This is a genomic window from Terriglobales bacterium (genome assembly GCA_035764005.1).
Lineage (GTDB): Bacteria > Acidobacteriota > Terriglobia > Terriglobales > Acidobacteriaceae > Gp1-AA112.
This window is the reverse complement of record DASTZZ010000041.1, coordinates 1-48,591: the sequence shown is the minus strand read 5'-3', so window position 1 is coordinate 48,591 and position 48,591 is coordinate 1. Positions and strand designations below refer to the sequence as shown.

At 52.3% G+C, this 48,591-nt stretch carries 35 protein-coding genes; 33 read left to right on the top strand and 2 right to left on the bottom strand.

From position 1 onward, the window contains the following. The 27 genes from VFU50_07100 to VFU50_06970 all read left to right on the top strand — a co-directional run. A partial coding sequence (locus VFU50_07100; GenBank protein ID HEU5232611.1) for a UpxY family transcription antiterminator occupies window positions 1–604 on the top strand: 604 nt, incomplete at its 5' end. Window positions 605–635: 31 nt separating this feature from the next. Continuing rightward, complete coding sequence (locus VFU50_07095; protein ID HEU5232610.1) at window positions 636–1,265, top strand: polysaccharide biosynthesis/export family protein; 630 nt, start codon at window positions 636–638, stop codon at window positions 1,263–1,265. 23 nt (window positions 1,266–1,288) lie between these two features. Beyond that, window positions 1,289–2,575 (top strand): hypothetical protein, encoded by a 1,287-nt coding sequence (locus tag VFU50_07090; protein ID HEU5232609.1) that lies wholly within the window; start codon window positions 1,289–1,291, stop codon window positions 2,573–2,575. Beyond that, complete coding sequence (locus VFU50_07085) at window positions 2,572–4,185, top strand: hypothetical protein (GenBank protein ID HEU5232608.1); 1,614 nt, start codon at window positions 2,572–2,574, stop codon at window positions 4,183–4,185. The genes VFU50_07090 and VFU50_07085 overlap by 4 nt, the downstream gene beginning before the upstream one ends. Window positions 4,186–4,187: 2 nt before the next feature. Continuing rightward, window positions 4,188–5,012: a CpsD/CapB family tyrosine-protein kinase gene (locus VFU50_07080; GenBank protein ID HEU5232607.1), complete on the top strand. Its 825-nt coding sequence runs from the start codon at window positions 4,188–4,190 to the stop codon at window positions 5,010–5,012. 35 nt (window positions 5,013–5,047) lie between these two features. Beyond that, window positions 5,048–7,033 carry an asparagine synthase (glutamine-hydrolyzing) gene (gene asnB / locus VFU50_07075; protein HEU5232606.1) on the top strand — a complete coding sequence of 662 codons (1,986 nt, stop codon included), beginning with the start codon at window positions 5,048–5,050 and terminating at the stop codon, window positions 7,031–7,033. 17 nt (window positions 7,034–7,050) lie between these two features. After that, window positions 7,051–8,319 carry a glycosyltransferase gene (locus VFU50_07070; GenBank protein ID HEU5232605.1) on the top strand — a complete coding sequence of 423 codons (1,269 nt, stop codon included), beginning with the start codon at window positions 7,051–7,053 and terminating at the stop codon, window positions 8,317–8,319. Window positions 8,320–8,594: 275 nt separating this feature from the next. After that, window positions 8,595–9,770 (top strand): O-antigen ligase family protein, encoded by a 1,176-nt coding sequence (locus VFU50_07065; protein HEU5232604.1) that lies wholly within the window; start codon window positions 8,595–8,597, stop codon window positions 9,768–9,770. After that, complete coding sequence (locus tag VFU50_07060) at window positions 9,767–11,011, top strand: glycosyltransferase family 2 protein (GenBank protein HEU5232603.1); 1,245 nt, start codon at window positions 9,767–9,769, stop codon at window positions 11,009–11,011. Before VFU50_07065 ends, VFU50_07060 begins: the two co-directional genes overlap by 4 nt. A 46-nt stretch (window positions 11,012–11,057) precedes the next feature. Next, on the top strand, window positions 11,058–11,744 hold the full coding sequence (locus VFU50_07055; protein ID HEU5232602.1) for an SIS domain-containing protein: 687 nt from the start codon (window positions 11,058–11,060) through the stop codon (window positions 11,742–11,744). A gap of 185 nt (window positions 11,745–11,929) precedes the next feature. Then, window positions 11,930–12,517 (top strand): sugar transferase, encoded by a 588-nt coding sequence (locus VFU50_07050; protein HEU5232601.1) that lies wholly within the window; start codon window positions 11,930–11,932, stop codon window positions 12,515–12,517. After that, window positions 12,517–13,509: a UDP-glucose 4-epimerase GalE gene (galE, locus tag VFU50_07045; protein ID HEU5232600.1), complete on the top strand. Its 993-nt coding sequence runs from the start codon at window positions 12,517–12,519 to the stop codon at window positions 13,507–13,509. Before VFU50_07050 ends, galE begins: the two co-directional genes overlap by 1 nt. Window positions 13,510–13,517: 8 nt before the next feature. Next, the gene (locus VFU50_07040) at window positions 13,518–14,963 is read left to right on the top strand and encodes a sugar transferase (GenBank protein ID HEU5232599.1); all 1,446 of its coding nucleotides are present in this window, start codon (window positions 13,518–13,520) and stop codon (window positions 14,961–14,963) included. After that, a complete protein-coding gene (locus tag VFU50_07035; GenBank protein ID HEU5232598.1) occupies window positions 14,932–16,020 on the top strand; it encodes a hypothetical protein in 1,089 nt (362 codons plus the stop codon). Before VFU50_07040 ends, VFU50_07035 begins: the two co-directional genes overlap by 32 nt. A 12-nt stretch (window positions 16,021–16,032) precedes the next feature. Further along, window positions 16,033–16,734, top strand: a complete 702-nt coding sequence (locus VFU50_07030) for an HAD family phosphatase (protein HEU5232597.1) — start codon at window positions 16,033–16,035, stop codon at window positions 16,732–16,734. 3 nt (window positions 16,735–16,737) lie between these two features. Then, window positions 16,738–17,514: a 4'-phosphopantetheinyl transferase superfamily protein gene (locus VFU50_07025; GenBank protein ID HEU5232596.1), complete on the top strand. Its 777-nt coding sequence runs from the start codon at window positions 16,738–16,740 to the stop codon at window positions 17,512–17,514. An 81-nt stretch (window positions 17,515–17,595) separates the two neighbouring features. Next, window positions 17,596–19,488: a non-ribosomal peptide synthetase gene (locus VFU50_07020; GenBank protein HEU5232595.1), complete on the top strand. Its 1,893-nt coding sequence runs from the start codon at window positions 17,596–17,598 to the stop codon at window positions 19,486–19,488. A 12-nt stretch (window positions 19,489–19,500) separates the two neighbouring features. Then, entirely contained in the window at window positions 19,501–20,763 is a 1,263-nt protein-coding gene (locus VFU50_07015) for a cytochrome P450 (GenBank protein ID HEU5232594.1), read from the top strand. Window positions 20,764–20,797: 34 nt separating this feature from the next. After that, window positions 20,798–22,234, top strand: coding sequence for a condensation domain-containing protein (locus VFU50_07010; GenBank protein ID HEU5232593.1), 1,437 nt, complete (start codon window positions 20,798–20,800; stop codon window positions 22,232–22,234). Between the two features lie 87 nt (window positions 22,235–22,321). After that, a complete protein-coding gene (locus VFU50_07005; protein HEU5232592.1) occupies window positions 22,322–25,570 on the top strand; it encodes an amino acid adenylation domain-containing protein in 3,249 nt (1,082 codons plus the stop codon). Then, a complete protein-coding gene (locus VFU50_07000; GenBank protein ID HEU5232591.1) occupies window positions 25,561–26,364 on the top strand; it encodes an alpha/beta fold hydrolase in 804 nt (267 codons plus the stop codon). The genes VFU50_07005 and VFU50_07000 overlap by 10 nt, the downstream gene beginning before the upstream one ends. After that, complete coding sequence (locus tag VFU50_06995; protein ID HEU5232590.1) at window positions 26,361–27,299, top strand: alpha/beta fold hydrolase; 939 nt, start codon at window positions 26,361–26,363, stop codon at window positions 27,297–27,299. Before VFU50_07000 ends, VFU50_06995 begins: the two co-directional genes overlap by 4 nt. Before the next feature lie 227 nt (window positions 27,300–27,526). After that, the gene (locus VFU50_06990; GenBank protein ID HEU5232589.1) at window positions 27,527–30,370 is read left to right on the top strand and encodes an HAD family hydrolase; all 2,844 of its coding nucleotides are present in this window, start codon (window positions 27,527–27,529) and stop codon (window positions 30,368–30,370) included. A 26-nt stretch (window positions 30,371–30,396) separates the two neighbouring features. Next, on the top strand, window positions 30,397–31,974 hold the full coding sequence (locus tag VFU50_06985; GenBank protein ID HEU5232588.1) for a hypothetical protein: 1,578 nt from the start codon (window positions 30,397–30,399) through the stop codon (window positions 31,972–31,974). After that, window positions 31,971–33,710, top strand: coding sequence for a polysaccharide deacetylase family protein (locus VFU50_06980; GenBank protein HEU5232587.1), 1,740 nt, complete (start codon window positions 31,971–31,973; stop codon window positions 33,708–33,710). Before VFU50_06985 ends, VFU50_06980 begins: the two co-directional genes overlap by 4 nt. A gap of 66 nt (window positions 33,711–33,776) precedes the next feature. Continuing rightward, complete coding sequence (locus VFU50_06975) at window positions 33,777–35,960, top strand: hypothetical protein (GenBank protein ID HEU5232586.1); 2,184 nt, start codon at window positions 33,777–33,779, stop codon at window positions 35,958–35,960. Between the two features lie 208 nt (window positions 35,961–36,168). After that, complete coding sequence (locus VFU50_06970; GenBank protein ID HEU5232585.1) at window positions 36,169–37,521, top strand: acyltransferase; 1,353 nt, start codon at window positions 36,169–36,171, stop codon at window positions 37,519–37,521. Here the strand turns inward: VFU50_06970 and VFU50_06965 are convergent. Beyond that, entirely contained in the window at window positions 37,508–38,953 is a 1,446-nt protein-coding gene (locus VFU50_06965; GenBank protein ID HEU5232584.1) for a hypothetical protein, read from the bottom strand. The genes VFU50_06970 and VFU50_06965 overlap by 14 nt on opposite strands. 74 nt (window positions 38,954–39,027) lie before the next feature. Here VFU50_06965 and VFU50_06960 point away from each other — a divergent pair, with 74 nt between their 5' ends. The 6 genes from VFU50_06960 (at window position 39,028) to VFU50_06935 (ending at window position 47,129) form a co-directional block, all read left to right on the top strand. Continuing rightward, window positions 39,028–40,221: a glycosyltransferase gene (locus tag VFU50_06960; protein HEU5232583.1), complete on the top strand. Its 1,194-nt coding sequence runs from the start codon at window positions 39,028–39,030 to the stop codon at window positions 40,219–40,221. Between the two features lie 45 nt (window positions 40,222–40,266). Then, window positions 40,267–41,277 (top strand): glycosyltransferase, encoded by a 1,011-nt coding sequence (locus VFU50_06955; protein HEU5232582.1) that lies wholly within the window; start codon window positions 40,267–40,269, stop codon window positions 41,275–41,277. A 162-nt stretch (window positions 41,278–41,439) separates the two neighbouring features. Beyond that, window positions 41,440–42,804: a sialidase family protein gene (locus tag VFU50_06950; GenBank protein ID HEU5232581.1), complete on the top strand. Its 1,365-nt coding sequence runs from the start codon at window positions 41,440–41,442 to the stop codon at window positions 42,802–42,804. Window positions 42,805–42,888: 84 nt separating this feature from the next. Beyond that, entirely contained in the window at window positions 42,889–45,129 is a 2,241-nt protein-coding gene (locus tag VFU50_06945; protein HEU5232580.1) for a hypothetical protein, read from the top strand. A 45-nt stretch (window positions 45,130–45,174) separates the two neighbouring features. Beyond that, window positions 45,175–46,389: a glycosyltransferase family 4 protein gene (locus VFU50_06940; GenBank protein HEU5232579.1), complete on the top strand. Its 1,215-nt coding sequence runs from the start codon at window positions 45,175–45,177 to the stop codon at window positions 46,387–46,389. 8 nt (window positions 46,390–46,397) lie between these two features. Then, window positions 46,398–47,129, top strand: a complete 732-nt coding sequence (locus VFU50_06935; protein HEU5232578.1) for an FkbM family methyltransferase — start codon at window positions 46,398–46,400, stop codon at window positions 47,127–47,129. Window positions 47,130–47,153: 24 nt separating this feature from the next. On the opposite strand, the gene VFU50_06930 is transcribed toward VFU50_06935, so the two are convergent. After that, the coding region (locus VFU50_06930; protein ID HEU5232577.1) for a hypothetical protein at window positions 47,154–48,591 on the bottom strand (1,438 nt) is incomplete at its 5' end.

Here is a 48,591-nt window from a genome sequence, read left to right as displayed (position 1 = left end):
TCAACTGAAAGGAGCAGATTTCAGGGGTTCCAGCCAATGGGACTTAGAGGGCGAAGCTATGGGCAGCGTTCAGGTAATACCGAATCAGATACCAACTCTTTCCGTTTTAACTCAGGCTCAGTGGTATGCAGTACAGACTCGCCCAAAACACGAAAAGAAAGTCACGGCCGAGCTGAACGAGAAGCGCATCGAATCGTATCTTCCCCTGATGAATCAAATACACCACTGGAGCGATCGCCGCAAGGTGGTGCAGGTTCCTCTATTCCCGGGGTATGTCTTTATTCGCACTGAGCTCAATGGACGAGCACGTCTTGCAGTATTGAGCATTTGGGGAGCTCTGAGTTTAGTCGGGACTCAACGCGAGGCCCTGCCGATTTCTGACTCCCAGATCACAGATATTCGCACGTTGTTAGCCACAAAGATTTCACTCTCACCATATCCGTTTCTCAAAGTAGGTCAACGAGTGCGCGTGCGTGGTGGAGCTCTGGACGGAGTGGAAGGCATTCTCGTAACTAACGGACAGCGGCGACTTGTAATTTCCGTGGAGAGCATTCACAGATCCCTATCCATCGCGATTGAGGGGTACGATGTCGAGCCGCTCTAAGACGCCACAGGCGACTCGTGGAGCTGATGAAATGAAACGAAATATCTCTCAGTGGCTTACTTGCATGCTGCTCGGTTGGGCACTCAGTATTCAACTTCTGGGCCAGACAGCTAAACCGGGGATGGATACTGATGCTGCTGCAATGTCGCCGAGCATCAAAGTGCAAAACTCGGCGAATGAATACCTCATCGGACCAGACGACGTCCTTGCCATCAACGTCTGGAAAGAGCCTGAGATCTCTCGAACTTTGCCGGTGCGTCCGGATGGGAATATTTCCTTGCCATTGGTTGGTGATGTAAAGGCAAGTGGACAAACTCCGACTCAGCTTCAAAAAGAAATCCAGGATCAGTTGGTCGAATACTTGTCGAATCCTGAAGTAACCGTTCTGGTGCAGGAAGCCAAGAGCCACAAGTTCAACATTATTGGAGAAGTGACGAAGCCAGGCTCGTATGTAATGGCTGGCCCTATGACGGTTCTGGATGCGATCGCTACAGCGGGGGGCCTGCGCGAGTTCGCCAGGACAACTAGGATCTACGTGCTCAGAGTGAATGCAGATGGATCGCGCCTTCGCCTGCCCTTCAACTACAAACAGGTGCTCAAGGGCAACAATTTACGCGCAGACGTACAGCTACAGCCGCACGACACAATTGTGGTTCCATAAACTCGGCCGGTATGTCGAGGTTAATGCAACTGGCAATTATTCTTTTATCGCTCGACGCCTGCTTGCCAGCACAAACGTTTGTTCCTCCTCTTCTACCGGGCGAGATGTTGGAGACTTTCGGCAATGCGCAAGCTGCTAACCAGGACTGGCTATCGATGGGAATCAGATTCGCCGGCGAGTTTGACGATAACGCATTGAATGACAACAACATTAGAAAAGGCAATCTGCTTACTGTGATTGAACCTTCTATTGGCTGGTCTATGACCGCTCCGCGCGCACAATGGACCTTCGATTATCAACCGGGATTTTCAACTGGTTATCCCGTTTCTATCTACAATTCACGATCACAGCTGCTCGACAGTAGTCTCCACCTAACGCCGAGTAAACGCGTGCAAGTACGGATACATGAAAGCCTGCTGAAGGCGAAAAATGCGTTTGATCAGTTGCGGGAAACTGAGCTTGCACCTGCATCAAGCGTGTTGGATCGACCAAACAACTCGATCTTCGCTGCCGGCCAGGAGAGCAACGAGCAGGCGGGAGCCGATCTGAGCTATGCAATGTCTCATCGGACCATCATCGGAGCAAGTGCTTCCTTTTATCGTGTAAGCTACAGTTCCGCACTTGATCAAGAACCAATTGGCGGCGCCACGTCGTTCGGCACCCACGCGCTTGCGTCTTATCAATTCACGAGACATCATTGGGTTGGATTCGATTACAACGTTGACGATCTCATCTCCAAAACTCCCCGCTCGCGATCTCTTGTGCAAAGTTTCCTGTACACAGACACCCTCCACCTCAGGCCGAGCATGAAACTATCCTTCTTCGCCGGCCCACAGCGTCTGCTGAATTGGGACAATTCAAACCCGAGTTTCTTCTCGACTGAAGAGCCGCTCTCGACGAAAACAAGGTGGACTTGGGCCTCGGGCGGAGACTTTCTATGGTCGAGCGCTCGTACGAACTTAAGGTTTGGATTTTCCCGCCGCATCAGTGATGGGGCAGGCTTGCAGGGGGTCGTTCAACTGACCACCTTTGACGCACAAGTCCGGCGTCAGCTCACAAGGCGCTGGAATGCCCAGTTATTACTGTCCGGCGATCGCAATGCTGCGCTTGTACCAGGAATTACGCCGCTGTCTTATCTATCGTTCGTCGGTGGAATATCTCGCGCGCTGAATCAGAAGGTTTCGATCGCGTGCCAGTACTGGCACGTGCATGAAACGAACTTCTCGGCACCTTTTGTTAATTCCTTATCAAATCACAATCGGCTGTCTGTATCTCTTGTTTACAACCTGAAAGTTCCGATACAGCGATGAGCGAATTGGATACAGTGTACAACTCACCCGCACGAACTCTGCAGGACTATTTGCAGATTGCCCGCCGACGCCAATGGTGGCTCATTCTGCCGCTGTTCGTCATCTGGGCGCTTGCCATGCTCGGAGCATGGTTCATCTCGCCAAAGTACCGATCTGAAACTGTCATCATCGTCGAGCAGCAGAAGATTCCAGAGCAATACGTCGTTCCCAATGTAGCCATTGACCTGCAGCAACGCCTTCAGAGTATGACTCAGCAGATTCTGAGTCGCACCCGGCTGCTGGCGATTATTAATGCCTTTCATCTCTATAAGAACGGCCAGAACGTCGTAGATCCTGATCCTCTTGTGGAGCAAATGCGTAGAGACATCAAGATCGATCTTGTGCAGGCGCCAGGACGACCTTGGGAACTGTCGGCGTTCAAAATTTCATACTCTGCGGCAACTCCGGAACTCGCACAGCAGGTAACCCAGAAATTGAGCTCGCTGTTCATCGAAGAAAATCTGCGCAGTCGCCAACAACTATCCGAAGACACTACACGATTTCTCGAAAACCAGTTGGAAGACGCGCGGAAAAATCTTGCCGCACAAGAAGAGCGGTTGCGCGACTTCAAGACACGTTATCTTGGTGAATTGCCGGAACAGTTGCAGACGAATGTCCAAATACTTTCCGGGCTTCAGTCGCGCTTGCAGGCGGCCACGGAAGCGCTCGACCAGGCAAATCAGCAAAAGCTATATCTGCAGTCTTTGCTCGGCCAATACAAAACCTTGCGAAGCCAACTTACCGTTCGACGTGGCGATGCGGACCTCAATCCAGTTTCCATCGACGAAGAATTGGAGAAGCTCAGAGCACAGCTTGCCGACCTTAGCTCGCGAGATACGCCGAAGCATCCAGACATTGTGCGCCTCAAGAAACAAATCGCTGACGCAGAAAGCCTGAAGCAGCAGATGGACACCCAGGCCGACTCAGCGAAGCCAGACGACGCGCTCAACGGACTTGGAAGGCCGGAGAGCTTTTCCGATCTGCAGGCGATGTCTCCTATGCTGCAAATCGATGGACAAATCAAGTCTAACCAGCTTGAGATTGCGAATCGCAAGCAAGAAATCAGACGTCTAGAAGGACAAATCGAGGCTTATCAGGCTCGGCTTAATCTGACGCCAGTCAGAGAGCAGCAACTTGCGGCGATTACTCGAGATCATGAGCAGTCACGAACGAACTATGAGTCATTACTAAACAAAAAAATGCAGTCGGCCATGGCGACGAACCTTGAGAAACGTCAGGAAGGCGAGCAATTCCGTGTCATCGATCCTCCTAACTTACCCGAGAAGCCCTATTTTCCGAATCGGCTCAAGTTCAGTCTTCTCGGGCTGATCGCAGGCACCGTGCTCTCTCTTGGACTCACAGCGCTGATTGAAGTCGCAGACGAGCGGCTCAAGTCCGAAGATGATCTGCTGAGCATCACGCCGGTTCCAATTTTAGTTGCGATTCCTCTATTGCAAACTCCCGCCGAACAGGAAAGGCGCAGTTGGCATGGTCGTTTGCAGTTGGCGGTCGTTGTTCTCCTCATCACCGCGATTCCAGCTATTACCATCCTTGCCTATTACCGAGGCTAATTGTGCACAAACGAATGTTTGCATCGGAGCGAATTCCTCAACTTGTGCGACTTGAGAGTGGAGGTCTGGACTTAGATTGCGCTGAGCCGATTCAAATTGTGACCCGCCCTCAAAAGTTAGTGGCCGTTACAGAACCATGCTCCGTCGCCGCTGAGAAGTTCCGCAACTTGGCGATCCGCCTGAGAAACTTTCAAAAGCGGCAGCAACTGAAAACACTCCTGATCACCAGCAGCATTAAAGGAGAAGGCAAAAGTGTTGTTTCTGCCAATCTGGCTGTGACACTTGCCCAGGGTCAACGTACGCTGCTGGTAGATTGTGACCTGCATCAATCGGGTTTGCGAGATGTGCTAGGAACATCTGGTCAAGCTGGCATTGCCGAGTGGTGGAGACAGTCAACCTCTGCGATCAGCTTCGTGCGGAGAATGCAAGATGTTCCGCTTTGGTATTTACCGGCAGGGCAAGGAAGCGAGCATCCACTAGAAATCCTGCAGTCCGATCGATTCTCTGAACTGCTTAATGAGTTCTCAACATGGTTCGATTGGATAGTTCTCGATTCCCCTCCGTTGGTGCCGGTTGCAGATTCCGCTGCTCTCGCAGTCCATATCGACGGCACACTGCTGGTGGTCCGGCAGGCCAATACACCGAAACCGCTCTTGAAAGAAGCATTGAAAACTGAAAATCTCAAGCTGCTGGGTATCGTGGCTAACGACTGGCAAGGCGTTGAGCAGAGCTATTATTCGCAGTACTACAGAGGCTATATTTCCCATCGTCAAATAGCTTCAAATGATCGCCCGCAACTATCAACCTCCTTGGACCCTGAATTCTGACGTTTCTTCACTCGCAATCCCAGTCGCGTTTCACTATGTGTGGCATAGCAGGAATCATCGGCATCCCCGGCAGTTATATTGCCGACGCAGCCGACATTCATCGGATGTGTCAGACGCTCGTCCATCGCGGACCGGACGACGAGGGCATTTACGTCAACGATTGCGCTGGGCTGGGAATGCGCCGCCTAAGCATAATTGACCTTTGCAGTGGTCACCAACCAATCCACAACGAAGATCGCAGTGTTTGGATCGTCTTCAACGGAGAAATTTATAACTTCGCAGAGCTACGTCCGCAGCTTGAGGCACAGGGCCACCGCTTCTACACCAACAGCGATACAGAAGTAATCGTTCACTTGTATGAGCAGTACGGCGCCGATTGTGTCCAGTTCCTTCGAGGGATGTTCGCTTTCGCAGTATGGGACGATGTCAACAAACGGTTATTACTCGCCCGCGACCGCTTCGGGAAAAAGCCGCTCCACTACGCGTTTGTTAAAGATCAGCTGCTGTTCGGATCTGAGATAAAGACGCTGCTGGCGGCCGCTCCGGAATTGGCCGATGTAAGTCCAGAAGGCATATCGAACTTCTTCTGCTTCGGGTACATCCCGGATCCGCTCACAGCCTTTAAGAAAATTGAGAAGCTCCCGCCTGGACACCTGCTCGAGTTCAGCAAGGGCAAAATCAGCGTCCGACAATATTGGGATCTGCCGGTCTACAGTGAATACGAGCCACGTTCAGAAGAAGAATGCCTGGAGCGGATGGAGCACGAACTAACAGAGGCCGTCCGAATTCGATTGATCAGCGATGTTCCCTTAGGAGCGCTCCTAAGCGGCGGAGTGGATTCCTCGACCGTAGTCGCACTGATGGCCCGCCTTGGAGTGGGTAAAGTCAAAACATTTTCGATTGGCTTTTCTCATGAAGACTTCAATGAAGCAGAGCACGCCCGGGCAGTCGCTCGAAAGTTTGATACGGAACACCATGAACTCTATGTCGAACCTGAGATTGAGCAAACGGTCAACACACTCTCCGGATTTCTAGAAGAGCCGTTTGGCGATTCCTCGATCGTGCCCACTTACCACGTTTGTAGGTTGGCACGGCAACATGTGACAGTCGCGCTTAGCGGAGATGGGGGCGACGAGCTCCTAGCCGGATATGGGCGCTACACTTCGCACTTGCGCCGCCGCTGGGTTGGTTTGCTTCCCCTCTTTCCGTTTGGCATTGGCTCCTTGTATCGCAAATATATCCATCCCCACGTTCCAATGGGTTGGCTTGGTAGACGATTTGTCTTCAATCTTTCACTACCGTCACGAATGCGCTACTTGGACAGTATCTCGGTATTACCTGCCGGTGATCGTGAACGATCGCTCTTTACTGAAGAATTCCTAGAGCATGCGAATGGCATGAATCCATACAGCACGGTTGAGAAATATACCTCACAGCCTGGCGCTGATCGACTAAACGAGCTGCTCTACTTAGATACGAAGACTTACTTGCCTGGAGACATTCTGACCAAGGTGGACCGCATGAGTATGGCAACCTCGTTGGAAATGCGGGCTCCGTTGCTTGACCACCAATTCGCGGAGTGGGCGGCCAGGTTGTCATCTCGCTGGAAGCTGCGCCATGGGCAGTCGAAATACATCCTCAAGAAACTCGCAGAGCGGCTGGGAGTGCCTGGAGACGTTCTATACCGGCAAAAGCAGGGATTCTCCATGCCTCTGGTTCACTGGTTCCGGCAACAACCGATGCCAGCATTGTTAGAGGTTCTTCTTGAACCGAAAACAATCCAGCGCGGATATGTAAGCGAGGCGGGAGTGCGACAACGCCTTGAAGAACACCGGAATGGAGTTCGCGACCGCTCCTGTGAACTCTGGCATCTGCTGGTCTTTGAACTCTGGCATAGAAATTTTCTTGAATCCGCTTCTTACATAGACAATCCAGAGCGTTGCAATGGCCGGCATTCTTCCGAGAGAGAGCTCGCCTCGCTCTTGAACTTCAACAAGAGCGTGGCGGCAGAAGTCGCCTGAACCTGCCTGTACTCACGATGACACAGCTGCACAAACCGATCGGTATTCGCACAAAGACCACGCAATATCCGCGACGTCCTCTGCGGATCCTGCACCTGGTCGAAAGCTTGGACGTTGGCGGAACGGAAAAACAAGCAGTGCAAACTGCACTTCGTCAAGCCGCCGCTGGCTGCGATGTTACTGTTGCTTGCTTGCGGAGCGAAGGGCCCCTGCTGGGAGTGCTGCAAGAAGCTGGCATTCCAGTTAGAGAGTTTCGCAAAAGGCGAAAGCTCCTGTCGCTTGGAGGTCTTCGCCAGCTGTTCCGTTTGATATTCTTTCTGCGGCAGCGCCGCTTCGATGTTCTTCATTCCCACCATTTGATGTCTAACTTGCTCGGGGTGCCAGCGGCACGATTAGCTGGTACACCAAGGATCATTTCCAGTCGTCGGTACCTCGATCTGGAGTGGTGGTCTGGCCGGCAGCGGACTCGAATTGCGGGATTGATTTATAAGGTATCGCATCATGTAGTCGTAAACTCCGCGTCCATACGCGATCTTCTTGTGCATAGAGACGGGATAAAGGCCGAAAAGATCGCTGTCCTCCCTAATGGCATCGATATCGAGCGATTTTCGAACGCTACACATGCCAGACATAAGGCCCCTGAGCTTTCCTCACTCTCAACAACTTCCCAGATTGTTGCGGTACTAGCGAATATGTACAGCCCTGTCAAGGGTCACAGTACTCTGATAAAAGCTGCAATCGAAGTGTGTCGAGATTTCCCCAATGTTATCTTCGCGTTGATTGGCGACGGTAAAGAAAGGGGGAAGCTGGAGAAAGAAGTTAGAGATGCCGGCCTTGGTAACAACTTCCTTTTTCTTGGATCGAGAAACGATGTTCCTGAACTGTTGGCGTGCTGCGATATTGCGGTATTGCCCTCCGATTCAGAAGGTTTTCCAAATGCGGTGCTCGAAGCTATGGCGGCGCATCTTCCGGTAATCGCAACTTCCGTTGGCGGAGTACCGGAGATCATCGAGAGTGGAGTCACAGGCCTTCTAGTTCCTCCGGCTGATCCTTTGGCTCTTTCCGCTGCGATCCTGCGTTTGCTCAACGATCAGGGGCTTCGTCACCGGTTAGCAGATGCTGGCCACAAGCACGTCATCGAGCACTTCAGCTTTGAGCGTCTCATCAGCTCTTTGGAAGCTTTATACACGGAATCGCCGGAACTGCGTTCGGCTAATCGCGACTTAGAACCCAACCTCGATGGCTCTACTGTAAAGGTTCGACTTGCGATCCATGCCAGTGAATAACTAGTTCTCTGCTCTCCCTAATGCAAGCGTTTTCCCAGTCGTCGGAGCTGCAACTCCAGGCAAGGCCAGGTATAGCCAAAAGTCTTGCTAGAGAACAGCAGCAATATAGCGGAGCCGTATCGCGAAAACCTCGCCTGGATGTCGGCTTTCTTTTCCTATGGCTCCTGACATTTGTAATTTACGCGCGACCTGAAGACTTATTTCCTATCGTGGCGCCTCTTCACTTGACGTTCGTGTTCGCTGCATGCGCGACCGTGATCTGCGGCTGTGCACTGATGCTGAGAAAGACCCGTATCCCATGGACTCTCGAAACCAAACTCGTCGCATTGCTCAGTGCCTGGTTTCTAGTCGGAATACCTTTTGCGTTCTGGAAAAGCGGCAGCCTGGATGTTTTTGCCTATGTGTGGGCTAAAACCGTCCTTGTTTATTTACTACTCACGCTGACATTGACCACGCTCAACAGAATTTATGTGTTGCTCTGGGCGATTCTTCTGAGTGAGTTGCTGGCGACTGGCTTTTCAATACTTCAGCCGTCAAGAGCCCTCTGGGTAGGCGAGCGCATTTATGGGGCAAATACCGGGTTTCTTGGGTGGAACTTCCTCGGGATTGCTGCTGCAATGACCATTCCATACATTGCAGTGATCTTTATTACGCGCAGATCAGCTCTAAGCACATCCTTGTTGGCGGCAACTTCTTTGTGCATGCTCTGGATGCTGATTCTGACGGCGTCGCGAGGAGGTTTTCTTAATGTGATCTTCTCCGTTGTGCTGACCACCGTGCTTCTGCTGCGTGGTAGTTCCCGAGGCCGAATCGTTGGAATGTGTATCGCGGCAGTTCTTCTTATGGGTGTTGTTTTCGCTCCACCAGTGTTTTGGGATCGTCTTGGGACTCTGTGGAACAGCTCCGATACACCCGCGTACACAGGGCAGTTTCGTTCAGAACTGGAAGAGCTTGCGGCGGAGGAATCCACAGAAGGACGCATGGAATTGTTACATCGATCCATCCAGTACACACTGGAGCATCCGATCTTTGGCCTGGGTCTGGGGAACTTCAATCTCGTCAGTGGTGCACAACACAGCGGAGAACCGAACGCATGGATGGGCACTCACAATACGTTCACGCAGATTTCTTCTGAGGCCGGATTGCCCGCAGTCATTCTTTATGTAGTGCTTTTGAGCGCAGCAATACGCAAGATGTATCGCATCCGACGCACAGCACGCAAATGCCTCCATCGGCCTGAACTGGCGTTAATGGCGAGTGCGACTCTCGTCAGTTTGCTCTCATTTGCCTTCGGAGCCTGTGTCGCTCACTTGGCCTACGATTACTACTTTTTTTATATAGTCGCAATCGCCGCGGCCCTCCGGTGCATTGCCCGCAAATCGGATCCCTCAATCAGTAGCCGTCGAGAACAAGTTGAAAATGCTGTGCGAGTCCCCACTCTTGCCCAATGACTGCCCTACACACAATCTTTTGGTGCTGCGCCATCGCCGTCGCCTACAACTATGCAGGTTATCCTGCCCTACTGTTTTGCTTATCCACCTTGTGCCAGGCAAAAACAGATTGTCAGTACTTGCTTCGCCGAACTAACCGGCGATGTTCTCCTTCAACCAACTATTTTCCGCGAGTCGCAATACTGGTTTCTGCCTACAATGAAGAAACTGTTATCTCAGCAAAAGTCGAGAACACCCGGGAACTCGATTATCCAAATGATCGACTGGAAGTCTGGTTTGGCTTGGATGCACCGAGCGACTCAACAGGCGAACTTCTTAAAGAAGCTGCGGGTGACCGCATGCGCGTCGTAGAGTTCCCACATCGACGCGGCAAGTTGGCCGTCCTTATGGACTTGGCCCGGCAGACCACAGCGGAAATTATCGTTTTGACCGACGCCAATACCATGCTTGATCGTCAGTGTGTACGAAATCTCGTGCGCCATTTCCGCGATCCCCAGGTCGCAGCCGTCAGCGGGGAAGAGATTCGGAAACCGGTGCACAAAGGCGACTCTGGTGGGGAGTCGATGTATTGGCGATATGAATCGGCGATAAAGATTCTCGAAAGCCGCCTCAATTGTGCACAGGGAGGTAATGGTGCAGCTCTCGCCATGCGCAGGTGCCTCTTTGAGCCGGAAGCAGGCTCAATCGTCGAAGATTTCCAAATTCCTCTTGAGCTTCGCTTTCGTGGCCACCGCGTCGTTTACGATCCGGAGGCAATTGCAATTGAGGAAATTACTCCGAATTTGTCAGCGCAGTTCGCCCGCAGAGTACGTATCGGGGCAGGCAATTATCAGACTCTATTTCGTAATCCTCATTATTTAAATCCTTGTCGCGGGCTGCTGACCTTCACATTTATTTCTCATCGACTTCTTCGGTGGGTTACGCCACTCTGCCTCACCGTTGCGTTCTTGTGCAGCTTTGCAATGATAAGAACAACACAGTTTGCAATTGTCTTTGTAATCCAATGTCTTTTCTACTCGATGGCAGTGATGGGATACGTGCTTTCAAAGCGGGCTCGGCCCATTTCGTTGTTTTCGTTACCTCTCAATTTCTGTTCGATGAATCTGGCTCTCTTGCTGGGCTTCTGGGCATATGTGACGGGGCGTCAAGGCGCAACTTGGAGCGCCACTCCACGCGCGAGCGGGTTAAAGGAACATATCATTCAGCTCGATGCCGATTCCGGTGTGCGACCAGCAGCGTAAGTTCGATTTATCATTATGATTCAGTGAATCTCCGGGAGATGTTCAAATGCAAACTGAAAGCACATTGTTAACTCTAGTTCGGCCGGTTTCAATCGACGCCGCTATTCAGCAACCGTTCGCCGCAGCGGTCACTGATACAAGTAGTTATTTCGAACAATATGGCAAGGTCGTCGCAGAATTGCCCTACGCTGAGATTGAGCGGGTCGTAGAACTATTGCTTCAGGCGTATGAACGAGGGCGGAGAGTCTTTCTGTTTGGTAATGGTGGAAGTGCGGCATTGGCCTCTCACTTTGCGTGCGATCTTGCCAAGGGGACCGCTACCAGTGAAGCCTCAGGTAAACGCTTTCGTGTCCTTGCGTTGACCGACAATATTCCCCTGATCACGGCATGGGCTAACGACGCTTCGTATGAGCTGGTATTTGCGGAGCAACTGCGAAACTTCATTGAACCAGGTGACGTTGCTTTTGGTATCAGCGGGAGCGGCTGTTCGCCGAATGTCCTCTCAGCACTGAGGACTGCTCGCGAGGCACAAGCAGTGACAGTCGGGCTCACAGGCTTCAAAGGTGGAAAGATGCCACAATTGTGCGACTTTTGTGTTGTCATCCCATCGGACAGCATGCAGATTATTGAAGACCTACAGCTCGGTGTTGCGCACGCTGTCTTTACCGTACTCCGCCATCGGATCACGCACCTGATGCCTCAACATGCCTCTTCCGCGGCGCTCGCCGCATAGAGGTCTTCGAGGGGAATCTCCTTCGGCCGTAGCGCCGTCATTCACACATCGTTTCGAATCTCTCGTCCATTATCCCCCTCCACATGAACAGCATGAGTCGTTCTTCCGTCATACAACACAGTTGTCCGGCTATCGGAAACTCAATAGCGAGCCCTCGGTTCCGTAAGCGAGGCATTCATCTTGAAATGTTGAAGCGATTGCTAGACATTTTCGGAGCGGCGACTTTAATCGTTTTGCTTCTGCCACTCTTTATTTTTGCAGCGGTACTGGTGTTCATCGACGACGGTGCACCACTCATCCATCGCCGTCGTGTGCTTGGTCCGACAGGCGACTTTGATGCATTTAAGTTCCGCACCATGCGAAGGAATGCCGACTTACTTCTCGCCGCCAATCCTAGGTTGTTGGCGGAATACCAGCGAAACTTCAAGCTCGCAAATGATCCGCGGATCACACGAGTTGGAGCTCTGCTGCGAAAGCTCAGTATTGACGAGCTTCCCCAATTGTTCAACGTGTTGATTGGACAAATGAGCCTTGTAGGGCCACGCATGATCACTTCGCCAGAGCTGGACAAATATGGTCCCTATAAGAGTCTCTTACTTTCTTCCAAACCCGGGCTGACCGGATACTGGCAAGTCTTCGGTAGGCAATCGGTATCTTACGAAGAGAGAGTGCAGATGGATATCTATTACTTGCAGAACTGGAGTTTGGGCATGGATTTCATTCTTCTGCTCCGGACGCCGCTCAAAGTCTTGAACATGGAAGGAGCTTATTGATGGAAAGGATTTTGGTCACTGGTGGTGCTGGTTACGTTGGCTCCGCATGTTGTGCTCAGCTTTTGAAGCAGGGTTACTCGGTCGACATCATTGATAATTTCTCGACCGGGCATTGTGAAGCTCCTCCGGAGCAAGCTACGGTGCACGAATGTGATTATGGAGATTCTAAGACGCTATCCGGGCTTCTGGAGACGAAGCACTTTGATGCGGTGTTTCATTTTGCTGCCAAAGCGCTGATTCCAGAATCAGTAACAAATCCCGGAGCGTTCTTCGACTCCAATGTTGCGTCTGGAATCATAATGCTGGAAACCCTTCGGAAGTACAACATCAACAAGTTTATATTCTCGTCTTCGGCAGCAGTGTACGGTTCACCTTCGACTGTGCCTATACCCGAAGAACACACTAAGAATCCCACGAACTCATACGGCGAAAGTAAGCTGGTGTTTGAACAAATCTTGAAATGGTACGCCTCGGCATATGGCTGGTCCGTCGTTGCTTTTCGCTATTTCAATGCATGCGGAGGCGCAATGAATTGGGGAGAACGACATGACCCGGAGACACACATCATTCCTCTTCTCCTGCAAACAGCTTCAGGACGCCGCGATCACTTTGATATTTACGGCACTGACTATCCGACTCCGGACGGCACGTGTTTGCGCGACTATGTTCACGTGACTGACATTGCGGCCGCGCACATTCTAGCGCTGCAAAAGGTGCGGTTTTCCGGCTTCTATGCGTACAACATTGGCACCGGAACAAGCTACTCAGTGAAGCAAGTTTGCGAAAGCGTTGAGAAGGTTACAGGCACAAAACTCAGAGTACGAGCGGCAGAACGACGGCCAGGTGATCCAGCTGTTCTGTGCGCGAATCCCAAAAAGCTTATGGACGAATTTGGATGGCGGCCAGAGCACTCTTCGCTCGACGAAATTATTGCTGGGGCGTGGCAGTGGGAGCAAACTGCCTGCCAACAATCTGTGGCCCAGGCAGCGTGAACTCGGCGATGAAAATCGAGAATGTAAACCGAGCCTTGTACTATCTAATCCTTGCTGGCGACCTCGCATGGATCGTTATGTCCGTATCGCTCGCGAGGGTGCTACCTGGTAACTTTTCCGTACAGCAGGAAACATTTGCGGCGCTGCTGCGCAATCCAGCCCTGGCGGTGATGTTTGCTCTCTGGATCATGCTTTATCTACGGAAGGACTTGGCTGGCTTTCAACAGGGCTGGCATGCACCGACTGTGATAGCTCACGTGGTTGTAGCTGTTGCATATGTCCTGATTGGATTTGGCTTTTCAAGCCTCGCTGTATCTCAATACTATCCATATAGATCCTTTGTATCTCTTGCGCTCTTGCTGATCGCAGGATTCGTGGGAATCCGCTATGCAGTCCATTTCATAATAGATTCGCGCTTACGCAAACACGCTAGTCGACGGGTGATCATCGTCGGGAGTGGACGGATGGTTCCTGAGCTCATGAAAAAAATTGCTCGACATCCTGAGCTCTGCATGGAAGTTGTTGGCGTCCTGTTTCCCTGTAATCCTGACGGCTCACAAGAGCATTTCTCATTGGGAAGCGACACTGTGACCCTTCGCACGTTGGGCATTCTGGATCAGCTAAAGAACGCAAATGCTGACGAGTTGATTCTGATCGAGCCCATACCGCCCGGATCAGAAACCGAGCAGTTGCTCGCCAGCTGTCGTGAAGCAGGATTACAAGTCCGCGTGCTGCCACAACAGTACGAGCTGTATCTTTCAAAAGCCCGTCTAATGGAAATCGAGGACGTACCGCTGTTGTCCCTCGAGGAACATGCTCTTTGTCCATGGAGTATTCATATGAAAAGTCTCTTGGACATTGTCGGAGCAACGTTGCTACTGGTTCTTACGATGCCTTTACTACTAGTCTCTGCTCTGCTCCTCCATTGGAGCAAAGGACAAGTCTTCCGTAAAGAATTGCGCTGCGGACAGGAGGGGAGGCCATTTCTGATGTTTCGGCTGAATATACAACGCGAATGCACTACCCTTAAACGTTTCGAGCGTCTTCTTCTACAATTCAGTTTCACCGAGCTTCCGCAACTTTTCAACGTATTGAAGGGGGAAATGAGCCTTGTAGGTCCGAGGCCGGAAGCAATTGAACGCGTGAAGCATTATTCGATGTGGCAGCGTCAGCGTCTCAGCGTTAGGCCTGGCTTGACTGGCCTCGCACAAGTTCATGGATTCCGGGAGCAGCATTCGTCCGACGAAAAGGCACACTTTGACCTTCAATATATTTTCCATTGGTCATTGTTTCTGGATGTCTGCCTCATTGTTCAGACTGCCTGGACTCTACTGCAGAGAATGGTTTGGGAGCACAAAATCGTACTGCCGTCTTTGTTACCCCCAGTGTCTGGAATAAAACTCGAGCTCGGGAGGATCTGCGATGCTGATAGTGCGCAGTCCGGTACGGATTAGCTTTGGCGGTGGCGGAACGGACCTTCCGGCGTACTACGAGAAATTCGGTGGGTGCATTCTGAGCACGTCGATTAACAAGTACTTCTATACAATCCTGCAAAAAAGGACCGATGAAAAGATTCAGGTTATCTCTTCCGATTTGCGAGTCGTAGAGACGTGGCGCGATATTTCTAAGATGGATGTAACCAGCAGTGCCCTTGAGATTCCACTCGCTGCGATTAAGGAACTCGGACGTAGGCTCTCGGTCGATTTGTTTCTCGCCTCCGAGATCGTCGCCGGCACTGGATTGGGCTCCTCGGCCAGCGTGTGTGTTGGGGTACTCAAAGCCCTGAACACATACCTTGACATCTCAGCTTCTAAGTATGATTTGGCAGAGCGGGCATTCCACATTGCTCGCGACATACTCGGCAAGCCGGTGGGAAAGCAGGACGAGTATGCTGCCGCATTCGGCGGATTAAACTTCATCACTTTTCACGAGGATGGAACTTCTTATGTGGAACCGATTCCACTCAGGAGTGACTGCCAACGACAGCTAGAGAGCAGCTTGATGCTGTTTTTCACCGGCGTTGCTCATAACTCGTGGAAGCTTTTGCAAGAGCAGGAACAATCGACGAAGAAGTGTACAGGATGTACTCTGGATTCTCTTCACGAGATTCGAAAGCTGGCGCATCGAATGCGTGCCGCCTTGGCGAATGCAGATATCTGGAGCTTTGGCGATTTGTTAAACGAAAGCTGGCAGGCAAAGAAAAGAATCTCCCCGAATATTTCCAACTCTTTGATTGACGAGGCCTACGAACTCGCTCGGCGAAACGGCGCGCTAGGCGGAAAAATCGCTGGAGCGGGCGGCGGGGGCTTTCTTCTGCTTCTTTGTGAGGATCAATATCAGGAGAAAGTCCGAGAGGCGCTCTCCGCAATGAAACTCCGGGAGATGGCTTTTGCGTTCGACTCGCAAGGCGCAAAGGTCGTGGCGAATGATCCCTTCATCGATCGCGATGAAAAATGCGGAATGCGCTGGATCTTCGCGCCGCGATATTCCCAGGCTGCTTCTTTAGCTTAAGTGGTGATTCTCATGCTTGCAGGAGCAATTTTTGACCTGGATGGAGTTCTCGCCGATAGTCACCCTATTCACCTCGCATCGTGGAGAAGATTCCTAACTTCCGTAGGAGCGCCCGTCAGCGATGAGGATCTCGAAGTCGTTCGTGAAGGCAGGACCAAGGAAGAGCTGCTCCGTTATTTCATGGGTGAAGTCACTGAGGATGAGTTCTCCAGCTACGCAGCCCAGAAAGATCGAATTTATTCCGAATACCTTAACGATGTGAATGCGGTGAGCGGCGCCCGACATTTGCTACACCAATTAAAGACCGCTGGAATTATGTTAGCTGTGGCGTCGAGTGGCAGCTTCCGTCGGGTTCATCACACTTTAGATCTGTTGCAAATCAGAAACTACTTTCAAGTTGTCTGCACAGCTGATGAATTTAAATCGGGAAAATCGACGGCGGCAATTTTTGCTGCGACTGCCGAGCAAATGCAGGTTCAATGTGAGCATGCGCTGGTTTTCGAAGATTCTGCGATCGCTATACGCTCAGCGAGAGCAATCGGTATGAAATGTATCGGTATCGCAGATCGTGTTCGAGCAAGTGCCTTACTCCAAGCAGGAGCCGAGTACGTGTTTCCGAACTTTCTTGGAATGTCTCTGGTCCGATTGCAGAGTCTCTTCTCAGGAGAACCGAAGACAAATTCTTCCTCTCAGGCGCAAAGCTGTTCATTTTAGGAAATGGAAAGTTCAGCACAGGCGTGTGCACAGGCACACTTCGGAGACGTTGCCGATACCCTCGAGGCCTTTCTTGAGTCAGAACTCTATGCAGCCGTGAACGTAGCCTGCATGTCGGTTAATCACGTTGGAAAGATCGCAATGGGCATTGCATCTGAATCTGCTGCTCTTCGATCTACGCTACTTGCAGAAGAGGACTGTGCCATCAGCCCGCTCTCGTCGGCAAAGCGACGCGCGAATTGGACGCGAGGGCGAGTGGCGGCCCGCATTGCTCTCGGAAAACTCGGGACGGACCAAGGTGCAGTTGGTCGCGGCAACGCAGGAGAGCCAATCTGGCCTCATGGAATCAGCGGATCGATTACGCACTGTGCTCCCTGGAGTGTCGCGGCTGTGACGGAGTCACCTGACTCAGTATTTGTTGGAATTGACTTAGAGGATACAAGACGAATCCAGGAATTTGGAATTGAGAGCGTGGTCTGCCGTCCAACTGAACGCGAATGGATCCATGAAGGCAGTAACTCACTTCAACGTTTGTGCATGATATTTTCAGCTAAAGAAGCGTTATATAAGAGCTTATTTCCCAGCTTTAGACACTACATCGATTTTGGAGAAGTCGAACTTTGCTGGTCTCCGCAAAAACGCGGATTCAAGGTTGTGATGCTTCCGCGGCTTAACGATCCTCAGGGGCGAGTCTCCCTCATCGCTTCGCGCAGCTTTAAGAACCTGATTTTCAGTTGCGCAGCTTATGCGATGCGGTCAGTGAGCCTGCCCCAGAGCTGAAACGATCCATTCATTATTGCTATAACCAGGAGCAATCTCATGTCAGAAGTCTCTGTTTGTCCATTTGCTAGCCACATTTCTATGATCGATCCGACATTCTTCAATGCTCAGCCCGCTCCCGAATTGGCAGAGCCCGAAGCCAAGTACGTACACCAGCTTGTAAGCCACTGCGCGATGAGTGCTCCCGACAGTCTTGCGGCAGTATGTGGCAACCTGTCGCTTACCTATGCAGATCTGGATTCAAGAACAAATCGTTTGGCTCGACTTTTACAGTCAAAAGGAGTGGGTCCGGACGTCGTTGTAGGAATCTACCTCAATCGATCGATCGCCATGCTGGTGGCGGCTCTGGCCGTTTTTAAAGCTGGAGGAGCCTATTTACCGCTGGATCCGAGTTCTCCTCCAGAGCGCCTGAACTATCTGCTGGATGACGCTCGCGCTGCAGCTTTGATTACAGGGCAGTGTTTATCTTCATCGCTTTCATCTCGAATGGAGCCGACTGTCGTAATTGATCCTTCAGGCCAGATTGCGGAAGCAGATGTTAGCGATGACCGGACCGTCGCTTCACCCAAAATAGCGAGCAGCAGCTTGGCCTATGTGATTTATACATCCGGGTCTACAGGTCAGCCGAAAGGAGTAGAGCTCACACACGGCGGACTGATGAATCTCATTTCCTGGCATCACCGCGCGTTCAATATAACGGCGAAGGATCGTGCAAGTCAGCTTGCATCACTTGGATTTGACGCGGCAGTATGGGAGATATGGCCGTACCTGACAGCAGGAGCAAGCGTTCACCTCGGAGACGGCGTGGTTATGAATGAGCCGGCGGCAGTCCGGGATTGGCTTGTGTCACGAGGAATCACAATTACCTTCCTGCCAACCCCGCTGGCGGAGCGCGTAACGACGCTCGAATGGCCGAACAAGCATTCCCTGAGGATCATGCTGACCGGTGCTGACACACTCCACCACTACCCATCACGCAAATTGCGATTCCAGCTCGTCAACAATTACGGTCCGACTGAGTGTACGGTGGTCGCAACCTCTGGAACCGTGCCTTCGAATCCGGAGCATACCGATCAACTCCCCACGATTGGCCGGCCGATCGACAACGTCCAAATTCACATTCTTGATGACAAGATGAAGCAAGTCCCAATTGGGGAAGTAGGAGAAATTTACCTCGGAGGTTCCAGTCTCGCTCGTGGCTACCGCAATCGCCCGGACCTTACAGCGGAGAGATTCGTCTCCAGCCCATTCAACACTGCGCCACATGCGCGGTTATACAAAACGGGTGACCTCGGGAAAGTCTTGCCCAATGGAGAGATCGCATTTCTTGGTCGAGTCGATGAGCAAGTGAAAATTCGGGGCTATCGAATCGAGCCAGCGGAGATTGTAAAGGTTCTGGATGAGCATTATGCGATTCAAGCTTGCGCTGTAGTGGCACGTGAGGTTGAGCCCGGAGATAAGCGCCTCGTTGCTTACTTTGTCGCCGAGCCCAATGCTACTGTCAGTCATACTGAACTGCGGAATTTCGTGGCCAGCCGTCTTCCCGAATATATGATCCCCTCGATTTTTGTGAAGCTCGATACGTTGCCTCTGAATTCCAGCGGCAAAGTAGATAAACCCACACTTCCAGCTCCGGACGTTGCGAATACACTTCGCGATAGCGCGTTTGTTGCACCACGTAATCCTATTGAAGAACGAATCGGATCCATGTTGGCTTCCCTGCTCGATGTTGGGGAGGTGAGTGTACAAGACAATTTCTTCCTCTTAGGAGGTCACTCTCTGCTTGGCACCCAACTTATCGCTAGGATACGCGATGCATTCGGAGTAGAGCTTACTCTGAAAAGCTTGTTTGATGCTCCCACTGCGGCAAAGCTTTCCGCCGAGGTCGAAACACTGCTGATGGCCAAATTGGAAGCCATGACCGATGAGGAAGCTCTGCGCCTCCTCGGCGGAACAGCATCAGCAGCAGCATAAGGTTGAACTCCTATGAGTGCTCCTGCACATCTTTCTATTACGTCCGCTCAGAATCGAAGTCTCAGCCTGTACTATCTGCTCGATCCACAGGTACTGGCCAATCCTTATCCAATGTTCCATCGACTTCGTAGCGAGGATCCTGTGCACTGGGATCCTTTCCTACACGCCTGGGTGGTCACCCGCTATGCCGATGTTGTCACAGTGTTGTATCACTACTCCGCCGAGCGAACGCCAACCCCGCAGCAACTGTCTCAAATAGGACTTGACTCGCTGGGTCCGATTGCTCAAGTAATGGTGAAGCAGATGCTGTTTCTGGATGCTCCTGCGCACACGCGCATCCGCAAACTTGCATCGCACGCGTTTACACCGCAGAGAGTAGAGGTGCTGCGCACCCATATTCGCGAAATTACGAATTCGCTGCTGGATAAAGTGGAGCAACAAGGGCATATGGATGTCATTGCCGACTTAGCTGAGCCCCTGCCATGCATTGTCACTGCGGAAATGCTCGGTGTGCCCGTGGAAGATTATCAACAGCTGAAAGCATGGTCGCAGGATTTCGCAGAAATGCTCGGCAACTTTCAGCATAATCCGGACCGCGCCGCGCGAGTATTGAAGAGTACTCTGGCAATGGCGGATTATTTCCGAGCCGCAATCCGAGAGCAGCGACGCAATCCTAGAGAAGGCTTGGTGAACTCGCTGATGAACGCCGAAGTCGATGGGGATAGATTCAGCGAAGAAGAAGTAATCGCCAATTGCATCGTCACCATGGTTGGCGGACAGGAAACCACGACTAACTTGATTGGCAACGGCGTTCTTACTTTGCTGAGAAACCCAGATCAACTCCAGAAACTTCGCAATAACATGGTGCTCATCCCCTCTGCCGTGGAGGAGATGTTGCGCTATGAGAGCCCAAGCCAGCATACCGCGAGACTCGCTCCAGAAGATACAACGCTTGGCGGAAAGCGAATTGCCAAACGCCAAGCCGTTATTGCTGTCATGGCCGCGGGCAATCGCGATCCGGAACGCTTCCCAGATCCGGATCGATTTGATATTACGCGCACCGACAATCGACATCTTGCGTTCGGGTGGGCCGCCCACTTCTGTTTTGGCGCCGCACTGGCGCGAATCGAAGGACAAACCGCGTTTGAAATGATGTTGAGCCGGCTACCGAACTGGACGCTTGATCCTGGACCGCTGGTCTGGCGAAACAATTTGGGATTGCGCGGTCTTACCCGTCTGCCGATCTCCTTTGGCGCACCTCGGGATTCCAACTAGGTTTCTAAGCGCAGAACCCTTCACTCTCACGTCTATGACCGTCGCACCTGCATTGTCGACAGCCAAGCGCAGCCTCCTGGAGAGCTACCTTCACGCACGCATCCGCCAAAATCCCCTTCCGTTACCCGGCATACCGAAGCGGAACGAGGATTTGGCAGCGCCACTTACATTATCGCAAGAGCAACTCGTTCGACGAGAGATTAATACGCCTAATGTTCCGCTTCTCTATAACGAATGCATTCAGCTTCGGATGAGAGGGCCTCTGGATGTCTCTGCGCTGCAAAAGAGCTTCAACGATATTGTCCGGCGCCATGACATTTGGAGGACGAGCTACGACATTGAGAATGGCGATGTACGTCAGGTGGTCCATTCGGCGGCTGAACCGATCGAGATCCGTGTAGTCGATTTGGAAGGGTTATGTGAAGCAGACCAGGAAGCCGCCATTGAGATGGTCATCGGGCATTTAGCTCAACAGCCATTTGATCTCAGGAATGGTCCCCTGCTTCGGACGCATTTTATAAAACTGAGTGATCTTGAGCATCGGCTCTACGTTGTTGCCCACCTTAGCATTGTGGACGGAGTGTCTGTTTATCAGATCTTCCCGAAAGAAGTAGCTATTAACTATCGCGCTCATGTGTTTGGGCGAGCACCAGAGCTCTCGTCTCTACCAATTCAATTCGCGGATTACTCACACTGGCAGCGTAAACAATTGGAAGGCGCGAGCTTCATAAGGACACTGGAGTACTGGCAAACGCAGCTTTCACACCTGACGCGACTCAATTGGCCGACGGACCGTCCACGTCCGGAACGAGAGAGTTTCCGTGGGAAGATCGAGAAGTTCGTGTTGGCCGCACCAGTGACCGATGCTATGAAAAGCTTGGCGAAAACAGAAGGCGTCACACTGTTCATGGTTGCGTTATCTGCCCTTGCGAGTCTGCTGCATTTATACACACGCCAAGATGACTTCACGATTGGCACCCCCTCTCCGTCTGGACGAAAACGGTCTGACGTGCAGGATCTTATAGGCTATTTCCTCACTCCTGTTGCTCTGCGGTTTCGGTTTACCCGGAACATGACGTTTCGTGAATTGTTAAGACAAGCGCAGCGTGTGACATTGGAGGCTATCTCCAACGACGAGCTACCGGTCGAAGTCTTGGCTCAACGCTTGAACTTGCCAGTTGACCACAGCAGAAACCCGCTTTTTACAGTAGCGACGTCGCTTCAGCCTACGATGCCTGCCCTCGATTTTGATTGGACTGTAACTTCGATGGATATCAGCAGCGGGGGCTCTCCGTGGGATCTTTATTTGGCACTCATTGATGGGAAGGAAGGGTTGATGGGACGCGTCCAATATAATCCTGATCTGTTCAACGCTGACACAGTCACTCGTTTTATAGCCCACTACACTAACCTGATCCAAGTTATATCCGAGAATCCTGAGATTCGAATTTCGGCGATCGGTTTGGGCTAGCCCGGGCTGATGCTTTTCTGCGAGTTCCAGCGCTTCCAGTTCTCCTGATCCAACCAGCAGCATTTCTAACCACAAACGAAGGCTCCAATGGCAAGCACGTCCGGACTATCGGAAGTAAAACACAGCCTACTTACCAGGCTTCTGAACAGCAGGGTGACAGCCGGCGAATCGTCAACTTCTATCGGTCCACGACCCAGGCCAGAAGCAGCTCCACTATCTTTCTCGCAAGAGCAGGTCTGGCTGCATTCGCAAATCGCCGGCAACATCCCGCTCTACAACGAGAGCATTACGCTACACCGCCAGGGGCAACTGGACATGGGCATTCTCGAACGTTGTCTAGTCGAAATCATGCGGCGCCACGAAATCTGGCGTACTAACTTTGATCTTGTAAATGGAAAGCCTGTCCAAATTATTCACCCAGCAGCCGATCACTTTCCGATTCCTTTCCATGACATCTGCAAATTTCCCCCTGCGGAACAGCAAGCGCAGATAAAGCGCCTGGTCACCGAAGATGTCCGCCGGCCATTCGATCTGAGCTCCGGTTTCCTTGTTCGGGCACTCCTCCTTCGGACCGAGCAGGATGCTTACTCGCTATTCGTTACGTTTCATCAAATCGTGTTCGACGCAGTGAGTGCTTACCGTGTCTTCCTTCCAGAGTTGGTAAGTCTTTACGAAGCATTCTCGTCAGAAAATGCTTCTTCCCTTCTTCGTGAGCCAAACATTCAATATGCTGATTTCGCCTACTGGCAGAGACAGCAAACATCCGCTGCATCAACTCATGCCGACTATTGGCGCAAGCAGCTGACGGGTGAACTCCCTCTTCTTCAATGGCCATGCGATCGCCCACGGCCAGCTGTGCAAACCCATCGCGGCGAAATCGAGCGTTTCTCGCTTCCTAAGCACTTGATTCCCGAAATAAGACATGCCAGCCAGCAAGCAGGAGTCTCTTTCTACATGACGCTCCTTACTGGCCTGGTTGCGCTGCTTCATCGCTACACCAATCAGAATGATATTGTCCTCGGCGGCTTTACCGCCGGGCGAAGGCGGCCAGAACTCGAAGATGTGGCGGGCTATTTCGTAAACCCGCTTCCCCTGCGTTTTGATATTTCGGGAAACCCAACTTTCAAAGAGCTCCAAATGCGAGTTCGGGAGACGCTTTTGGGAGCTCTGGCACACGATGAAATGCCATTTCCGGAAATTGTTAAGGCAGTAAAACAGCGCCCTGATCCGAGTCGCAATCCTCTTTTCCAGATTGTGCTTTCGCAGCAACCGAAACCCGCATATGTGAGTGACGATTGGGTTATGGCTACAGAGGAATTTTCGAATGGCTGTTCCAAGGTTGATCTTGTCATCGTGGTCGACGATCGCGGAGACTCTGTTTTTGGCCCAATAACATACAACCCCGATTTGTTCGACGCGGGCACAATCCAGCGCATGATCGGCCACTGGCAAATGCTCCTTGCCAATGGCTCCACTCATCCGGAAAAGCGAATTTCTGAGCTGATACTTCTGACAGAAGCAGAGCGGCATCAGATTTTGGTCGAGTGGAACAGTACATACAAAGATTTTTCCACTGATGTCTGCCTGCACGAGTTAGTAGAGCGCCAGGCACAACAAACTCCAGATGCTATCGCGCTAATTTTTCGGGAACTACGGATCAGTTATCGAGAGCTCAACGAGAGAGCTAATCGGCTCGCTCATTATCTTAGCAAGCTTAGCGCCGGCCCCGAAGTACCAGTCGGCGTAGTCATGGAACGTTCGGTGGACATGGTGGTCGCGCTTCTTGCAATTCTCAAGGCCGGAGGAGCATACCTTCCCCTCGATATCGAATTTCCGCAGCACCGCTTGGCAATGCTGATTGAAGATAGCGGCGTCTCTTTAGTCCTCACACAGGAGCATCTGCTCGATCGGCTGTCGATGTGTGCTGCGCGAACTGTTGCAATTGACACGTCTCGAGATGAGATCACAAGAGAACAAGCGTCGAACCCAAAGAAGACCGCCAAGCCAGACAATATTGCCTATGCGATTTATACTTCGGGCTCAACCGGAAAGCCGAAGGGAGTACTCAATGTCCATGCCGGCATAGTCAACCGGTTGCTCTGGATGCAAGATGCATATCAGCTAACGAGTGATGATCGCGTTCTACAGAAGACTCCCTATACCTTTGATGTCTCAGTCTGGGAGTTCTTCTGGCCTCTCATCACCGGCGCCACACTCGTAGTCGCGGAACCGGGTGGACATCGAGATCCTCAGTATCTGATTGAATTGATTCAGCTAGAGAGCATCACGACATTGCATTTTGTGCCTTCCATGCTCCAGATCTTTTTGGAAGCCAGAGGAGTCGAAGACTGCACATCGTTAAAACGCGTAATTTGCAGCGGCGAGGCCCTCCCGATTGAGGTACAGAAACGTTTCTTTGAACGATCCAACGCTGAATTACACAATCTCTACGGCCCTACAGAAGCTGCTGTCGATGTCACTTCCTGGAAATGCACTACAGATTGGGACGGGTCAACTGTTCCTATCGGTCGGCCGATCGCCAATATGAAGATCCACATTCTCGATCGAAATTTTCAGCCGGTACCTATTGGAGTTGCTGGGGAGCTACACATTGGCGGTGTTGGCTTGGCCAGAGGCTACTTGAATCGGCCTGAACTCACAGCGGAGAAGTTCATTCCGGACCCGTTTGGAATTGCTCCGTCCGACCGGCTATATAAAACCGGGGATTTAGCACGATATCGGGCAGATGGAACTATTGAATTTCTTGGGCGAATCGACGATCAGGTCAAGATTCACGGCATCCGGGTTGAACTGGGAGAGATTGAGGCCGTTTTACACAATCATAAGTCAGTTAGTAAGGCACGAGTCGCAGTCCGCGAAGACTCACCAGCCATTCGTTCACTCGTGGCCTATGTCGTTCCCGAGGATCGATCAAAATTCTCCATGACAGACGTTCGTGAGTACCTAGCCAAATTGCTCCCTTCGTACATGATCCCCATGCTTGTAACACTGGATGAGCTTCCGGTCACTTCAAATGGAAAGCTCGATCGACGCGCGCTCCCTCCGCCACAAGTTGCCGAGCAACCTGCTCCCGCAGAAATCGTGAGTGCTCCGATTGAACAGAAAATGGCCGAGCTGTGGAAGGAAGTTCTTGGGTTAGACACTGTAAGCCCTTTCGACAACTTTCTCGATGTCGGAGGAGACTCACTCTCCGCAGTGCAACTTGTTACCCGGTTGCACAAGCATTTCGGCGTCCGAATAAAGACGAACGAGTTGGCATTTCAAAGCCTTCGTCAGCTTGCCGCGAGTTGTGCAGAGCGACTGCAATGCCAGTAAATCGCCAAAGTACAACAATTCCCTTTTACTTCGGGGCGTCGGATAAGCAGCTCTTCGGCTGCTACCACGAGCCACAATGCACGATAGTACGAGACACTGCAGTGGTGATTTGCCAACCGATGGGACACGAGTACATCTATTGCCATCGTGCTCTTCGTCAATTAGCCACCAAGCTTTGCGAAGCTGGATTTCCGGTTCTCCGCTTCGATTTTTATGGGTGCGGCGACTCAGTCGGCGAAGGAGATCAGGGCACAGTTACTCAATGGTTGGAAGATGTTTCTACGGCTGCAGCAGAAGTGAAATCCAGAGCAGGAGTAGCACAGATCTGCCTTATTGGTCTTCGACTTGGTGCAGCACTTGCTTTTGCTTCAGCTGCACAAAGAGATGATGTGGCAGGCCTTGTGCTTTGGGATCCGGTCGTACTCGGAACGGCGTATCTCGCCGAGCTAACGCAGCTCCAGAGCGAAGCTCTAAGGCAGCGGCGGCAGAAGCAGCGGAATACGGCGGTAGCTGAAATCGTTGGCTTTAGCTTACCGAAAGCATTGCGAGAAGAACTCGAGCACTTGAACCTTCATTCTGTCTCCCCCAATGTACACGCGAGGATGCTGACACTTAATACCAGCGACTCGGGGGATCGTGTTCTCGCTGACCATCTTATCGCTCATGGCGCGAGAGTTGAAGGCGAACAAATCAAGGCCCCAAAGATATGGCAGCCTACCGTTGATGGGAACTTGCTCGTCCCAAATCACCCACTGCGTTCAATCGTCGCCTGGACATCGGGAGCTCACGCGTGAACGAGGAAGCTGTCCGATTTGGACCATCTAACTCGCTCGTCGGAATTGTTGCCGGCAATCCCGAAATTGCCATGCAGGATGCTTCGACAGCGGTCATCTTACTCAACGCGGGTATTGTGCATCGAGTTGGTGCGGGACGTGTTTACGTCAAGCTGGCACGCGCATTGGCCGGGGCTGGATTTTTGACGCTGCGTTTCGATTTCTCGGGAATCGGTGATAGCCCTGTGCGCCAGGACGGTCTTGCTTTTCCAAAGAGTGCTGTAGCCGAAGCGCAAGACGCCATGGAATTCTTGTGCAAGAACAAGGGCGTTCGCAGATTCATTCTGCTGGGGGGATGCTCGGGAGCCAGGATCGCTTTTGATACTGCGTGTTGCGATTCTCGCGTAGTTGGAACGCTTCTAATTAACTTTCCTTCGATCGACGAAGATGATGCTGGGCAAGACCCTGGCGCCGCTAATCGGAGTGCGTTGTTCTACTATCGCCGGTTTGCCTTTTTTAACTTCGGGAGTTGGCGGCGACTGCTCACAGGGAGAGCCAATTACCAACAACTCGCGCGAACTCTATCGTTCGGCATCAAGCATTTGATCGATGAGGAAGACGAAACGTCGTCCCTCTACCAGGACTTCCGTTCTGCCTTGACGGGCGTGGCCAATCGAGGCGTTCGCGTCAGCTTCATTTGTTCGGAAGGCGATCACCGCCTCGATGAGCTTCGATCGGCAGCCGCCAAATTGCTAAAGAAGCTCTGCACCGAGCGCAAATTGACTCTCGATGTCATGAAAGATTGCGATCATACATTTAGCACTCTTGCCGACCAGAAGCGCCTCATCGAGATCATTTTGATGCGAGCGCAGTGGATCATATCAAGACCAACTGAATCAGCGACACGCCATGCAACTGTCGCTCTGTCTGCATTGCCGCATCAGCTTCAGTCTTAATTCAAGCCCACAAAGTTATAGACAAGCAGGTAATCATGAGCACTCAACCCACAGACTGTAGACAAGCATTGTCACCCGCGGTTCCAACCGACGCTTTTTCACGGATGTCTCCCATCTGGGATTCACGCGTAGCAACCAGCGTAACAACCTCAACTCTCCCTCACATCGAGCTTCCACAAGCGACTGCTCCTGTTGAGGACAGCGATAGATGCTCGAAAGTCCTCCCCGTGGCTTTTCTTGCCGAGGAAGAATCGTTCTATAGCCGGTATTCGTGGAGCATAAATGCGTTTCCCAGATTGAACGAAGTCGCCGAGCGGCTCGCATCGGAATTGAATAAACTCGATCATGTCAACGGTTGGCAGTACTCAGAAGTAGCGATAAATATTTTTCTTTTGTCCTGCACAATCACCGACACCATCGATGACTACCTACTAGGAACTGTCTTTGATTTTTCAAAGCTGGCCAAAGTTCTGCCTCTGGCTGGCCCGGCAATTCGGGCGGCGCACAAGGGCCTTGCATGGCGGAGCAGCACTCGGCTGTTGTTCTTAGCGAGGCTGGTTCGATGGAAGCAGGTATGGGCGAATACAGTAACTGACTTTATTGAGCATGCGCTTGTCAACAATACGGATCGATCATCGGCGTTAAGGCAACGTGATCAGCTCAAAGAACTGCTGCCGGCTCGATTTGGAAAAACAGTTGGATGCCTGCGTCCAAAGATCCCAGCATTTTTCCGTTCCAGAGACTTTGCAACTCCTGACTGTCTCGAACTAGCGCGCAAATTCATGCTTGACTTTGCCGATCCGGTCCGTCCTGCCATTGTGGTCGGATTGCGTACGGCTGGTTCATTTCTGGCACCGTTGACTTGCGCTTACCTCAGAGCTAAAGATACGGATGCGCGTTGGATTGCTATTCGACCGTCAAAGGGAATTACAGGCTCGGAGCAGAGAGAGCTCGAGCGCGCCGCGAGCCAAAGGTGCCGCGCGTTGATCGCCGACGAGTCGGTCCACTCGGGACAAACGCTGGCGAAGACAATCACAATCCTTCGCAGAGCCGGCTTTGCTGAAGCGGATATAGTTGTCCTAAATCCTGTTGAGCCGGCACTTCCCGATTGGAAGAGTTCGCGCCTCCTTCAATCCCTTCCAAAAATTCGCGTAGTAAGCCTTGAACCTGCCGAGCGTTACAAATGCCGCGTGTTGGATTCTATTTCCAAGATGCAAGTACTGCTCGACGAGTACTTTAAAGCACGCGGCTATTCGGATGTTCGCGTCGTCAGCGGCGGTGAATTCAAAAACCTGAATTCGACCTGGCGAGATCGACCTCCCGAGCGTGTTGATCACCGCCTCAAAAGAATTTACGAGGTCCATGTCAAACACTCGAACGGATCAGAGGAAGTTCGCTATGTTCTTGCGAAGAGCGTCGGCTGGGGATGGCTAGGCTATCACTCATTTATTGCAGGTCACCGATTGGGTCAATGGACTGCGCCTATTGTCGGACTTCGCGACGGAATTCTGTTTTCCGAGTGGCTACCGCAAGGAAAGACCCAGGCTGTCTCAAGTCTGAACAGCACAGGCATCGTTGATTACCTCGCCAGCTATGTTGCGGCACGAGCGAAACACCTTTGGCTAAGAGATGACCCCGCGTTGGACTTGGTAACCGAAGATCGGCACAAGGGTCTGGAACTTCTATCGGGTTATCTGATTCGAGCTTACGGATCTCGTATCGTCGCGGCTGCAAAACGACCATGGTTGCGGAGGCGACTTGCAGAACAGAATCGCTTCTTGCCCGTAATGACCGATAGCAGGATGACGCCCGGTGATTGGCTTACAGGCGACGTTCCGAAAAAAGCCGACTTTGAACATCATTGCTTTGGAAAAAACGAGCTCGGCATTACCGATCCTGCTTTTGATCTGGCAACAGCTATGCTTGAGTTTGGCCTGTCGGATGCGGATTCTCAATGCCTGGTCAAGCGCTACATCCAGGAGAGCGGCGACACAAATGTGGACGAGCGGCTCTTCTTCAATAAATTTCTCGCAGGTATACGCGCGCAAAGCCTTGCAGATCACGATTTAACTCAACCGCGCTTATTTTCCGTTCGAGGTGAAGCAAATCGCCAATATATCTCTGCGTGGAATTTCCTGGTGAAAGAATCAATAAAGGAGTGTGGAAGACTCTGCAGCAAACCGAAGGACATCTATTGGCATACGCCATTGGTCGTCGCTGATATCGACGGAGTCCTCGATCGCATGGTATTCGGAGTTCCCTGCACAACTGCGGCCGGCATCAAAGCACTCTCCCTGCTGCACGCTCATCATTTCTGTATCGCCGTCAATACAGCACGAACGCTTAGTGAGGTTAAGCAATACTGCCGAGAATACAGTTTTGCTGGCGGGGTGGCTGAGTATGGCGCAGTTGTGTGGGACGCACTTTCGGATCGACAACGGGTGCTCGTCGACAAAGATTCTCTAGAGGAGTTGGAAAGAACGCGAGACGCCTTCCGACGAATTCCCGGATGTTTCCTCAACGACGATTATCTGTATTCGCTCCGAGTATTCACTTACCAGAACGGCCGTACAGCTCCGGTTCCCGCACTCCTCGCTCAAGACTTACTCTCGGAGCTTGGAGCCGACCGGCTTCGGATACATCACACGGGCCTGGATACTGCAATTGTTGCGAAGAACATCGACAAAGGTGTTGGATTGCTTGCAATGCTGGATCTCGTCGGCTTGCCCAAAACGGATGTAGCCGCCATTGGGGACTCCGAACCTGATCTCGCGATGTTCCGCGTTGCGAACCGGTCCTTTGCTCCCGGAAATGTGACGTGTCGGAAGGAGGCTGAACTACTTGGCTGCTCCATCGCACGCTCCTCGTACCAACCAGGCTTGTTGGAGATAGCGAAGCGAATCGCGCATCCGAACGGCAGCTCCTGCGATCGTTGCAGAGACATCGAGCGGAATTGGCCGAAAGAAAAAAACTTATTCATCTCCCTGATAGAAGCTGCCGATCAGAAACCGCTGCCTCTTCTGCTTCGTAACCTGCACTCCCTTTCATTCCTGGCTCCATTCAAGAAGTAACGACTTCCGTTTACCCGAGCCCTTTCATGCTTCGTCGCCTTCTTCCTGCAGCAAACGCCATTTTTGTTGGACACATGATCCCACGGCTGGGATCCATAATTCTGGTTCCTTTGTTCCTGAGGAACTGGTCGGCGACCCTGTATGGGGAGTATCTGGCCCTTTTTGCGGCCGTTAGCTACCTATCAGGCCTTGATATTGGAATGCAACAAGCTTCGGTGAACCGCTTGACACAGGCATATGCGAAAGGAGATCTAAACGAGTATCGGAGAATCCAGCATACTACGATCGGGTTCTACGTTGCTTTAGCTACGCTAGTTACATTGATCATCATTGTCCTTGCACGGCTGCTGCCTCTCTCCCATTGGATTGGCCTGAAAGTAACAGACGCCATCACTGGCAACAGAGTAATAATTCTGCTCGCTATCTACGTAATGTGGTCGCTGCCCGTACGGCTCATTGTCGCCACCTACCAGACCACCGGCAATCTAGCGCGTACTCAGTGGATAGGCAACGCGCAGCAGATCCTTGTAATGCTCCTCTCAGCGCTGGTTCTGATTTTAGGCGGAGGAATGCTGAGTATTGCATTGCTTCAGGTACTAACAATCGTTCTTATCGCTATGTATGTTCTGTTCGATTTACGCCGACGCTGTATACCGCTGTTTCCTGGCATGGCCGGGATGCGAGTATCAATATTGAAGGAGTTGGCACATCCGAGCCTGCTGTTTGCGCTGCTGCTCGTCGGCAATCTCATTGCTTTCCAGGGCAGCACGCTCATTATTTCCGCTCTACTCGGCGGACTAGCGGTCGCCGTTTTGTCTATTTCGAGAGCGATGATCGACGTGATTCGTCAGGTCCTTTATAGCATTACCCTCGCCCTTTGCCCTGATTTTGCTCGCATGGAAGTTCTCGGAGAGTTCGACCGGCTGAGAACAGTTCACCGCCTCACGGTGGCGGCAACGGCAGCGATCACGCTCGCTCTTGCGGCGAGCGTCTGGTACGAGGGCGGGCAAATCATTACAGTGTGGACGCGTGGGCGCATTGAGCCCGACATCGTCTTGCTTCGGCTTTTTCTCGTCCTTCTAGTCTTCCAAACACCCTGGGCGGCGAGTTCCGCGATCGGAACTGCAACCAATCGACATGGCACCCAGGCAGTTGGATACTTTTTCGCTGCCTTGATCGGAGTCGGTATCATCGCTGTTCTCGTACACCGACTAGGAGCTTGGGCTGTCCCGGTTGGCCTGATTTTTGGCGAAGCGATATGTTGTTACCACTTCGTAATCAAATCCACTTGTAAGACAATTCACGAATCCTACAGTAGATTCGCGATCCGCTTGTGGATCGGATTTGCAATCACATCGACACTCGTACTGACGGTCGGCTGGCTGATTCACACTTTTGCTCCAGGACCCATGCTCGTGCGCTGCGCAGTCATGGGGATGTTCATGTTAACGGCCGCGGCGATATGTGGCTGGTGCGTCTGGCTAACCTCTCGCGATCGAACTTTGCTTCTTGCCGTATTTCGACAATTGTTCAACATTTCCGCTAAGAGACTACCGTCGCCCCTGTTCGAGCGGACTTCCACCGCTCAGGAAATAATGCAATGAGCAGTTGCCGCATTCTTATCTTTTCGAACGCTCGGCCATCACGAGCATGGACTCTTGCCGAGCGCGTTGCTCGGGAAATACCGGATGTCGAGATCTGTGGAATCGTGCAGGCACCCAGACGCGAGCTTCCGATGGAGCAGCAACTGATTATGGACGGTCGCAGCAGCGACTCGGGCACCGCGCGCTTCCGGAGACCACTCTCGTTCCTGCATTCCCTTTGCGAACACATCATAGAGAGAGCACTGTCTAGTATTCATGGCGTTCGTGCCGACATACACTCATTTACTCCCGCGCATCTCGCTCAGAAGTGCGATGCGAAAGGAATTCCCATTTTGATTCCATGGAATGGGGACTACTCGAAGACGACCAGCTTTGTTGTGGAACGGCGTCCCGATTTCGGGATCATCCTTAGCTCGCAACGGATTCCTGACAACCTGCTCACGATCCCGCGCCGAGGTTGGATTGCAGCGCGAAATGTTGCTGAGCAGCGAGGGCATGAGCCAGCAGGAACGACGATTGCAGCCGAATGGAACGCGGCAAACTCGAGTGCGTTTACCTTGGCGCAACTCACTCTGCCGCACCAACCTTACGATGATCCGATAAGCGTATCGCTCAAAGCAGATTTACTCTGCGATGATCTCGCAATCGAAAGTATCAAACATCTTGTCCATGGAACTGCTGACGAAACCTCAGCCGAGTTAGCCGACTGGATACAGCAGGTATTTTCACCTTACCTCGAACAACTCCAACTCTCTTCAACTCCGACCAGTGATGTTAGTCCTCAGTTCCGCCACCGGCCAAGATGGAAGCTGTGCCTGGATACATTGCTACTTTGCTCCCCGCTCATCATTACTCGCAATTGGTATAGGAGACTCCGACGCAAATACCCGATCACAATTCTCACTCACCACTTGGTATCGGATCGCCCGCATCGCATGGGTATTTCTACACAGGCGTTTTGGCGACAAGTCAGATTTCTGCAACGCCACTATCGAATCGTCAGCCTGGCCCAAGCAGTTGAGTTGCTTAAAGCCGGCAAAGTAGACGCTCCAACGGTCGTCTTGACCTTCGATGACGGATACGCCGATAACTTTTTAGCGCTTCGCGCAGTTGCGGAAGAGACGGGCGTTCCGATCACGATGTTCATTTCAACGGAACCAGTAACTCACCAACAGGAGTTTCAGCATGATATCGAGAACGGAATTCGCGGAGCCCTGCCGCTAACTTGGGAGCAGCTTCGTTACTGGAGTTCCAGACAGGTCGAGTTCGGGGCACACACGCGCACGCATTTTGATTGCGGCTCGAAAGACAATGCCAGGCTGGACTTTGAGATTGCCGGATCCAAGTTCGATCTTGAACAGCGTTTAGGAACAGCCGTGAACTTCTTCGCATTTCCGTTTGGACAACCCGAAAACATGTCCGCGGAAGCAGTGCAGATCGTTCGAGCGAACTACCCGTTCTTTGTCTCTGGCTTTGGCGGCGAAAACCATTGCGGAGGAGGCGACGGCCAGCATCTGCGGCGGAAGAACCTGTATGCAAACTCGTGGGAGCTGGAGCTTGAGCTGCAAGGGATATTTGACATAGTCGATACGCTGAAAAGATCGCTCTCACGTCGCAAGAGCAAACCTGACAGAGTTTTTGAGCACGTTCCCCTCTCTTCTTCTCAGAAAGGCTCACGGCCAGCACTTCACACACCTGACTTCGACACATCAGGTCTCGATTCCACTCCGTTGTAGGCACGATTCTCTATCACTCTCTGCAATATCAAGTTCACATCAACACTTTCCGGGAGGTACATTCCGATGAGGCGGACACGCTCACTCGCAACATTATTCATTTCGGTATTAACAGTCCTTTCCATTTCTCTACATGCTCAGCTCCAGGAGCCGACTCCGCCAGTCAATCTGATCATTGACTCTGATATGGCGATCGATGCCGACGACGTCGGTGATCATGCCATGATGTGGGCTCTTGCCGATCGAGGCGAGGTCAACGTCCTCGCAGTCATCTGTTCATCCGCCAATGACTATAGCGCTCCTGCCATGCGAGCGATTGCCACCTACTACGGACATCCGAATGTGCCGATTGGTGCGAACAAGGCGAGCACGCCAAACATAAACAATTCAGCTACGAGTGCGTATACGCGGCAAATCGTCAATCAGTTTGGAACGCCTGGCGACACGCGCGCCAACTATCCCGATGCCGTAACTGTATATAGACAGGCTCTTGCCAATGCTCCTGATGGAAGCGTGTACATCGTGGCTAATGGATACTATGAACCATTGCAAGGCCTGCTTCAAAGCCAGCCAGATTCGATAAGTCCACTCACGGGAGTGCAGTTGGTTGCTCAAAAGGTTCGACGCTTAGTATCTAGCGCTGGCTGGTTTCCTTCTGGAGGAGAGGGGAACTTTGAAGCCGATACAGATGCCGCCACTTATGTGTACGCAAACTGGCCGGGCGAGATTGTCAATATTGGCGCCGATACTGCTTTTGATGTAACCACCGGTCCTTCGCCAACGTCCGATCCTACTGTAGATCCGGTGAAGGACGCCTATAACCTATATGCCAGCGCTCAAGGTCTGACCTCAGCAACTACAACGGCATGGGGTCAGTTAGCGCTCCTCTATGCCGTTCGCGGCGGTGTGGGAACGAACTTCACTATCGGAGGCTACAACGGCCAGACTACAATCGATGATACAAACGATCAGTTCCGGGGCCAAAACTTCTGGTCGCCCTCTCCTCAAATGGGACACTCATATCTGAAGAAGCAAATTGCAGCCAGTGATATGGCCGCCATCCTCAATCCGCTGATTCAGAGTTCCTCGAACATGCCTATTTTGCGCAGCCTGTCACCGACAAGCGTGTTTGTTGGCAGCTCTGGCCAAACTGTCACTATCAACGGGAATAACTTCTTCCAGGACTCGCAGGTTATGGTAAATGGAAGCGGTCGTTCGACAACATTTGTTAGTGGCACGCAGCTGAGTGTGCAGCTTAGTGCAGCGGATTTCAGCCAAGTAGGAAATTTAGCGATTACAGTTTCGAACTCCTCCGAGGGGAACTGGACATCGAACACACTGAATCTGAGTGTTGCTGCGGCAGCGCCGACTCTCAGCAGCATTTCACCATCGGCTGCAACTGCGGGCAGCGGACCTATAACGCTCACTGCTACCGGCAGCAGCTTCATGAGCAATTCAGTTCTGCAAGTTAATGGGGCCGCCCGTAGCACAACCTTCATTAGCGGCACACAACTCTCCACTACTCTTACCAGCAGCGATCTTGCTACTGCGGGATCGTTAGCAATTACGGCGTCAACTCCGGGCGGCGGAACGAGCTCGGCCCTTACTTTCACAATTAATAATCCAGCGCCTTCGCTCTCAACCATATCGCCGACTACCGTGACCGCCGGCGGCTCCGGCTTCACCTTGACGGTGAATGGGTCTAACTTCGTTGGTGGATCTGTCGTGAGGGTGAATGGAGCCAACCGTTCCACTACCTTTATCAGCACTACTCAGTTGACCGCATCGATTCCCGCATCTGACATTGCTGCGGCGGGCAATCTATCGATTACGGTTTTCAATGCTGCTCCTGGCGGCGGTACATCATCTGCGGTTACGTTAGCTGTCAGTAACCCAGTGCCTTCAATCTCGAGCGTTTCGCCGAATCCGGCTTTAGCTCTGGCCAGCAGCTATACGCTCACGGTTACGGGAAGTGGATTTGTGAAAGGTTCAGTCATCCAGATTGACGGCGGAGCGCAACCGACTACTTTCATTAGTGCGACTCAAGTTCAAGCTAAGATTAGCGGCGGACTCCTCTCGATCGGAGTGCACTCGGTTACAGTGTTCAACCCAACTCCAGGCGGCGGCACTTCCAACTCAGTCAATCTGACTGTGATCTCGATACTCGGGCAGCTAATGCCTCCCCCGCCGGACCTCTCACTTACACCGCTGGACGCCAGGCCTGAATCGATGGTCTCACTCGCAGCTTGACGGATAACTCCTACCGAACCACAAGGGCTGATGGACGGGCCTGAACGGTGATGTGAAAACCGCCGGGCCCGTCCGTCATTTTAGAAGCACAGAGGCTTCGTACGTTTCGCGCTCAGACCATGGATAGCAATGCTGGACCTCTGACGAGCGAAACCTCTACGTGTGCCTTCTTGACTCTTTCATCAGCAATGATGATTCCGAAGCGATCATGGGCTCAGGCCAGTATCTTCAAGGTCCTGCAATCCAATCTGCGCAAGGCGTGAATCGCGCACCGTCTGCGCTCGACAAGTCTCAGACAAGGCAGCGTTTTTATCACCCAGAGCTGGATGCAATCAGGATATTTCTGTTCGTTGGCGTCTGGAGTTACCACGCGCTACCGCGCGAGGAGAGCTACTACATTGCGCGCCATGTGCCGGTGGCACTCGCGTCTCTCATCAGCGGCGTCATCCGCGCCGGCATGTGCAGCCTCGACGTATTTTTCATCCTCAGCGCCTTTCTGATTACAGAGCTGTTGTTACGTGAAAAGGAGTTGCGCGGACAAGCTGACTTAAAGAGGTTTTACATCCGGCGGCTTTTGCGGATCTGGCCGCTTTACTTTTTTGTGATCGGCCTTGCCGGCCTGATTTCTATTTTTGATCGAAGTCAGCCGCTGAGTTCGCTCTACGCAATCGCATTTTTCTTTTTTGCGGGAAACTGGATCGTCGTCCTCAATGGCTATCCCGCAGCCAGCATGATCGGACCTCTTTGGAGCGTTTCGTTCGAAGAGCAATTCTATCTATTGTGGCCGTTGGTGCTGTGCAAGGCGCGAAAAGCAGTTGTTTACGCAATTGTCGGCGCGCTGCTCGCGACGGGAACTTTTGTCCGACTCACGCTGTTGCTCAGGCACGTACCGTTCGGCAGTCTTTGGTACAACACGTTTGTCCGGCTGGATTCGATCGCCTGCGGAATCGTTCTGGCATTTGCCTTACACCGACAGCCTCTGCCGCGAATTGGACGTCTTGGCCGAATTGCGCTGCTTGCCTTCGCTCTATTCATATGGTTCGTCGTCGGCCGATACTGCGGTTTGCATGACCAGGTGCCGCCAGTAACTGGAGGCTTAATTGGCTTTCCGCTCATGTCGCTGAGCGGAGTATTGATTTTTATCGCAATCCTCGGAGGCGGACAGGATGGCCTTTCGTTTTTCACGCGCCCAACGCTGGTGTATCTGGGAAAGATCTCCTACGGACTCTATGCGTTCCACATCCTGGCTCTTCGGTGTGCCTATTATCTTTTTACACATTATCGTGGTCCCTTTCACATGACTTTATCCTCGGCAGCGGCGCTGTCGCTAACGTTGGCGATGGCTGCGGCCTCGTTCCGTTGGCTGGAGAGTCCATTCCTGCGTTTGAAGCAACGGAAGTTTACGTACGTTCCTTCGGGACCTGTGATTGACGAGAACGTGGAAGAACCCCGCCACACCGAAGTGCCCGTTCTAGGCAAAGCCGATACAAACGAAGCATCGCCCGAGATCTGCCCTGCTCCTATTTCGGGAAGTCTCGAATCCGCTCCTATCGAACCTTGAGTAAGTAGACGTCGGAGCACTCGCCGGGAACGTGCATGTCGGCTGGGCAACCGGCATGGAAGGCCATGTTGCTGGTGAAAACGAGATACTTGCCATCGCGACTGATGGCTGCATGAGGTTGTCCCCAATAGTTCTCGCTACTGCGCGAGCGCGCATGAGCCAAACGATAGACGGCGCTTCCATCGACTTTCGCCAGCATGATTTCATCTTCGTAGAGCTTCCAATTTTCGGCGTCTGGCTTCTCGTACTTGGAATTGTTGGAAAGCAGCTCCGGTCCTGACTTGCGATCGTCAAAGAACGACAGCGCAATCCACGGTTGTGAAGAATCGCCACGATAGCTCACGTGCCAGTAAGGCTGATGATCGAGCAGGCAGGTCGCGGAGCGCAGATCGCTGAGTTGCCTCACGTCGATGCCCGCTCCGCTTGCGCACGGATTGCTCAGACCCGGCAGAGTGTAGGAGCTGTTGGAAGCGATGAAAACGGATTTCCCGTTTAGATCGTAGCCGGTGTCGTAGTGGTCGGTTTTATCCTGCAGGTGGACCAAGGTGCTGCCATTCCAAAGCCGCACACCTTGCTCGGCGCCGCTGCCATCGCCAAGAAACTGGATGGTAAGCAGGTTATCAGCAGTGAGCTGCAATTTATGAATGCACCCGGGCTGCGCGGCTCCGTTGATGTCGCCATTGATCGTGCAAGTAGTGGTATAAGCAGTGCTCTTGGTTTGGTTCCGAAGCGACCATACGAAGGCATCCATCGTGTTGTTCGCGTTCTGGCCAACGAGAGCAATATGATCGCCGTCCTGCGATAAGTCTGCCGCGTCCGGTGAGACGATATTTTTGTACTCCTTAAATATATGCAGAGCGCTCGGCTTTACTGTATTGCCGGAGATAACGCCCTTATACAGAGCGTTCTTTGCCGCGTAGTAGAAGACGTTGCCATCAGACGCGTCCCACACAGGATGGCCGCTGAAGCCTGGCATCTTTGCGACAGGAACTACCACGCCTCCATTCACATCTCGCAGGCGCCAGTTCCCGTCGTCCGAGACAACAAAGAGCATCGAGTCGCCGGCATTTATGGATGTCAGCGTCGAGTAGTAGTTCATGAACGCCACATGCTTGCCGTCCCATGCGGTCTCGTCGCGGCTGCTGTCGGTGAGCCTCTTCACCGAGCAGCCAAATGCAGGATCGATATAGCTTTTGGCCAATGATGGCGGTGTAAACGTGTCCCAGGCCGGTGGAATGTGGACCTGCTTGTCGTCTGGCTTACCGCAAGTCGGATTCTGTGCCGATGCGCTCTTGCTTTGAGCTTCGCTCCCGACGACTACTGAGGAATCTACAGGTACTCGGTTTGAAGTCTGGCTTTGGATCGTCCGAAACTCAAACGTCACAAACAGGAGCGCGACCAGAAATAGCAGGGTAGTTCGAAGCAATTTCATCTCTTCACTCTCATCGAGGATCGCGGCGAAATGTATTCAATCTTGAACCTCAGATGCAGCTTTGAAAAGCGGCGGTGTTTGTGAGAACCGAAAACCGAACAATTCGGATTCTTCATTTGCGCGCCAGCCAATTTCATGGTGGGCCGGAAAAGCAGATTCTGCATCACGCGATCCTGGCCTCATCGCCCGAGCAGGAAATTTGGCTAAGCTCATTTCGCGATGGTCCTCGCCGTCCGGAGTTCCTTGAACGAGCCGAGAGAGTGGGACTGCCAACACTTGAGTTCAGCTCGGGTCGATTTAACTCGCGCACAGCGATGGAGCTAGGTCGCTCTTTAAAGGAGAACAACATTTCCCTGCTCTGCACTCACGGTTATAAAGCCGATCTCTTGGGGTGGGCGGCTAGCCGTCTAGCAAGTTGTCCTCAGATCGCGTTCGCGCGTGGCTGGACTGGAGAAAATTGGCGCATCAGGCTCTACGAGCGAATCGATCGTATGATTCTGCGCTGGGTTGACTGGGTAGTATGCGTTTCGCGCCCTTTGGCCGATGAAATAGGAAGAAAACGGATGGGCCGAACGCCTCCTCGAGTTATTCCCAATTGTGCACTCCTTCGTTTTCAGAATCGCGTGTTACCCGTGGACCGCTCGCCCTCGAAACACGCACTCGGCCTCCCATCCGATAGCTTTTGCGTGTGCGCTGCAGGCAGGTTGAGTCCTGAAAAGGGACACCGATATCTTCTCCAAGCGGTGCCGAATCTGATTGGCCGAATTCCTAACTTGTTGATTGTGCTTCTTGGTGAGGGACGCGGACGCGCCGAACTGGAGAGACAAGCAATAGAACTGGGTATTACAAAACACGTGCTTTTCGCCGGATTCAAGAAGGACATTCAACCGTGGATTCAAGCTTCCGACCTGCTGGTGAATCCTTCCCTGACCGAAGGCACTCCTAATGTTGTGTTGGAGGCTATGGCGCTTGGCACTCCTGTAGTTGCCACTGCGGTGGGCGGAGTGCCGGATCTGATTGAGCATCTGGAGTCGGGAGTTCTGGTCGCAGCGGGTGACTCCCATTCGTTAGCTGCCGCAATCCACGCCAGCTTTGCGAGCCGTGCTGAGCGAGAGCGTCTGGCACAAAACGCTAAAACACGCCTCTTCGAGTATTCACCTGAGCTGCAGACAAGACGGTTGAACGAACTGTACGCGACGGTACTCGACACTTCAGAAAAAGTTGCCGTACCCAACTCCCCTGAGCTTGCTGGTTCAAAAGTAGCTTAGGTACTCGGGTCCATTTCTCTCACGCTCAATCACTTCGAAACCGTCATGCGAATCGCAACTGATATAGATGGGCTAGAGCGCGTAGCACCTCGCGACATTTCCATCACTGCATTCCCCGCTGAGAAATTCGCTGCACGCTGGAAACGCAACCTGCATCTGCTCAAGGCTGCATTCGCAGCAGACTACCTGATCATTCACTTTTCCCTGATTGAAGTGCTGTTTTTCGCCACGCTGCTATTCATCGTTCCATTCCACCGCTGCCGGCTGGTGACACTGGACTTTTTTGTAATTGCACCGCCCGCTTGGCTGCGGCCCATTGTGCGCTGGTCCCTGTCGCGGATCGATAAGATGCTCGTCTATTTCCGCGATAGCTCGGCGTTCGAGGAGCTGTACGGGCTGCCAAAAGGCAAGTTTCACTATGTTCCGTTTAAGGTAAACAAGTTCGAAAAGGTACTAAACACGGAAGTGTTCGATGGCGAATACATCGTCGTTGCCGGTCGCTCCCGCCGAGATTTTCGGACGCTCTTCGCAGCGGTTCAAGAATTGCCGTATCCAGTGAAGGTTCTAACCGCACGCGAACAGGACATCAACCCTCATGGATCATCTCTGGCAGGAATCGCATGCCCACCGAATGTTGAAATCCTTTACAACGATAGCGACGTAGATTTCTTTTTGAAACTGATGTCAGGAGCGCGCCTGGTCGTTCTTCCTTTATTAAGGGGAGCCGGCATTCAGGCTGGAATCGCTGTCTATCTTGTGGCAATGGCGCTGCACAAGTGCGTGATTATCTCGGAAGCTCCAGGAGTGAGCGATGTACTGCTTGATGGTCAAGCACATATTGTTCCGGCTGGAGATCCACCGGCACTCAGAGATGCAATCCAACAACTCTGGCAGGATGTCCGGTTGCGTCAGCAATATGCGCATGCTGGATACCATTACGCCATCGCACTCGGAGGAGACGACGAGCTTCGGCGCTCGATATTGCACTCAGTTGATTGCTTCACAGACATGCATGTAGAGCATCATGACTCATTAGCGAGCGCGGCCAGGAGTTGAGGGATTCTCGCAGGCCACGCCTACTTGCATCATTCTCTCTCGGACTATCCACCGATTTGGGTAAGCGCTCCTCAAAAGCTGCTGCTGCCCATTCTCGTTTGAATCCTCGCCGCTCTGCATCCCAAGCCATCACCCAAAGTTCCCTTGAGTAAAGGTCAGACCATGGTCTCCTCGCAAGTATTGGACCTATGCTTCGTTCGCTTCGCGTTGTTGGTAGCCTTCAGCCTCACAACACTGCCGTTAACGTCTACAGCGCAGATTTTACCTGGCGGCTCCGGCGGTACGATCTTCACACCGCCGCAGAATCTCTCGAACGATCCAGGCAACTCTTGGGCTCACCAGATGGTCGTCGATCACCAAGGCAATCTCGATCTAACTTGGTGGGACGACAGTCCGGGTTATGGAGCGTTCTTCTTCAAGCGGTCCATCGATGGGGGATTAACTTTTTCCAGCCCGCAAAGCCTCTCAAATGACCCGGGAGGTACAGGCCCAGCGAACATGGCGGTGGATTCTGCCGGCACTATTTATCTCGCTTGGGGAACTGGGACTGGAGCATTCTTTTCGCGCTCTTCCGATGGCAGTAACTTTTCTGCTCCAGTGCAGATTATCAACTATGCTGCGGCTCCGAGCATCGCGCTCGGCCCAAATGGGAATATCTACGTGGGTTGGGTGGATGAAACGCTATACCACAACGTGTTTTTTAGTCGGTCTGAGGATGGCGGTGGAAGCTTCTCTTCTCCAATATTACTTTCGGCAACCCTTCCCTTTGATTACCATCCGCTGATTGCGGCGGACTATTCCGGCAATATCAATGTCGTATGGCAGAGTACCCTCGGGGGCGACACTCACATCGCGTTTACGCGTTCGAGCGATGGCGGTAACAGTTTCACTGCGCCCGTTGTGCTGCTAGGCGGGGACTCGCGGTCACTCGGGATAGCTCTCGATTCCAGCGGCAACATCGATGTGGTATTCAGTACGGTGCCATTCGGAAACGTCTTCCTCGACAGGTCAACCGATGGGGGCGTTAGCTTTGCTCTCACCAACGTCTCGAACAACAACAATATTCCGCACTACATTACCCCTGGAAATGCGCGAATGGTTCTCGATTGCAACGATAATATTGATGTGGTTTGGGATGACAGCATTGGCAATATATTCTTCACCCGCTCAACTGATCAGGGCACTACCTTTACCTCTAAGGCTATCGCGAATGGCACGGTGCATAACTTTGCTCCAAGGATCGCCTTGGATTCGAGCGGCAACATAAACCTGGTCTGGATAGGTCTAACGAGCAGTTACGACATATTCTTTAGCCGTTCAACCGATAACAGCACGACGTTCTCCCCCGCCCAAAAGCTCTCCAACAACACCGGCAATTCAAGCCCAGACCCCCAGATTGTCCTCGATTCCCTGGGTAACGCGTATATTACCTGGATAGACTATTCGTCCGGGAACGCCGATGTTTTCTTTACCCGAGATCTTGTGCAGGTTCCACCGGCACTACCCAGCCTTCCTTCGCTGCCGTAATCGCGAGCTGAGCTCGAACTCCGGAGGACTACTGCTCGTCAGCAACCGTCCAGCAAATCGCCTTAATCATTCTTAGGTGTGACCATGAGGCTATTTTTCGCCCTGCTAATGATGTGCTCTTTTTGGCTTCCCGCCGCGTGCAGCATATGCGGACAAGTTAATGATGGCAATGTGCACCTTCCTCCGAATTGGGACAGCTTCACGCCACCGGCTGAGGGACAGAGCTATGTGGATCCCGCTTTTGGATGCACGGTTACTCGGCTGACTAACGCTTCAACCGATGAAACAACGTGGGACGGCAAACACTTAAGTTTCAGAAATTACTATTCCACATTCACTACCATCAACGCTACTGACACGATGGTATTCATTGCGTCTGATGATGGCAATTGGCGGATCAAGGACATGAACGGGGCAATCTTAGTTCCAGTTATCAATATGCCATCATTTAACGGTCACCCGGTCTGGGATGCTTCGAACGGTAACATATTTTATTACACTGCGGACAATACACTGTATAGCGGAACGATAGATCCAAATACAAAGTCTGTGGTAATGACGGCGTTGCATACGTTTGCGGAGTACACGCAAGGCGTTATTTCGCCAGACTCCGCAGATCTGTCGCAGGATGGCGATCACATCGCTCTGGTGGGCCAAAATCCCACGAACACGATGGACGTGTTTATGTGGTCTTTGGGCGGTCAAAGCAAAAGCTCTGTGTATACGACAACGTGCACAGTCACGGGTACGATTAGTACAGGAGCTTCAATCGGGTGCATCCATAAGCTACAACTGACTCCTGACAATCTATTAATCATCGAATTTGAAGAAGAAGGCACAGGTTCCGAGCAAGGGGCGCGCTTGTGGAGAAATAATACCCTCGTGCACTTAGAGGATGCCACCAACCATTACGATACAGGCTATGATCTTAATGGCAATCCTGTCTTTGTGGCAATGAACAGCTCCGCTACTTTGTCCGGCGTCACGAATCCTTGTCCCAGTGGGTCTGGAATCGACGAAAGACAGCTCAATAACTTTCAGTCGAGTATTTGCCTTCTTGATAACCAGCCGAGCTGGCATGTCAGTTACCGCGGTAGCGTGACCCAACCATGGATTACGCTATCTTTGTTTGACGATCGTCCTTTAGGACCAGAGTTCTTCACCAGCGACACTACTCGTTATGAGGCTCCAACATCAAGTAATTGGGGCCTTTATGAAGACGAGGTTGTGGTGGTGAAGGCCGACGCCAGCGTTGTCTATCGTTTGGCGCATGCTCGTTCCCGAAGCGAGGAGCCATACCCAGGATACTGGGCGCAACCCCATGCAGCCATCAGTCGCGATGGAAAATACATAACATTTACCAGCAACATGGCATTCGCGAACGGTTGTCCAGCAAATATGCACGTTGCAAGCGATTGCTCAGATGTATACGTAATTCGGCTTCAAACGAACTCGGGTCTCGCAATCTCACCGAGCAGCACAACGTTAAGCAGAGGGGACTCACAGACTTTTTCAGCCAGCGGCGGTACTGGCCCGTACACGTTTACCATCCTCACGAACAATTCAGGCGGGAGTATCAACAGCACAACAGGAGTTTACACGGCTGGCTGTTCGGGGGGAATGGTTGACACGGTCCGAGTTACCGATAATTTAGGTAATACGAGCGATGCGTCTATAACCGTTAATACCGCGTCGAATATCGGCTTTGTTCAAACAATTTCTCCAGGCTTTGTAACCGCATCGAGCCAGTCCGCCACAATCAATGAAACGGCAGGTGATTTGATTGTCGTCCCAGTTTATTGGAACGCGGACTCTGCGACAATCAGTGTTTCCGACACGAAAGGAAACACATATCTCAGTGTTCCTGAGCAGAACCTTCCTGGTGCAGGCTGGGGAACGCAGGTGCAAATATTCTATGCACAAAACGTTGCCGGTGGATCCAACACCGTCACGGTGACGCAATCGACAGGAGCTCACGCCGTTGGCTTTTATCTCGTCGAGTATTCAGGAATTCGGACGAGTGGCGCTCTTGACACCTCAGTTGGTCAGGTCGCTCCTTCGAACACCAGCACAATGAGCACGGGCAACATGAGCACCTCCGGGTGTCAGGATGTCGTAGTCGCCTTATTCAATGACACTTCATTTGCATCCGGACAGATCAGCGCCGGAGCCAGTTTCACCAGCCGGGGCACGGACAATGGGTTTATTTCGATGGTACAGGATAATGCCCCCGGAATCGGTCCAGGAACGATCAATCCTAATGCGACTCTGCCGTCTTCAACGCAGAGTTGGGCAGCAACGGCAGCTGCTTTCAAATCGAAATAAGAAGCGGAGCCTTTGCAGGCTTTGATTCATTCTTAGCGAACGACCATGCTTCGCGTGTTCATGATGGATCTGTTGAGCGTCGTTGCTTACTACGATGCACACCTCTGCCGTGCGCTCACATCCGAAGGCATCTCCGCCAGGCTCGGTGCGATTACGTATCACTTCGATCGCGATTGTTACAGACGACTAGGCGTTCGCAATCAGCCCGGTGCGTTCGATTTTGTGGGCAGATTCCAACTGCCTAACCTGATTCGGCGCGTGCTCAAAGTATTTGAGACCTGCCTGAATATGATCGCACTCGCCGTCAGCTTTACATGGAAACGTCCGGATGTTGTGCACGTGCAGTACCTCCCTCTTTTGGAGAGGAGAATCCCGCTGGAATTGTGGCTACTCAAATACTGTCGGCTCCTTGGCAGTTCGTTGGTTGCAACGGTGCACGACATTGCTCCACATGACGGCGGCGACATTAGCACAGCGCGGTTTGGACGGGCTTTTGAAATGATGGATGCTTTGATTTGCCATTCTGCATCCGCGCGGCAACAGGTGCTGTCGCAGTTCTCGATTGCTCCTGAGCGTGTGTGGGTGATTCCTCACGGTCCACTGTTCTTCGACTCTGAGCAAGCTCCGGGAACAGCCAACGGTGAATACCATAAACAGAACGCCGGTGAATGCATCGTTCTCTGCCAGGGTATGATTCGGCCCTACAAGGGAATAGAGTTTCTCCTTGACGCTTGGAGTGAGTTAAGACGATCAGGAACGCAAGCCAAGCTGATCATCGCTGGGAATGGGGACCAGCAGATCCTGGAAGATATCCGACGCAAGGTCCGCGTACTCGAATTAGCGGACAGCGTACAGCTCTGCTTGGAGTTCCTGCCGACTGAAGTCATGATGTCTTACTACAAGGCCGCGGACATCGTGGTCTATCCTTATAAAGCTATCACCACGAGTGGCGCACTCATGACTGGAATTGCCCAGCGTAAAGCGATCGTTGCAACGTCACTGGCTCCATTTCGGGAACTTCTTGAGCACGGCAAGAATGCTCTTCTCTGCGATTACGGAGACATACAAGGACTTGCTTCTGCGCTCCGGTGTCTCATTGAGAATCCGGAGCTCAGGCATCGATTGGCGGATGAAGCCGCTGCGCTGAGTTGCGGCGAACAAACATGGCGCGAGATTGCCGCGCGAACGAGAGACTGCTATTTGTCCGTCACTGGGCGTCTGGAGCGGTCCAAGGTGCAAACTCCTGTGGTGGCACAATGAGATTAGGGATGCTAAGAAGAGTAGCGAAACGGACTCTGCCCGAAGTCGCGCTTCTGCCGCTCAAGAAAATTCACTATGCAAGAGTGTTGAGAAGCAGCACAGGGACTGAAGAGCCGGAGCTTGCTGCACTTTCCGGGCTCATCTCGGCTGGCGACTACATCCTCGACATTGGTGCGAACTTCGGCCGCTATACATATCACTTTTCAAAGCTCGCTGGTGCAAACGGTCGAGTGATCAGCATGGAGCCCATTTCCAGCACATTCCAAATCCTGAAAGCAAATGTCTCCAAGTTTGCGCTTACAAACGTCCGCTGCATTAACCAAGCAGCATCCGATTTCACTGGTTTCGTACGTATGGATATTCCGGATTCCGGCAGCGGGAAAAACTTCTATGAGGCGCACATCGTAGCGGTTGGAACTGGAAGCATTCCAAGCATTCGGATCGACGATGTCTGCCTGCGTCTGGATCTACCACGGCTAAACTTCATCAAGTGCGATGTCGAAGGACATGAATTAAATGTGCTTACTGGAGCCGTGGCCGCAATCACCAAATTTCACCCTATTCTTTTGATCGAAATTGGCGGAGATCCGGATGATCCTGCTACAAGCGCCGGAAAAGCCTTCACGCTCCTTCAAACCCTCGGCTATCTTCCCTACCTTGCGGTGAATGGGCGACTGCTGCCGAGGGCTGAAGGCGAACGCGCTACAAATTACTTCTTCCTTCCGGAGGCATTCAGGTGATCCGCGATCGAGCTGCTTTCGGGTCTACCGAATTTTGATCATGTAAATATCCGAACAATCGTTAGCTACATGCATATTCGCAGGACACCCGTTTGGGTGAGCCATGTCGCTGCTGAAGATGATGTATTTTCCGTCTCGGCTGATGGCGGCGTGCGGCTGCGCCCAATAGCTCTCCATGCTGCGCGAGCGAGCATGAGCCAAACGATAGACGCCGGAGCCATCGACTTTCGCAGCCACGATTTCATCTTCATAGAGCTGCCAATTGCTGGTCGATATCGTTCTGTAGTTTGAATCGTTCGTGAAGAACTCCGGCCCTGGAGTGCGGGAGTCGAAGAACGAGAGCGCTATCCAGGGTTGAGAGGCGCCACCACGATAGCTGATGTGCCAATATGGGACATTGTCGAGCAGACAGACGGCAGAGCTGAGATTGGTGAGTTGCGCGACATCGAGGCCCCAACCACTCGGACAAGGATTACTGACGCCAGACAGCGTGTAAGAGTTATTGAGGGACACGAAAACGGGATTTCCGTTCAGATCGTTTCCTGTATCGTAATGACCGGTGTTGTTTTGTAAATGCACTAACGTACTGCCATTCCAAAGACGTACACCCTGTTCGTTCCCGGTGCCATCGTTGTTGAACTGAATGCTGAGTAAATTGTTTGCTGTGAGCTGCAATTTGTGTAGACAGCCTGGTTGCCCAGAGCCGGCCACACTTCCAGTGCAGACTGTTCGATAGACTGATGTTTTAGCCTTCTGGCTGATGGACCACACGAACACGTCCATGGTGCCGTTTGAATTTTGGCCTACCAATGCAATGTGATCGCCGTCTTCCGATAAGTCCGCCATGTCCATCGATGTAATAGCGCTGTACTCGCTGAAGGTATGCTGCACAGATCCACCTACAGAACTGCCGTTGATCGTTCCGCTGAAGAGATTGTTGTTGACGGCGTAATAGAAAACATTCCCATTTGAGGCATCCCAGACGGGGTGGCCGCTAAAGTTGGGCATATTGCTGTTGGGAACAACGACACTTCCGTTCGTGCCTCTAACGCTCCAGGTACCATCACTCGCGAGCACAAAGAGCAACGTGTCGCTTGCGTTCAGCGGTGAAACTGTCGAATAGCTGTTCATCAAACCGGGATGAGAACCATCGGACAACTGTTCGCGACTGCCATCCGTGACTCTTACTACCGTGCAACCAAAAACAGGATCAACATAGGATTGTCCGGCAGGCGGTGGGGTAAACGTGTCGTAGTTCGGTGGAAGGTGAACTGCTTTGTCGTTGCTTTGTCCGCATAGGAGAGCTGATCCAGAGGTGGCTGTCGCTCCTGTGCCGGAGAGCGCGATGGTGGTTGGAGAATTGACTGCGCTGCTGACAATCGAAGCTGTTCCGCTATAGCTTCCTGCGGAAGTGGGCGAGAAGCTCACCTTTAATGATGTCGTACCGCCCGCGGCTAATGTA

Coding starts and splice junctions, on each gene's coding strand:
- VFU50_07095 (HEU5232610.1), top strand. CDS start 636: ATGAAACGAAATATCTCTCAGTGGCTTACTTGCATGCTGCTCGGTTGG.
- VFU50_07090 (HEU5232609.1), top strand. CDS start 1,289: ATGCAACTGGCAATTATTCTTTTATCGCTCGACGCCTGCTTGCCAGCA.
- VFU50_07085 (HEU5232608.1), top strand. CDS start 2,572: ATGAGCGAATTGGATACAGTGTACAACTCACCCGCACGAACTCTGCAG.
- asnB (HEU5232606.1), top strand. CDS start 5,048: ATGTGTGGCATAGCAGGAATCATCGGCATCCCCGGCAGTTATATTGCC.
- VFU50_07070 (HEU5232605.1), top strand. CDS start 7,051: ATGACACAGCTGCACAAACCGATCGGTATTCGCACAAAGACCACGCAA.
- VFU50_07065 (HEU5232604.1), top strand. CDS start 8,595: ATGCTGAGAAAGACCCGTATCCCATGGACTCTCGAAACCAAACTCGTC.
- VFU50_07060 (HEU5232603.1), top strand. CDS start 9,767: ATGACTGCCCTACACACAATCTTTTGGTGCTGCGCCATCGCCGTCGCC.
- VFU50_07055 (HEU5232602.1), top strand. CDS start 11,058: ATGCAAACTGAAAGCACATTGTTAACTCTAGTTCGGCCGGTTTCAATC.
- VFU50_07050 (HEU5232601.1), top strand. CDS start 11,930: ATGTTGAAGCGATTGCTAGACATTTTCGGAGCGGCGACTTTAATCGTT.
- galE (HEU5232600.1), top strand. CDS start 12,517: ATGGAAAGGATTTTGGTCACTGGTGGTGCTGGTTACGTTGGCTCCGCA.
- VFU50_07040 (HEU5232599.1), top strand. CDS start 13,518: ATGAAAATCGAGAATGTAAACCGAGCCTTGTACTATCTAATCCTTGCT.
- VFU50_07035 (HEU5232598.1), top strand. CDS start 14,932: ATGCTGATAGTGCGCAGTCCGGTACGGATTAGCTTTGGCGGTGGCGGA.
- VFU50_07030 (HEU5232597.1), top strand. CDS start 16,033: ATGCTTGCAGGAGCAATTTTTGACCTGGATGGAGTTCTCGCCGATAGT.
- VFU50_07025 (HEU5232596.1), top strand. CDS start 16,738: ATGGAAAGTTCAGCACAGGCGTGTGCACAGGCACACTTCGGAGACGTT.
- VFU50_07020 (HEU5232595.1), top strand. CDS start 17,596: ATGATCGATCCGACATTCTTCAATGCTCAGCCCGCTCCCGAATTGGCA.
- VFU50_07015 (HEU5232594.1), top strand. CDS start 19,501: ATGAGTGCTCCTGCACATCTTTCTATTACGTCCGCTCAGAATCGAAGT.
- VFU50_07010 (HEU5232593.1), top strand. CDS start 20,798: ATGACCGTCGCACCTGCATTGTCGACAGCCAAGCGCAGCCTCCTGGAG.
- VFU50_07005 (HEU5232592.1), top strand. CDS start 22,322: ATGGCAAGCACGTCCGGACTATCGGAAGTAAAACACAGCCTACTTACC.
- VFU50_07000 (HEU5232591.1), top strand. CDS start 25,561: ATGCCAGTAAATCGCCAAAGTACAACAATTCCCTTTTACTTCGGGGCG.
- VFU50_06985 (HEU5232588.1), top strand. CDS start 30,397: ATGCTTCGTCGCCTTCTTCCTGCAGCAAACGCCATTTTTGTTGGACAC.
- VFU50_06980 (HEU5232587.1), top strand. CDS start 31,971: ATGAGCAGTTGCCGCATTCTTATCTTTTCGAACGCTCGGCCATCACGA.
- VFU50_06975 (HEU5232586.1), top strand. CDS start 33,777: ATGAGGCGGACACGCTCACTCGCAACATTATTCATTTCGGTATTAACA.
- VFU50_06970 (HEU5232585.1), top strand. CDS start 36,169: ATGGGCTCAGGCCAGTATCTTCAAGGTCCTGCAATCCAATCTGCGCAA.
- VFU50_06965 (HEU5232584.1), bottom strand. CDS start 38,953: ATGAAATTGCTTCGAACTACCCTGCTATTTCTGGTCGCGCTCCTGTTT.
- VFU50_06955 (HEU5232582.1), top strand. CDS start 40,267: ATGCGAATCGCAACTGATATAGATGGGCTAGAGCGCGTAGCACCTCGC.
- VFU50_06950 (HEU5232581.1), top strand. CDS start 41,440: ATGGTCTCCTCGCAAGTATTGGACCTATGCTTCGTTCGCTTCGCGTTG.
- VFU50_06945 (HEU5232580.1), top strand. CDS start 42,889: ATGAGGCTATTTTTCGCCCTGCTAATGATGTGCTCTTTTTGGCTTCCC.
- VFU50_06940 (HEU5232579.1), top strand. CDS start 45,175: ATGCTTCGCGTGTTCATGATGGATCTGTTGAGCGTCGTTGCTTACTAC.
- VFU50_06935 (HEU5232578.1), top strand. CDS start 46,398: ATGCTAAGAAGAGTAGCGAAACGGACTCTGCCCGAAGTCGCGCTTCTG.